This window comes from Streptomyces sp. Root1304 (assembly GCF_001426405.1).
In the GTDB taxonomy this organism is placed as follows: Bacteria; Actinomycetota; Actinomycetes; order Streptomycetales; family Streptomycetaceae; genus Streptomyces.
The window spans coordinates 1-57501 of sequence record NZ_LMEP01000027.1 but is presented as its reverse complement, the minus strand read 5'-3'; the positions used below and the strand labels follow the sequence as shown (position 1 = coordinate 57501).

Genomic DNA, 57501 nt, shown 5'->3' with positions numbered 1-57501 from the left:
CGCCGGAGCGCTCTGGGTCTGCTCGGTCACCGGCCACGTCGTGGCACCGATACCGGTCTGACCACCGGCGACGGCCGACCGGTGGCGTGAGGGACCCGGCGGGTGCGTCAGGATGGGGGCATGACCGAAATTCGTACCCCCCGTCTCATCCTCCGGCGCTGGAGCGACGACGACCTCGTCCCGCTGTCCGAGATCAACGCCGACCCCGAGGTCATGCGCTGGATCGGGGACGGCTCGGTCCGCGACCTGGACGGGACCGCCGAGGACATCGAGCGCTACGAGGAGGAGTGGGACGAGGAGGGCTTCGGGCTCTTCGCGGTCGAGCTGATCGCCTCGGGGGAACTCATCGGTTTCGCCGGCCTCACGCTGCCGGAGTACCTGCCCGAGGTGATGCCGGACGTGGAGATCGTCTGGCGCCTCGGCCGTCCCTTCTGGGGACAGGGATACGCCTCCGAGGCCGCCCACGCGGTCCTGGAGTTCGCCCTCCAGGACCGCGGTCTGGACCGGGTCGTCGCCATCACCCACATCAGCAACGACGGCTCCGAGAACGTCATCGCCAAGCTCGGCATGACCGAGGAGCGCGAGACGAGTCACCCGGAGTTCGGCCTGCCGCTGCGGATCCACGCGATCGACCTCACCGAGTACGAGGCCTGACGGCCGGGACCCGGGCCCCTTCGGACCTCACCGAGCACGAGGCCCGGGGCCCGGGTCCCGTACCCCTCAGTGGCGCTCGGGAAGGTCCCGCTCCGCGGGCAGCGACGTGACGGCTTCGGCCGTCGCCGAGGCGGCGGCGCGCGAAGCCGCCGCCGCGGGCTTCTTCCCGCAGAACGCCGCCTCCAGCGTCCCGCCGAGCGCGGTGTTCGCGGCTCCGTGGTTCGAGGTGTTCGCCATCGCCGACAGGCTGCGGCCGCCGCCACGGGTCGAGAAGGTGTACGTGTAGAAACCCTGCACCGTGCCGGTGTGGCCGTACACCCGCGTACCGCACGACAGGTCGTAGCGGCGCAGACCGAGCCCGTAGAACCGGGTGTTGGTGGTGTCGGTGGGCGTGACCGTCGTCATCGCGTCCATCATCGCCGGGGACAGCAGCCGGCCCCGCATCAGGGCGGACGTGAACGTGTTCAGGTCGGCGGGGCTGGAGATGACGGCCCCGGCGGACTGCGCCCAGGACACGGTCTGCTCCGTGGAGTCCACCAGCGCGCCGCCCTCCTCGTCGGGGTGCAGGTAGCCGCGCACGTGCAGGCCCTTGATGCGCGTGTCGGGGTGTACGTACGAGGTCCCGCGCAGCTTGAGCGGCTGGAAGATCCGGCGCTCGTACGCGTCCGACACCGGCCGGCCCGTGGCCTTCTCGATGAGCATGCCGACCACGACGAAATTGGCGTTCGAGTACTTGTAGGACACCCCGGGCTCGGTGGTCCGGGGCTCGCTCAGGGACAGGTCGACGAGCTCCTGATAGCTGAACACCCGGTTCCGCACGGCCTCGAAGCCCGGCACGGTGTGCTCGAACATGGCGTTGGTGTAGTCGGCCAGGCCGCTGCGGTGGGTCAGCAGATGACGGACCGTGATCCGGTCGTCGGGGAGCAGACCCGGCAGGTACGCGTTGACCGGAGCGTCCAGTTCGAGCCGGCCCTCCTGCACCAGCTGGAGCAGCACGACCGTGGAGAAGGTCTTGCTGACGCTGCCGATCCGGAAGCGGGAGTGGATGTCCATCGGCGCGCCCGAGACACGGTCCTGGACGCCGACCGTCCGGCTCCTGACCCCCTCGGGCCCGGTGAAGCGGGCCATCGCCCCCGGTGCGCCGTCGGCCATGGCCGCGTTCAGGGCGGCGGTCACGCCCTCCATGTCGGGGGAGGGGACGGCGGGCGCCTCGGCGGCGGCGCGGGCCGCGGCACCGGCGGGGGCGGGAGTGGCGAACGCGCTCGTGGCGGGGGCGACGCCCGCCACGAGCGCGGTGATCAGGGTGGCGCTCATGGCCAGGCGTCGGTGCGACGACAGGGGCACGGGAATCCTCGACTTCTTCCGGATCGTTCGGCACGGCGCACGCCAGGGGTGCGCCGGGCGGGACCACCGGCCGCGACGGCCGGGTCCCGGTACTCATGGATCATGAGTGCCAACGTCCGGCGCCGGTTCCTGTCACGGCCCGCGGGATACGGAGAAGAGGGTTCCGGCAGCCCCGCCCGGTCCGGTGGGGGCCCGTGCCGGACCGGCCGGCCGAAGGAATCGGCCGGCCGGTCGGTGGCGGATCAGGCGGGGATCAGACCGTGTCGAACCGGTCCAGGCCCATGACCCGGTCCCACGCGGAGACGAAGTCGGTCACGAACTTCTCCTTCGCGTCGTCGCTCGCGTAGACCTCGGCGAGCGCGCGCAGCTCGGAGTTGGAGCCGAAGACCAGGTCGGCCCGCGTGCCGGTCCACTTGACCTCGCCGGTGGCGGAGTCGCGGCCCTCGAAGGTGTTCGCGTCCGAGGACGTGGCCGTCCACGCCGTACCCATGTCGAGCAGGTTGACGAAGAAGTCGTTCGTCAGGGTGCCCGGGTTCGTGGTGAGGACGCCGTGCGCGGACTGCTGGTGGTTCGCGCCCAGGACGCGCAGACCGCCGACGAGGACCGTCATCTCGGGCGCGCTCAGGGTCAGCAGGTTGGCGCGGTCCACGAGCAGGTACTCGGCCGGCAGCCGGACGCCCTTGCCCAGGTAGTTGCGGAAGCCGTCCGCCTGCGGCTCGAGCGCCGCGAAGGACTCCACGTCCGTCTGGTCCTGCGCCGCGTCCACCCGGCCCGGCGTGAACGGCACCTCGACGTCGACGCCGCCGTCCTTGGCGGCCTTCTCGACGGCGGCCGCGCCACCGAGCACGACCAGGTCGGCGAGGGAGACCTTCTTGGCGCCCTTGGCGTCGAAGGAGGCCTTGACGCCTTCGAGCGTCCGCAGGACCTGCGCCAGCTCGTCCGGGTTGTTGACCTCCCAGTTGCGCTGCGGCTCCAGGCGGATGCGGCCGCCGTTGGCGCCGCCGCGCTTGTCGCTGCCGCGGAAGGAGGAGGCCGAGGCCCAGGCCGCGGAGACGAGCTGCGCGACCGTGAGGCCGGAACCGAGGATCTGCTCCTTGAGGGAGGCGATGTCCGCGGCGTCGACGAGCTCGCCCTCGCGCTCCGGCAGCGGGTCCTGCCACAGCAGGACCTCGGAGGGGACCTCCGGGCCGAGGTAGCGGACGACCGGACCCATGTCACGGTGCGTCAGCTTGTACCAGGCGCGGGCGAAGGCGTCCGCGAACTCCGCCGGGTTCTCGTAGAAGCGCCGCGAGATCTGCTCGTACGCCGGGTCGAAGCGCAGCGACAGGTCGGTGGTGAGCATCGTGGGAAGGTGCTTCTTCGACGCGTCGTGGGCGTCGGGGATGATCGCCTCGGCGTTCTTCGCCACCCACTGGTTCGCGCCGGCCGGGCTCTGGGTCAGCTCGTACTCGTACTCGAAGAGGTGCTTGAAGAAGTCGTGGCCCCACTGCGCGGGCGTGGTGGTCCAGGTGACCTCCAGACCGCTGGTGATCGCGTCGCCGCCCTTGCCGCTGCCGTACGAGTTCGCCCAGCCGAAGCCCTGCGCCTCCAGCGGCGCGGCCTCGGGGTCGGCGCCGACGTTGTCCGCCGGGCCCGCGCCGTGGGCCTTGCCGAAGGTGTGGCCGCCGGCGATGAGGGCGACGGTCTCCTCGTCGTTCATGGCCATGCGCCGGAACGTCTCGCGGATGTCGCGGGCCGCGGCGATCGGGTCCGGGTTGCCGTTGGGGCCCTCGGGGTTGACGTAGATGAGGCCCATCTGCACGGCGCCGAGCGGGTTCTCCAGCTCGCGGTCACCGGTGTAGCGCTCGTCGCCGAGCCAGGTGGTCTCGGGGCCCCAGTACACGTCCTCGTCGGCCTCCCAGACGTCGGCGCGGCCGCCCGCGAAGCCGAAGGTCTCGAAGCCCATGGTCTCCAGGGCGACGTTGCCGGTGAGGATCATGAGGTCGGCCCAGGAGATGTTCTGGCCGTACTTCTTCTTCACCGGCCACAGCAGACGGCGGGCCTTGTCCAGGTTGCCGTTGTCCGGCCAGCTGTTGAGCGGCGCGAAGCGCTGCTGGCCGGCACCGGCGCCGCCGCGGCCGTCGCTGATGCGGTAGGTGCCGGCGCTGTGCCAGGCCATGCGGATCATGAGCGGGCCGTAGTGGCCGAAGTCGGCCGGCCACCAGTCCTGCGAGGTGGTGAGCACCTCGGCGATGTCCCGCTTCACGGCGGCGAGGTCGAGGGAGCCGAAGGCCTCGGCGTAGTCGAAGTCCGCACCGAGCGGGTTCCCCACGGCGGGGTTGGTGGCGAGGATCTTCAGGTTGAGCCGCTCCGGCCACCACTGGCGGTTGCCGCCGCCCTGGGTCGGGTGCGCGGCACGGCCGTGCGCGACCGGGCAGCCGCCCGACTCCTGGGGTACGGAGTCGGTGACGATGGCGTCGTGGTTCTCGGACATGGGAATCCTTCCGGACGGGGCGGATCGTGGTGCTCAGCCGGGGCGGGAACCAGAGGGGTGTGGGCCCGACCGGAGCCGTGGTGTGCCTTGGCTATCGCCGGAAGCGATCCTACAATGGACAGAATCCAAGTCAAGAACCACGCCAACCATAGGATGAGGTGAGCCGAGAATGAGCGACCTGCTGGAGCGCCTGCGTGCGCGTGGCTGGCGGATGACGTCCCAGCGGCGTGTCGTCGCGGAGGTCCTCGACGGCGAGCACGTCCACCTCACGGCGGACGAGGTGCACGTGCGCGCCGTGGCGCGCCTGCCGGAGATCGCGCGGGCGACCGTCTACAACACCCTGGGCGAACTGGTGGCCCTGGGGGAGGTGGTGGAGCTCTCCACGGACGGACGGGCCAAGCGGTACGACCCCAACGCGCACCGCCCGCACCAGCACCTGGTCTGCTCGAACTGCGGCCTCATCCGCGACGTCCGGCCGACCGGGGACCCGCTGGACGTCCTGCCGCCCGCCGAGCGCTTCGGCTTCGCCGTGGCGAAGGCCGACGTGACGTACCGAGGACTCTGCCCGGCCTGCTCCTGAGTCCTCCCCACACGAAAGGAGCCCCTCCACCGGTCGGTGGAGGGGCTCCTTTCGGACGGTGCCGGGGTCCGGCGCCGCGACTACTTCAGGACCGAGAGTGCGTCCTCGTAGCTCGGCTCCTCGGCGATCTCGCCCACGAGCTGCGCGTGCAGCACCGTGTCGTTCTCGTCGAGGACGACGACGGCGCGGGCGGTCAGGCCGGCCAGCGGGCCGTCCGCGATCTCCACGCCGTAGTTGGTGTGGAACTCGCGGCCGCGCAGGGTCGAGAGGTTCTTCACGTTCTCCAGGCCCTCGGCGCCGCAGAAGCGGGCCTGGGCGAAGGGCAGGTCGGCGGAGATGCAGAGCACCACCGTGTTCTCCAGCTCACCGGCCTTCTTGTTGAAGGCGCGCACGGAGGACGCGCAGGTCGGCGTGTCGACGCTCGGGAAGATGTTGAGGACCTTGCGCTGCCCGGCGAAGTCCTTCAGCGACTTGTCCGCCAGGCCCTCGGCGACGAGCGTGAAGTCAGGAGCCGTGCTCCCCGGGGTCGGCAGGCTGCCGTTGACCTGTACCGGGCTGCCCTTCAGCGTGACCTGGGCCATGGGGGATCTCCTTCGGACGAAGTAAGTGACAACGGGGGAATCGTACGGCGTACGGAGGGGCGGGCCGGACAGGGCCACCGGCCCGCCGACGGGGGAGCAGGGCCGCGACGCCCCGGCGCGGACGCCCGGGACGAGCGACGGCGCGCCCGCCGAACCCCGTCGCCGAACGGGCCGGATCTCCAAGTGCGGCCCTCGTCCGGCCTCTTGACTCCCCCTTACTTCACTTCTTAAATCATGTACGCGACAAAGGGTGCTCCCCCCACACTCGACGGAAGAGAGAGTCATGTCCTCCTCCCGCTCCACCCGACGCCCGCTCTTCACCGCGCTGGCGGCCCTCGCGCTGGCCGCCGCGGCGCTCGGGCTCGGCCCCACCCACGCCCCCGCCGACTCCACCACGGGCGGCCCCGGCCTCCGGCCCGTGGCCGAAACCGCCGCCGTGACCTTCTCCGACGACTTCGACGGCGCCGCGGGCTCCGCCGTGAACGGCGCGCGCTGGCAGACCGAGACCGGTGACAACGTCAGCAACCACGAACGGCAGTACTACACGGCCGGCAACGCCAACGCCGCACTCGACGGCCAGGGCCACCTGGTCATCACCGCCCGCAAGGAGAACCCGGGCGACTACGCCTGCTGGTACGGGCGGTGCGAGTACACCTCGGCGCGGCTCAACACCGCCGGGAAGTTCACCACCCGGTACGGGCACGTCGAGGCCCGGATGAAGGTGCCGCGCGGCCAGGGCATGTGGCCCGCGTTCTGGATGCTCGGCAACGACCTCGGCCAGGTCGGCTGGCCCGCCTCGGGCGAGATCGACGTCATGGAGAACGTCGGCTTCGAACCGGCCGCCGTGCACGGCACCGTGCACGGCCCCGGCTACTCCGGCTCAGGCGGCATCGGCGCCGCGTACACCCTGCCCGGCGGCCAGGCCTTCGCCGACGCGTTCCACACCTTCGCCGTGGACTGGTCACCCGGCCGGATCAGCTGGTCCGTGGACGGCACCGTCTACCAGACCCGCACGCCCGCCGACCTCGGCGGCCGGACCTGGGTCTTCGACAAGCCCTTCTTCCTCGTCCTCAACCTCGCCGTCGGCGGCTACTGGCCCGGCGACCCGGACGGCTCGACCTCCTTCCCCCGGCAGCTCGTCGTCGACCACGTCCGGGTGACCACCGGCGACGGCGCCACCACCGCGGGACCGATCACCGGGATCGGCGGCAAGTGCGTCGACGTCGCCGGTGCGAACAGCGCGAACGGCACCCCCGTACAGCTCTACGACTGCAACGGCACCGCCGCCCAGCAGTGGACCCTCGCGGCGGACGGCACCGTGCGCGCCCTCGGCAAGTGCCTGGACGTCGCCTCCGGCGGCACGGCCGACGGGACGCCGGTCCAGCTGTACGAGTGCAACGGCACGGCGGCGCAGCACTGGACGGCCAACACCGCGGGGGACATCGTCAACCCGCAGGCCGGCAAGTGCCTCGACGCCACCGGCAACAGCTCCGCCAACGGCACCCGGCTCCAGATCTGGGCCTGCGGAGGCACCGCGAACCAGAAGTGGACGGTGACACGCTGACCCGACGACGGACCAGCGGGACGCCGACCGGCCGGCCGACCTGGCGACGGTCCACCGCCCCACCGCCCGGCAGACGAGCGACGGCCCACCGCCCCGCCGCCGGCCGGCCGACAAGCAGCCGGTTCACCGATCCGCGTACGCTCGTCCCGTGCCACCCACCCCCCGCCTCCACCGCGTCGCCGTCCTCGTGCTCGAAGGGGCGAAGCCGCTCGACGTCGGCATCCCCGCGCAGGTCTTCACGACCCGCGCGAGCATGCCGTACGAGGTGAGGGTGTGCGGCGCGGAACCCGGTCTCGTCGCCGGGGGCGACGGCCTCTCCTACGCCGTCGCCCACGGCCTCGACGCCCTCGCCTGGGCCGACATCGTCTTCGTCCCCGGCTACCGCTTCCCCGACCGGGAGGACCCGCCGCAGGCCGTCCTCGACGCCCTCGTCGCCGCCCACGACCGGGGCGCCCGGCTCGCCGCGATCTCCACCGGAGCCTTCGCGCTCGCCGCCACCGGTCTCCTCGACGGCAAGCGCGCCACCACCCACTGGCACTACACCCAGGCCCTGGCGGCGAAACGCCCCCTCGTCCGGGTCGACGCGAACGTCCTCTTCGTCGACGAGGGAAGCGTGCTCACCTCCGCGGGCGCCGCCTCCGGCATCGACCTCTGCCTGCACATCCTGCGCGGCGACCTCGGCGTCGCCGCCGCGAACCACGCCGCCCGCCGTCTCGTCGCCGCCCCCTACCGCAGCGGCGGCCAGGCGCAGTACGTGCCGCGCAGCCTGCCGGAACCGCTCGGCGAACGGTTCGCCGCCACCCGCGAGTGGGCGCTGCACCGGCTCGACGAGCCCCTCACGCTCGACCTCCTCGCCGAGCACGCGGCCGTGTCGGCGCGCACCTTCTCGCGGCGCTTCGTCGAGGACACCGGATACACGCCGATGCAGTGGGTGATGCGCGCCAGGGTCGACCTCGCCCGTGAACTCCTGGAGCGCTCGGAGCGGAGCGTCGAGCAGATCGCCGCCGACGTCGGACTCGGCACCGGAGCCAACCTGCGGCTGCACTTCCAGCGCATCCTGGGCACCACGCCCAGCGACTACCGGCGCACCTTCACCAAGGGCGAATAGCCGCGCGGGACCCGCCTCCGGGGGCTATTGGCGCGATCCTTGCGGACCGTGGCGATCCCGCCTCTGTCGGGGCCGCTCCCGGCGAGCGAACCTGGTGGCGACGCAGAAGTTGAAGGGACACCATTCATGACTCGCATCGCCATCAACGGTTTCGGTCGCATCGGACGCAACGTGCTCCGCGCACTGCTCGAGCGCGACACCGACCTCGAGATCGTGGCCGTCAACGACCTGACGGAGCCGAAGGCCCTCGCGCGACTGCTCGCCTTCGACTCGACCTCCGGCCGCCTCGGCCGCCCGGTGAGCGTCGACGGCGACACCCTCGTCGTCGACGGCCGCCGCATCAAGGTCCTCGCCGAGCGCGAGCCGGCGCAGCTTCCCTGGGCCGAGCTCGGTGTCGAGATCGTCCTCGAGGCGACCGGTCGCTTCACCAACGCCAAGGCCGCCCGCGCCCACATCGACGCCGGCGCCAAGCGCGTCCTCGTCAGCGCGCCGGCCGACGGTGCCGACGTCACGCTGGCGTACGGCGTCAACACCGACGCGTACGACGCCGATCTGCACACGATCGTCTCGAACGCCTCCTGCACGACGAACGCGCTCGCGCCCCTCGCCAAGGTCCTCGACGACCTCGCGGGCATCGAGCACGGCTTCATGACGACGGTGCACGCCTACACGCAGGAGCAGAACCTGCAGGACGGCCCGCACCGCGACCCGCGTCGCGCCCGCGCCGCCGGCGTCAACATCGTGCCCACCTCGACGGGCGCCGCCAAGGCCATCGGCCACGTGCTGCCGAACCTCGACGGCAAGCTGTCGGGCGACTCGATCCGCGTGCCCGTCCCGGTCGGTTCGATCGTCGAGCTGAACACCACCGTCGCCCGCGACGTGACGCGCGAGGACGTCCTCGCCGCGTACCGCACCGCCGCCGAGGGCCCGCTCGCCGGTGTCCTGGAGTACTCGGAGGACGCGCTCGTCTCCTCCGACATCACCGGTAACCCGGCCTCGTCGATCTTCGACTCGGAGCTGACCCGCGTCGAGGGCCGCCACATCAAGGTCGTCGCCTGGTACGACAACGAGTGGGGCTGACGCCTACTGGAACACGATCCTGTACAACGACGCCGCGTCCGAACCACTGGTTCGGCGGGGGCCGCGGGCGTTCCCGTACCCGGTGGGCACCTGCACAAGCGTGCCGCCCGAGGTCTGGGCTCCTGCGGACAGACACCCGGGCCGGCGCGCTCGATCATGGCTCTGGTCACGCTTGCGAGGACGCGCAACGTGCCGGACCCGTGAAGGAGTTCGTATGCCAGGGAGAACGAGCCGCGTACTGGGCGGGCTGCTGCTCGCCGCCGTGCTGGCGGTGTGCACGACGCCGGGAACCGCGGGCGCCGTCGACACCGCGACGCCGGGAACCGTCCCGTCCGTCGGCACCGATTGGGGAAGCCCCGGCCCGTACGAGGTGAGCGTCGACATCGAGGCGGTGCACACCTTCTACCGCCCCACCGACATGGGCCGTTCGGGCGAGCGGCACCCGGTGATCATCTGGGGCAACGGTACGGGCGCGGTGCCCGGCTTCTACAGCTCGCTGCTCCGGCACTGGGCGAGCCGCGGCTTCATCGTCGCCGCCGCCAACACCCCGACGTCGAACTTCGCGATCAGCATGCGCGCGGGGATCGACGTCCTGGAGCAGCGCGACGCGGACAGCTCCAGCAGGTACTACGGCAAGGTCGACCTGGAGCACATCGCCTCGGCCGGCCACTCGCAGGGCGGCGCGGCGGCGATCAACGCGGCGATCGACCCCCGGGTGGACACGGCGCTCCCGATCCAGCCGGGTCCGCTGGCGGACCCGGACCTGATGGACGAGCCCGTCTTCTACCTCGCGGGCGAGCGCGACCTGACGGTGTGGCCCGCTCTGGTGAAGGCGATGTACCGGGACTCGGACCACGTCCCGGCCGTGTACGGGGAGGTCCGCGGCGCCGGCCACCTCAGCTCCATCGGCGACGGCGGGAACTTCCGCGCGCCGACCACCGCCTGGCTGCGCTACTGGCTGCTCGGTGACGAGAACGCCCGCGGGATGTTCTTCGGCCCGGGATGCGGCTACTGCGTCGACACCGACCTGTGGTCCGGCTGGGACCGCAGCGCCAAGGCCCTCCAGATCCCGGGGCCCACGGCCTGACGGCTCCCGCCCGGTCGGTGTCTCCGGCGGTCCCGCTCCCTGCGGTCAGCGGCGGGCGGCGCGGACCAGCATGGTGGCCCCGGCCACCGGGACGCCGAGCGAGAAAACGGCGACCAGCAGGAGTTCCGTCGGGCCGATCCGGCCGGCGGCCCCGAGCAGGGCGCCCAGGAACACCAGGACCGGCACGGTCACACAGGCGGCGGTGGCGATGACCTTCTCGCGCCTGTCCCACTGCGACGAGGTCCACAGCAGCACCATCGAGGCGATCAGCGCGATCGTCCCCAGGGTGGAGCCGATCAGGAGCAGCAGCCCGGAGACGGAGAGCAGCAGCGCGGTCAGCCGGGTGCGGCCCCGGAAGTCGGCAGCCGGGGCGACCGTACCCGCCGGAGCCTCCTCGGTCAGGGCGGACGCGGCCACGGTACGGGGATCGCCGAGTCCGGCGAGGACCGCGCGGACCTGGTCGTCGTCCCGGGCCCCGGCGGCCTCGACGTGCTCGCGGAGATCCGCGAGGAGTTCGGCCCGGCGCTCGGCGGGCAGCATCACGGTCTCCCGCGCGACGGCGTCGAGGTAGGCGGCGACGAGCGGGTGGTCGATGGCGTTCATGCGGAGTCCCCCTGTGGGTCGGTGAGGAAGTGGTCGACGGCGTCCCTGAACAGCGGCCACGCCTGGGCGAATTCGGTGAGGGAGGCCCGGCCGACACCGGTGAGCGTGTAGTAGCGGCGCGGCGGCCCACTGGGCGAGTCGCGCAGCTCGGTGTCGACGAGTCCCTCGCGCCGGAGCCTCGACAGCAAGGGGTAGATCGTGCCCTGGCTGGTGGTCATGACGCTCACGGCGGAGAGCTCGGCGACGAGCTCGACACCGTACTTCGGCTCGTCCCTGAGCAGCGCGAGGACGCAGTACTCCAGCACTCCCTTGCGGAGTTGGCTGGGAACCCTGCCGCCCGTCTCGTTCATTGCGTTACCAGGAACCATGCAATGCAAGATACTCCGGAAAGGGATCACCGACAAGCCCGAACCCCCGGGGCGGGATCCACCCCGGGGGCCGTCCGGCCTCCCTCAGCCCGCGGCCCGGAACGCCTCCGTCAGCCTGCCGATCGCTCCCTCCGGATCACCCGTGAGCAGCAGGTGGTCCGCGTCGGCGAACGGCCCGGCCGCGGCCGCCGTGATGTTCTGGCCGATCCTCTTCTGGACGATCAGCCGTGCCACCCCGACGAGCTTCCGCGCCTCGGGGGAGGCACCCCGCCCGGCCGACCGCAGTGCCCCGGCGGCGACACCGAGCGCCCGCAGCGCCGGTTCCCCGCCCGACGGCGTCGCGGTCAGGGTGGTGAGCCCCCAGCCGTACGGGTACTGCGGGTCGTAGCGCTCGTCACCCACATTGAGCGGCAGCTGCGCCTCCGACCTCGGCCAGCTCACCGGCAGCTGCCCGGTGAACGGCCTCCTGCCGTAGAGGACATCGGCGACGCCGTCGCCCTCCGTGCCCGGCAGCCAGGAGGCGACCAGGGCGTCGACGGTCGCGAGCCGCGCACCGAGGAGCTGGGGCCGCCCGGACACGACCAGCACCGCACACGGCATCGCCGCGCACACCGTGTCGACGGCCGCCTTGTCGGCGGCGGTCAGTTCGAGGTCGTTGCCGTTGCCGACGTCCCCGAACCCCTCGGCGTAGGGGGTCTCGCCGACCACCACCACGCCCACGTCATAGCCGTCGGTCGGGGCGGAGGCCTCCTTCGAGAAGGCGATGTCGGCCCCCGGCGCGGCCCTGCGCATCCCTTCGAGGATCGTCGTGCCCGCCGTGGTCCGGCCGGACGAGCCCTGCCAGCTGATGGTCCAGCCACCCGCCTGGTTGCCCAGGTCGTCGGCGTTCGACCCGGCCACGTACACCTTCTGGGAGGGCTTCAGCGGCAGGACCCCGCCCTCGTTCCTCAGCAGCACCTGGGACTTCGCCACGGCCTCGCGGGCCACCGCGCGGTGTTCGGCCGAGCCGATCGACGGCAGGTTCGTCGTGTCCGCGTACGGCTTCTCGAACAGGCCGAGCCGGAACTTCTGGGTCAGGACGCGGGCCACCGCGTCGTCGATCCGCGCGACCGGGATCCGGCCGGCGCCGACCTCGTCGGTCAGGGTCCGGGTGAACTCCTGGTAGTTCGTCGGCACCATGATCATGTCGAGACCGGCGTTCACCGAGGTGCGCACGTCGCCGGCGTAGTCGCCGGGGATCTGGTCGATGGCCTGCCAGTCGCTGATGACGAAACCCTCGAAGCCCATGCGGTCCTTGAGGACCCCGTTGATCATCTCGGCATTGGCGTGCATCTTCACCGGCCCCCGCCCGTCGCCCAGGACGTCGAGCGAGGAGTACGAGGGCATCACCGTCCCGGTGCCGCGCTTCACGGCCTCGGCGAACGGCGCGAGGTGCACCGCCTCCAGTTCCGCGCGGGTGACCGTGGTGACGCCCTGGTCCGTCGTGTACGAACCCGTGGTCGAGGAGCCGAAGGCGGTGCCGCCGTCCCCGACGAAGTGCTTGGCGCTCGTCAGGACCTTGTCGTTGCGGTCGAGGTCCCTGCCGTTCCGGGCGCCCTGCATGCCGTTGATGACGGTCTCCATGGCCGTCACGAGCGCCGGGTCCTCGCCGAAGGCCTCGTACGAGCGGCCCCAGCGTTCGTCGCGGGTCACGCACAGGCACGGCGCGAAGTCCCAGGGCACGCCGGTGGCCCGTACCTCCTTCGCCGTGACGGCGCCGGTCCGCGCGGCGAGCTCGGGATCGCGTCCGGCGCCGATGCCGATGTTGTGCGGCATGACCGTCGCCCCGACGACGTTGTTGTGCCCGTGGACGGCGTCCACGCCGTAGACCAGCGGGATCTGGAAGCGGGTCGCGCGGGTGCGCAGCTGGTACGCGTCGACCATGGCGGCCCAGGCCTCGGGTGTGTTCGGGGTGGGGACCGAGCCGCCGCCCGAGAGCAGCGAGCCGAGGGCGTATCCGGCGATGTCACCGGGAGCCCGCAGGGCGTTGCGCTCGGCCTGCGTCATCTGGCCGGCCTTCTCCGCGAGCGACATCCGGGAGACGAGGTCGGCGACCCGTTTGCGCACCGGCAGCCGGGTGTCGAGGTACGGCAGCCCGTGCGCGTTCACCACGACCGTCGGGGACTCCGAGGGAGCCTTGGCGCCGTCGACCGTCAGCCGGACCGGGATCGTCTCCGCGGACTCGGCGACACCGTCCTCGAGGGTCTGCACGGTGATCGACCGGGTCGTGCCGGAGGGCGTCCCGGCGGGGAACACCAGGCTGCCCGAGACGGGCCGGTAGTCCTTCCCCGGCTCGGCGCCGCCGCCCTCCGTCGCGTACGTCACCGTGACCGGCGCACCGGTCGGCCCGGAGCCGGTGGTGGCCACCGAGACGTCGACCCGGGCGCTGCCGCCCTCGTCGACGGGGTGCACCGCCGACTTCGTCACCACCCGGGTGGTGAGCGCGGGCTCGGCCGCGCCGTACAGCTCCACCCCGTCGAGCGCGAACGCCCCCGGGGCCCCGGTCGGCAGCGTGACGGCGTATCCCCACATCCGGTCCAGCCCGAGGACCTGGTCGATGCCGCCGACGGGCTGGTAGTCGGTCCGGTAGACGAACTGCGCGAACGGGATCTCGACGAGGTGCCAGCCCTCCCAGTCGTCGGTGAAGGAGGTCGTCCACAGCTCGGACGCCTCGCCGTTCGCGCCGCCGTCCTTGATCTCGAAGGCGATCCGCTTGCCCGAGCCGGGCGGCAGCGGCGCCGTGTTCTGGCCGTACCACCAGAACCGGATGCCCCTGTACGCCGTCCAGTCGTGCGCCGGGCGGTCGAAGGCGAAGTCATGGGTGAAGCCGCCCCAGCCGCCGATGTCGTAGCGGCCTTCGAGGACCGTGCCGCCCTCGGGGGCGTCGGCACGCTCCCGTAGTTCGAGCTTCGGGTGGGACTCGGCGGCGTTCCCCCAGGTGAAGAGTCCCTCGGCGGGTGGCGGGGCGAACGGGACCTCGCCCTCGAACCGGTCGACGGCGAGCGGCGCGGGCTCCTGGGCGGCGGCGCTCGGCAGGCCCCCGGTGAGCAGACCGGTGAGGACGGCGGTCACGGCGACCGCGGTCGTACCCACCGTTCTTCTGCGACCTCCCCGTCGGGGGAATGTGCGGACACGCTTGTTTATGTTATGCACCTGACAAATCCTTCGCTGTCCGTGGTCCACCGACACCAGCAGCAAGCTCAGCAAGACTTTTATCAAGGCATGAAGTTATGGGGCGGCCGTGTGCGCGTCAACCCTCCGCGCCTGATGGCCTCCGGAGACCACCCCGCCGAAATTGGGTGGCGGGGCGGGGCTCCGATGGATCAGCATGCGCCAGATGAGCGATCAACCTGAGCGATGGACCCGGGCGACCGTCTATGCCGACATGTGGGTCGACCCCGACGACGACCCCCGCGAACAGGAGGGACCCCCTCCCGAGGGCGAACTCGCCACGCTCCTCGATTTCCTGACGGGATATCGGCACACGCTGCGGATGAAGTGCGACGGCCTGGACGCGGAGCAGCTGGCCCGTCGTTCGGTCCCGCCGTCCACGATGTCGCTGCTCGGCCTCGTCCGGCACCTTGCCGAGGCGGAGCGGGACTGGTTCAACTGGGTCACCGACGGCGAACCGCTGCCGAAGATCTACGGCCCTAAGGACGCGGACTTCCATGGAGCCCTCGCCGAACCGGCCCTGGTCGACGAGGCGTTCGCCGACCTGGAACGCGAACAGGCCCTGCTCGACCGCACGCTCGCCGCACACCCGGACCTCGGCGAGCGGCTGGGGAAGGAGGCGATCGCGGTGCGGGAGCTGATGGTGCACCGGATCGAGGAGTACGCCCGCCACTGCGGGCACGCCGACCTGCTGCGGGAGTGCGTCGACGGCAGGGTCGGGCAGTAGCGACCGGCCGGCGAGCCCGGCCGGCACGGGCGCGTGACTCGCGAGGGCGGCCCGGCGCCTTCACGCCCCGGCGGACCCCTCCCGTCCCGCCGGGGTCCGCCTGCGCGCGCCACCGTGTGCAGCAGCCGGGCCAGATCGCGGTACGGGCTCCGCCAGGAGGCGGCCCACTCCGTCTCCAACGCCGCCCGGTACTCGGCCTCCCCGGGCCGCCGGCCGTCGTCGAGATGGTCGTGGAAGATCCGTACGCCCCTGCCACGGCAGGGGATCGAGACCGTGCGCCCGCGCCAGCGCGTCCAGCGCCTCCGCGGTATCGCCCCGCGTACGGATGCCGAGGTTGCCGACGCTCGCGTCGCCGCCGTCCCCGATGAGCGCGGACGCCTCGCCGTACTCCCCGCGCAGCGCCTCGCGCACACCTAGGGCCTGTCGTCACACTCCCGTCTGCCCCGCGGCATCTGGTGCGTGCTCTCGCCGCACCGGGCGAAAGCCCGAGTACGGTCCAGTACGAGGGCTTCCGCCCGGCACGCCGAGAGCACGCACCAGATGCCGCGGGGCCGCCCTCCGGGCAACGACGGGNGACGCCTGGCACGCGCTCTCGCCGCACCGGGCGAAAGCCCGAGTACGGTCCAGTACGAGGGCTTCCGCCCGGCACGCCGAGAGCACGCACCAGATGCCGCGGGGCCGCCCTCCGGGCAACGACGGGAGTGTGACGACAGACCCTAGGACCGCCGATTCCTGGCGAGGACGCTCAGGACCCCGCCCGCCGCCACCAGCCCGGCCAGCCGGGCGACCGCAGGGCCGGACTCGTCCAGATACATCAGGACCCCGTGGCAGCACACCGCGTCGAAGCGCGCCCCACCGAGGTCCAGGGTGCCGATGTCCGCCTCGACGAACCGCACCCGCCCAGCAGGACCGGGACGGGCGGCGACACGCTCCGCCGCGGCCCGGAGCATCCCGGCGGACGGATCGACACCGGTCACCCGGTGCCCCGCCTCGGCGAGCCGCAGCACCATCTCGCCGTTCCCGCACCCGACATCGAGCACGTGGCAGGGACGGCGCGGCAGTTCGTCCAGAAGGCGCCGCGCCACCAGATCGTGCCGCAGCCGGCCCCGCCCGCCCGCGGAGTGGTCGGCGTACGCGCCGCCGACCGCGGCGAAGTCTCCGGCGCCTGCCTCCGAGGTCACCCTCGACCACCTCCAGTGGACGCACGTGCCCGGTCGGCGGAATCGCCCCGGGAGCCTTCCCACGGAAGCGCGCGGCACACCCGACGCCGAACGGCCGCACCCCGGCGACCGCCCGCTACGGAAGCCGCACCCCGTCCACGTCCGCCCCCGTGGCCCGTACGAGCTCCATCACCGCGTCCGCCACCCCGCGCAGCCGGGGACGGCGGAGGTCGAGGACGGCGCCGGGGACCGAGACGGCGTGGGCGGCGAGCAGGTTCATCAACGGCCAGAGGACCTCGGCGCGCTCGGGCAGCGTCAGCTCCCGGCCGTCCGGGGTGACGACCTTCGCCGGGGTCACACCGGCGAGAAGGTTGGTGCGGGGCCAGTCGACGTCGTACGAGCGGCCGTTCGGGCTCACCCGGAGGACCACGTCACGGGTGTGGTGGAGCAGCGCCAGGTAGTTCATCGGCACCGTGACCCGCCGTTCCGCGTCGAGCGACGGAACACCGTCCGCCGGACCGACCCGGATCACGGTGTCCAGACACGGGCCGTGGGCCTGGAAGGTCGTAGTGGCGCACATCTTCAGGAACCGGGCCCGCACAAGCCGGCCCCCGCGACGGGACCAACGACGGCCGACGGCGCCGAACGCGCCCTCGGGACCCGGCAGGAACTCCACGAGCCGACGGTCCTCCTCGCCCGGCTCGGTCACCGGCGCCCGCTCCTCGCCGGACCCGTGCGCCACAGCCGCGTAACGGGCCGCCGTGTCCGGGGGCAGCAGCCGGAGGTCGATCACGTCGCCGTCCATCTCGACACCCCCGACCGACCACGAGACGCGCATCTGCTCCAGCTGCCGCCGCGACCACCGGCTCACATCGGTCATGGTCCCGTCCAGACCGATCACCCGGCAGGTCCGCGTCCCCGCGAGCAGCAGACTGCGCGGCCACAGGACGCTGATCTGCGGCACCGCCTTCCGGCCGGGCGGATCGGTGGCGGCGAGGGGCGCGTCGGCGACGAGCACGGCCAGCCGGCCCGCCGTGACCGCCGACAGGCACAGCGGCGGCACACGCACCTCCTCGCTGATCTCGAAGACCCCGAACTCCGCCCCGCCGTGCTGCCCCGTGTCGTGCACCCGGAGCCGCAGCCCGACCGTCGGCTTGACCTCCGAGGGGTCGTTGTCGCCGACGTACGTCGTGTACGTGGCCTCCGTGTCCGGCTCGTACCGGACGAACGACGCCTCCAGGACGTCCGCCCGCACCAGCCGCGCGTCCACCGGACCCGGCCCCGAGCGCGGGGCCCACACCACGAAACTGTCGGGCCCGTACGGGTCGCTCCGCCCGCCCGCGCGGTCCCCGGCCGTGATCCTCGGGAACCGCTTGCGCGCCGCCCTGACGGCCGAGACGGGAACCATGACCGTACCGACGAGGCCCACGGCGGCAGCGGAGAGCACCCAGACCGGGTCGGCGCCCTCCGCCCAGGCGACGTACGCCACGACCAGACAGGCCGGACCGGCCGACCCGCGCAGCAGCGCGAGCAGCAGATCGCCGACGAGCACGCCGCCGTAGCCACGCATGGACCCTCCTTCGGTCGGGCACTCCCCGGATCATGGTTCTTCGTGGATCCGCCCCTGAGAAGGGGGTCGGGGGAACTCTCCCCGGACGGTGACGGCCGGTCGCCCGGTCTCCGGAACCCCTGAGGGCCCGGAGACCGTCGACCCGAGCGCGTGGCCCCGGCCGGCCGCGCGCTCGGGCAGCCCCTACTGGCGCGCCAGGAGATCCCGACGAAGCGAGTCGAGAATCCCGGCGGCCTCCGGCAGATCCGCCTTCCGGCAGCGCTCCGCCGCCGTCGTGAGCCTGCCGACTGCCTCCTGGATCCGGCCCAGGCCGTTGCCCTCGACGAGCGCGGCGAACCGGACCGCCTCGGCGCGCGGCAGCTCACCCTGCGGCCCGCCGCGCTCGTGCGCGGCCACGGCGGCCTCCGCCTCGGCGAGGGCCTCCTCGAACCGGTCCACCTCCGCAAGCACACGGGCCCGGCGGTAGTGCACCTCGCCGCTCTCGTACCAGGACGCGAACCCCTCCGTACCCTCCCCGTCCTCCGGTACGGCCGCCAGGACGGCGTCGGCCTCCGTCAGATACCGCAGCGCCGCTTCCGCGCCCTCCGCATCCCTCGCCACCATGGTGAGGCGGGCGAACTCGCGCATCATGTGCGCGATCAGCGCGGGGTTCGGCGCCTCGGCGTGCGAGGCGACGGCACGGGCGTACGCAAGCTCTGCCGTCTCCCAACGGCCGCCCATCGCGAGCGCCGTCGCCGCGTCGGCGGCGACCAGGGTGTGGACCGCCCGGTCGTCCTCCCACGTGGCCACCGTGTCCGCGAGCCGCAGGAACTCCTCGGCGGCCGGAAGGAACTCCTCCAGCTCCCGCAGCCCCCGGGCCAGGTTCAGCCGGGCCTGGGCCGTCGTGCGCTCGTCGAGCGACGGGGCCGCCTCGTCGGAGAGGACGGACTCCAGTACGGCGACCGCGTCCGCCTGCTGCCCGCCGCGTGCCAATACGTCGGCGAGCTGGAACCGCACCTCGGTCGCCGCCTCGGGCTCCCCGGCCTGGTCGAACCGCGCGGCCGCCTCGGACAGGTGGCGCACCGCACCGGCGGTGTCCCCGAGGTGCGAGGAGGCGTGGCCGAGCAGCGAGTACGTCGGCGCGAGCGGGAACTCCACGTCCTCGTAGCGGACCGCGTCCGCGATGGCCCGGTGCAGCAGCTCCACGGCCTCCGCCGGCTCGTCCTTGGAGATCATGATCTGGGCGAGCAGCGCGCGCGGGCGCGAACCGCGCCAGGGCCGCCCCGAGGCCTCGACGTCCTGGAGCGCCGCACGCAGTTCGGCCTCGGCCAGGACCGTGTCACCACGCCGCAGCGCCAGGTCGGCGACGAACTCCCGCGCGTGGGCCTGGTGATGGGGGACCGAGAGGCGCTCCGCCTCCTCGCGCAGCGTCCGGGTGCGTTCCTCGACCCGCCCCCACACGGAAGCGGGGGCCTCGGGCAGCTGCTGCTGCACGTCGTGGTAGGCGGCGAAGGTGGCGGCGTACAGCACGACGAGGTACGCCAGGACGCGTTCCCGCGCGGGCTCGGCCCCAGAGGCCGCCTCCGCCTCCGTCTCGCCGGGCGTGTCACCCGTGAGCGGTACCTCGGCCTTGAGTCGTTCGGCTTCCCCCAGAGCCTCGTCCAGAGCGGACCGCAGCGCGTCCGCGCCCCTCCCCAGGGTGCCGTCGCCGGGCCGGGCGTCCTCCTCGGTGCCGTGGAACGCGGACGCCCACGCCAGCGCGCGTGTCCGCGTGGACAGCGCGTGCCACGGCATCGCCAGCCGCTCGAACAACTCGGTGGCACGGTCGAGCTCGCCGATGCTCTCCGCCTCACGGTTCTCGCGGGACAGCACGTACGCGCGCTGCTCGGCGAGTTCCGCACGCAGCAGGTCCTCGGGACCGAGCCGGTCGTCGTGGGCGGTGTCGTCCGCGCCGAAGCGCTCGGCGACGTGCCTCCAGAGCCGGTCGGACCCGGGATGCCCCGCGAGCGACAGACGACGTGCCTCGGTCACGAGCTCGAAGAAGTCCTCGGGCACGTTCACCCCGGCCCCCGCCACCACAGACGCCTGCGCGGCCTCCGAAGCCTCCGGCACCTGCCCGGCCACCGACCCCGGCGAGGCCGCCGTACGCAGCCCCAGCGGCAGCGACTCGTCGAGCACGGGCCGCCAGGCCAGGCGCGCCCGGCGCCGATCGCCCACCGCCGAAGTCCCGTTGCGCGCGTCGAAGGCGGCGGCGAGCCGGTCTCCCTCGGACCGGACGTGGGCGGCGAGCGTCCCCGCCGTCCAGCTCCGGCCGGGCGGGCCGGCCACGGGCGTGTCCGCGTGCCCGTCCTCGACGAGCCGGGCGGCCAGCACCTCGACGCCGGTGAGGAACTCCAGGTGTGCCAGCGGAGCACCGGTCGCCTCGAACAGCGGCCGGTTCTCCGCGAGGATCTCCAGGCCGCGCCCCTCGTTCCGCGAGAGCGCGCAGAACTCCAGGTGCAGGCCGACCTCCTCCTGCATGCCGGTGTTGCCCCGGACCCGCCGGTAGCCGGTGAGATGGTGCGAGCGGGCCTCGTCCACGCGGCCGACGCGCAGCAGCGGGAGCAGCGCGCGCGCCTGGCTCACCTGCGGTTCCTCGGTGCAGCTCTGGGCTCCGCCGAGAACCGGCCGCCAGATGTCGAGCGCCCCGGCGTCGTCGCCCGACGACATCCGGTGCCAGGCGAAGTGGCGGGTCTCGCAGGCCTCGCAGTCGCTGAGGTGGGTACGCGGCCGGGTCGCCCACAGGTCGTACGCGTCGGCGACGTCCGTGCCCGTGTGGAACGCGACGTGGTAGCCCATGGCGGCGACCGGCTGCATGCCGTGCCCGGCCGCCTCGTACCGCTCGCGCATCTGACCGATCCAGCCGCGCACGGAGCTCAGCGGCATCTCGGGCACCTGGAGCAGCGAGGTCGTCACCCACTTGAAGCGCCAGAAGACCTGGTGCGCCTCCCAGTCGCTGAACGACTGGGGGGTGGTGTCCCACAGCTTCAGCAGCCGGGCGAAGACCACGGGGGACTTGCGGTGCTCACCGGTGAACTCGTACGCCGCCATCAGTTCCAGCAGGGCGGTGACCAGGACATCGGGCTTCTCGAAGACCTCGGCGGCCTCGACCAGCTCCTCGGCGGTCACCGTGCGCGGCAGACCGTGCGGGCGCTCGTCGTTCTCGCGCAGCGCCTCGACGACGGCCTCGGGGGTGTCCAGCATCTACAGTTCCTTCCGGGGCTCGGAGCCGGGTGCCGCCGTGCCGGGGTCGTGCATGGCGTGGGTGAGCAGGCCGATGAAGGCCCGGTTGAGCAGGGCGCTCTCGCTCGCCCGGAGCGGGCGGCGGCTGAGCAGCAGCGCCTGGCCGTACAGGGCCTCGGCGGTCGTGACGGCGAGTCCGCGCTCGGAGATCGTGATCGCCTGCCGGACCAGCGGGTTCAGATGGTTGAGGACCAGCTGGGCCCGGGGGGTCTCGTGGCGCAGGGAGCCGAGGATGTCGGCCCAGAGGCCGTCGCTGTCGGCGGCCAGGCTCGACCTGCTCCGCTCGTGCCGGGCCTCCCGGTTGTCCAGGAGCAGCGCGGGCGCCGTCACCGGCTGGAAGTCCCGCAGCACGACATCGCAGTCGTGGACGCCGATCGTCTCCCGGGCGAGGGAGAGGAACGCGGCGGCCCGCAGCTCGGCGGCCGGGTCCACGGCGTCGAGATGGGCGGTGACGGTGGCCGGATCGAGATCCGTGACGGCCGTACCGGGGCGGATCTCGGGAAGCCGCAGCACCAGATCGCGGTCGTACGTGTAACCGCCGTTGACGACCCCCAGACCGGCGGCCGCCGCGATCGGCGCGACCTGGCGGAACTCCTCCACGCTGCGGGTGACCAGCAGCGTCGGGTGCGTCCGGGCGAACTCCTCCAGGGTGACGTTGCCGTCGGTCGTCTCGAACGGCAGCCACGGCAGCACGATGCGCAACAGCTCGTCGTCGTGCCGGGCGAGCGCCTTGACCGCGAGGTGGTGGGTGTCGATGAAGCGGTGCAGCAGCGACGGATCGCTGGCGGCGAGCCCGGTGAGCCAGTCGCGGATCCGCTCGCCGAGGGCGTCCCGTACCGCCGACAGGGTGCCGTCCTCGTACAGCGACTCCCGGGACGCGGTCGGCCGCAGGCTCGTCGTGTCGACCACACAGCGGACGAAGAAGGCCCACTCCGGCAGCAGTTCGTGCGCCTGGTCGGTGAGCAGCATGCCCTTGAGGTGGACGCGGTGGCCCCTGCGCTGCGCCGGGCTCACGGCCGTGGGGAGGACGTAGGCGACGCCGCGCAGACCGGCCGCCGGCAGGTCCAGCTCGATGGTGTCGAGCGGGGTGAAGTCGAAGAGCTCGCGGCAGTACGCGGTCATCGCCTCGCGCCGGGCCAGCGGGGAGCGGTGGGTACGGTCCCACGGGGGCGCCTCGTTGACGCGGTGCGCGGTGCCGCGCGGGTCGACGACCGTGACCTCGTGCCGCAGGAGGCCGCCGTAGTGCCGGGCCAGGGACACGACCCGGTCCGGGTGCGTCCACTCGGCGTTGTCGGCGCGCGGGGTCAGCCGGACGGTGGTGCCCGGTTCGGGCATCGCCGAGGCGGGAAGGGCGCGGATCGTGTAGCGGCCGTCGGAGTGACCGCGCCACTCCACGGCGGGGGCCGACGGATCCTTCGCGGACCGGCTGAGCACCGTGATCTCGTCGGCCACGACGAAGCAGGCGAGCAGGCCGATGCCGAACTGGCCGATGAACTCGCCCCGGGCGGCGTCGAGCCCGGCGCCGTCGAGCACGCCGTCGGGGGTGCGCTTCGAGCTGCGTCCGATGGTGGCGAGGAACTGGTGGACGTCGGCCTCGGTCAGGCCGACGCCGCTGTCCGTGACCGTCAGGGTGTCACCGGTGCGAACGGTGATGGTGCCCGGCGCGGAGGGGTCGAGGGCCTGCCGTGCGGTGATGGCGTCCACGGCGTTCTGCAGCAGCTCGCGCAGATAGACGCGGGGGCTGGAGTAGAGGTGGTGGGAGAGCAGGTCGACCAGGCCGCGCAGGTCGACCTGGAAGGTGTGTGCGGATTCGGAAGGGGGCACCTGGCGGAGTCTTTCGCTGGTCGCGCCGGCGCGCGGAGGGCGCCGGCGGCGGGACGGACGGGAGAGGGCTGGAGCGGGCGAACCGGTCGGGAGTGGGCGGGGCGGCACGGGGCGGCGCACCGGCGACGGGCCCCGGACGGGGCTCGGAGGAGCGCGCCGACGCGACCGGGCCCGGACGGTGATCCGCCGCGTGCCCCGCCCCGTCCCGCCCTGCGGACGCCTCAGCGTCCGGCCGAGGCCCGGAGCTTCCGGTAGGGCGCGGCGGGGTCGGAGCCGTCCAGGTAGTACCAGGGGAACTCGGTCACACGGCCCTCGGTGGCCCGGAAGCACTCACGGGCGGCGGACCGCTCGCCCGCGAGGGAGAACGCCATGGCGAAGGTGTTGAGGACCTGGTTCCAGCCACCCCGGCGGACGAAGTCGGGGTGCCGGTAGGAGTGCTCTGCGGCCCGGTGCAGGGAGGCCTTCACGTCGTCGCGGCGGATGTACGCGGCGTCCGGGCCCGAGTCGAGCGAGAGCCACTCCTCCAGGTGGGCCACGGCGACGAGCTGTCCCAGCAGGGTGCCGGCGGGGGCACCGAAGGCGGAGTCACGGGCGAAGGCGTGCATCTCCTCGTGCGAGCCGCCCCACTTGTCGCAGACCTGCTGCAACTGCTGCTGGTGCGCCTCCAGATGCTGGGGGTCGCGCCGCACCGTCGCCTCGAAACGGCGCCGTGCCATGACCTGGCCCACTTCGAGGCCGCGTCCGGTCACCTGGAGGGCGTACCACGGGGAGACCCACCCGGGCTCGCGCTCGGCCACCTGGTAGAGCCATTCCTCCGCCGTGCGCAGGCGGGCGTGGAACACCTCGAACTGCTCGCGCGAGACCTGCGAGGCGCGGGCCGAGGTGCGCGCCTCCCAGCCCCAGCTGATCTGACGGATTCCGGCCACGAGCCGGGGGAGCGGCGCTTCCGGTTCCGCTTCGAGGACGCGGGAGAGCCAGCGCTCCGCCCCGGCGGTCTCGCCGACGGCCCACAGCAGGCTCACGCGGCCCTCGCTCTCGGGCCGCGCCTCCAGCACGTCCCGGACGGTGGCCCAGTCCGCCGCCTCGGCGGCCTCCCGCACCTGGCGTACGGCGGGATCGCCGGAGTCCTTCTCCACGCGTACGGAGGGCCGTCCGGCCCATCTTCCCAGCGTGACCCCCCAGTCACCCAGCAACGCCATGTCCCCACCCCTTGCCGTGTCCGAACGGGGAGGCCAGTGATCACCCTCCCCGTGGAGGTAGTGACTATCACGCGCGACCGGCAATCGCACACCTGTTTACCCGTCGGTCCCCGTGACGTGAATTCACTCGGTGCGCCGGGTGAACAGGACCTTCGCCAACAGGTCCCGGGTGAGGGCGAGGTGGGACTCCTCGGGGTGGGTGGTCAGCCGGATCCTGATCCAGGCCTCGTCGAGGCTCACACCGGAGACCCGGGAAAGTCTCCTGGCCTGCCAGGAGGTGATGGGAGACCAGATCCAGCGACGATGTCTGAGCGGCTTCATGCGCTGATCAACGAGACGACCGCACGGACGGCATCGAGCAAATCAGGTGATAGCGGCACAGGATGGACATGGGTGGACCGTGGCCGGCCCGACCGGCCCGACCGGCCCGACCGGTCTGCTCGGAGCGACCGGCCCTGCTCGGCCCGATGAGCCCGATCCGTCCGATGGGCCTGCTCGGCGCGGTCAGAGCCGCCCCGCCCCGGCCGCCCCGCTCTCCGACAGCGGGGGAGTGCCGAACGGCATCTCCGGGTTCGGTCCGATCGGCTGGTCCGGGTCGAGCCGGAGCCCCAGGCGCGGCGTGGCCGCCGAGAGGATGCCCCACAGGGCGTCGCTCAGGAAATGTGTCAGGTCGTCGAGGGAACTCCTCGTCCCGGGAGGGGTGGCGGCCCAGTGATTGACGACCCCGTCCACCAGCCCGACCATGCCGAACGCCAGGTTGAGGCTGAAGCCGGCCGGTGCCCGGCCGCCGTCGAGCAACTGGACGGCGTACGAGTCCAGGAGGCGCGCCAGGTCGCGGGCGACGGCGGTCCGGGTACCCGCCACGGCCGGCGAGCCGGTGACGGGAAGCCCCTGCGTGCCCGTGCCGAGGAACTGATGGAGCCGCGGATGCTCCGCGACCCATCCCACATAGGTGGTCGCCGCGAGCTCGATCGCGCCCCGGATCGTGCCCTTCGGGTCGAGCGCCGGAGACAGCGCGGCCATCAGGTCGTCGAGGATGCGGGCACGGATCCGCTCGTCCAGATCCTCGCGGCTGCGGAAGATCCGGTAGACGACGGACCGGGGCATCCCGGCCTCGGCCCCGATCGCCGCGACACTGACCGACGTGCCCTCGCGGGAGATGACGGTGAGCGCGGCCGTGAGGAGCTGCTCGCGCCGCTCGGCGCGGTGGCCGCTCCAGCGGGTGTCCCTGCCGTCGGGCCGGCCGTCGTTGCGCACGTGTCTCTCCGCCACGGCGTGGATCGTACCCGGCAGGCCCGGCGCGACCGGGATCCGTCCACCTCTCAGGGGGTGGCGCAGATCACGTTACCGTCAGTATCCTGGACGCGGTGACACAGGTAAATTCCGGGTACCGGCCCGGGAGTTCGCACCGACCCGGGGCCGGCCGCTCCACCTCCGTACCGTAGGAACGCACCCGGAGGCCGCGGCGCCGGTCCCGCGCCGCACCGCCCGACACGAGACACGTGCGGGTCGGCGACAGAGGGGGATGGACATGGAGTACGAGCACGTCGACGTGCTGATCATCGGCGCGGGCCTTTCCGGAGTCGGTGTCGCCTGCCACCTGGAGACCGGGAATCCCGGCACCACCTACGCCCTCCTCGAACGGCGCGCCGGGATCGGCGGCACCTGGGACCTCTTCCGCTACCCGGGCATCCGCTCCGACTCGGACATGTACACCTTCGGCTACGGCTTCCGCGCCTGGCACGGCACCAAGGTGCTCGCCGACGGCTCCGACATCCGCCGCTACGTCCGGGCGACGGCCGAGGAGCACGGCGTCACCGACCGCATCGTCTTCGGCCGCAGGGCCGTCCGGGCGGACTGGTCGAGCGACGAGGGACGTTGGACCGTCGAGACCGTGGACGAGACCACCGGCGCGACCGAGGTCCGTACCGCACGCTTCCTCGTCGGCGCCACCGGCTACTACGACTACGACGCGGGCCACCGCCCGCGGTTCCCTGGTGAGGAACGATTCGGCGGCACCTTCCTGCACCCCCAGCACTGGCCGGAGGGCCTCGACCACACCGGCAAGCGGGTGGTCGTCATCGGCAGCGGCGCCACCGCCATCACCCTCGTACCGGCGATGGCCGACGCCGCCGCCCACGTCACCATGCTCCAGCGCTCGCCCACGTACATCATGGCGCTGCCCGCCGACGACCCGGTCTCCGTCGTCCTGCGACGGCTGCGCGTCCCCGCGCGGCTCGTCCACCGGGTCGGGCGCGCCCGCAACATCGCGCTCCAGCGCGGTCTGTACGCCCTCTGCCGCAAGGCGCCCCGCACCATGCGCCGGATCCTCCTCGCCGGGGTGCGCGCGCGGCTCGGCAAGAGCGTCGACATGCGCCACTTCACCCCCACGTACAAGCCCTGGGACCAGCGGCTCTGCGTCGTGCCGGGCGGCGACCTCTTCACGACGCTCAGGAGCGGCAGGGCGTCCGTCGTCACCGACCGCATCGTGACGTTCACCGAGACCGGGGTGAAGGTCGGGTCCGGGGAGGAGATCCCCGCCGACATCGTCGTCACGGCCACCGGCCTGCGGATGCAGCTCGCCGGCGGCATGGAGATGGCGGTCGACGGGAAGCCCGTCGTCACCCGCGACCACCTCCTCCACAAGGGGGTGATGCTCGACGGTGTGCCCAACCTGGCGATGATCATCGGCTACACGAACGCCTCCTGGACCCTCAAGGCCGACCTCGCCGCCGGTTACGTCAGCAGGCTGATCGCGCACATGGACCGGCACGGACACACCAGCGCCACCCCCGTCGCCGCCGAGGCCGACCGCTCCACGGTGTCCGTCATGGGCGAGTCGCTGACCTCCGGCTACATCGCACGCGGCGACACGGTCATGCCCCGCCAGGGCACCCGCGACCCGTGGCGGATCCGGAACAACTACTACCGCGACCGCCGCGCCCTGAGCCGCTCCCCGATCGAGGACCCGGCGCTCCGCTTCGACCGTACGACCCCGGACACGACACAGGCACAGGCGCAGGCAGAGACAACGGCATAGGTACCGGCACAGGCACGGACACAAGGCCGATCACGGGCACCAGGATGACGAAGGTGAGGGCAAGGACGATGACGACCGGCCGGGAGACCTACCACGAGAGGCTTCAGACCCTGTCCGAAGCCTCGGTGCACATCCACTTCGACGCGTTCACCGACATCGACTGGGACAACCCCGACCACGCCATCGACCCGACGGACCCCCGCTGGGTCCTCCCCGCCGCCGACCCCCTGGGCGGACACCCCTGGTACCGGGAACAGTCGCTGGAGGTGCGGGCGAGGATCGGCCTCTATCGGTACGCCAACATCGTCAAGGTGGGCATGCAGTTCGAGAACGTCCTGATCCGGGGGGTGATGGACTACCTCTTCTCGCTACGGAACCAGAACCCGGAGTTCCGCTACCTCACCCACGAGGTCACCGAGGAGTGCCACCACACGCAGATGTTCCAGGAGTTCGTGAACCGCTCGGGCGCCGACGTGCCCGGCGGCCGGCGCTCCTTCCGCGTACTGAGCCGCTTCCTGCCGCTCGCCGGCTCCCTCGTCCCCGAGTCCTTCTTCACCGGCGTCCTCGCCGGCGAGGAACCCATCGACCACCTCCAGAAGGCGATCCTGCGCGGTGGCGAGGACATGCACCCGCTCATGCGACGCCTCATGCAGATCCATGTGGCCGAGGAGGCCCGGCACATCTCCTTCGCCCACGAGTTCCTGCGCGCGAAGGTCCCCGGCTTCGGCCGGGCGCGCCGGGGCGCCCTGTCGATCGCGTTCCCGGTGATCATGCGCGTCCTGGGGGACGTCATCGTCGTCCCCGACCGGAAGACCGCCGAGGCGATCGGCGTGCCCCACTGGGTCATCAAGGACATCTTCTGGAAGTCCGCCGAGGGCGAGAAACTGCTCCGCGACCTCTTCGCCGACGTGCGGATGCTCGCCGAGGACATCGGCCTGATGAACAAGACGTCACGAAGGGTCTGGAAGGCGCTGCGCATCGACGGCCGTCCGTCCCGCTACCGGGGCGAACCCTCCCGGCTGACCGCTTAGCGGTACGGGGAGGTCACGAATCAGAGGTACGGGGGCGGCCACGACGCAGCAGTACGGGGGCGGGCCGCGACGCAACCGCCGCCCCGCCCCGCCCCGGCCCGCCCACCGATCGCGCACCGATCGCGCACCGATCACGCGGGCCCGCTCCACCGGTCACGACACCGCCCCCGCTCGCTCCACCCGACCAGCGCTCCGACGGCACCGGCCACCCAGGAACGGAGAACCACCTCCCATGCCCTACGTCGTCACCCGTTCGTGCTGCGCCGACGCCTCGTGCGTGCTGGCCTGCCCGGTCAACTGCATCCACCCCGCCCCCGGCGAACCCGGCTTCGGGCAGACCGAGATGCTGTACGTCGATCCCCGCACCTGCGTCGACTGCGGGGCCTGCACGACGGCCTGTCCGGTGGACGCGCTGAAGCCGCACACCCGGCTCACCGAGGCGGAACTGCCCTTCCTGGAACTGAACCGCGCGTACTACGCCTCCGACCCCCACCCCGACCGGACGCCGATGGCCCTCGTGCCGCCCCAACGCCGGGTGGAGGCGGGCGGGTTGCGGGTCGCCGTGGTCGGCGCGGGACCGGCCGGCCTCTTCGCCGCCGACGAACTGCTACGGCACCCGGGGGTGAGCGTGACCGTCCACGACCGGCTGCCCACCCCGTACGGGCTCGCCCGAGCCGGAGTGGCACCCGACCACCAGGACACCAAGCGCGTCGCCGCGCTCTTCCGCGCCATCGAGGACCAGCCCGGGTTCACCTACCGCCTCGACACCGAGATAGGCCGCGACCTGCACCACGAGGACCTGGTCCGCGCTCACCACGCCGTGGTCTACGCCGTGGGCGCGGCCACGGACCGGCGGCTCGGCGTCGACGGCGAGGACCTGCCCGGCAGCGCCTCCGCGACCGACTTCGTGGCCTGGTACAACGGCCACCCCGACCGCAGCGCCACCTCCTACCCACTGGACGGCGAACGGGCCGTCGTCATCGGGAACGGCAACGTCGCCCTGGACGTGGCACGGGTGCTCACCGCCGACCCCGAGACCCTCGCCCCCACCGACATCTCCGACCGCGCCCTCGCGGCCCTGCGCGCGAGCCGCGTGCGGGAGGTCGTCGTCCTCGGACGCCGTGGACCGGCGGAGGCGGCGTTCACCCTGCCGGAACTGCTGGCGGTCGCCGCCCTCGACGGCATCGACGTGCTGGTCGAGGGCTGGCCGGCGGACGTCCCCGCCGACGCCACGCCCAAGACGAAGGTGCTGGCCGAACTCGCCGCCCGCCCCCGGGTACCCGGGCGGCGCCGCATGGTCCTCCGCTTCCTGACCACGCCGACGCGCATCGTCGGCGACGACCGGGTGACCGGTCTGACCGTGGCGCGCACCGAACTGCGCACCGAGGACGGCACCGTACGCGCGGTCCCCACCACGGACACCGAGACCATCGAGGCCTCGCTCGTCCTGCGCGCGATCGGCTACCGCGCCGAACCCGTCCCGGGGCTCCCGTTCGACGCGGCGACCGGCACGGTGCCCCACGAACGGGGCCGCGTCGAACCGGGCGTCTACGTGGCCGGCTGGATCAAGCGGGGACCCACGGGCTTCATCGGCACCAACAAGTCCTGCGCGGAGGAGACGGTCGGCGCGCTCCTCGACGACTGGGAAGCCGGCCGGCTCACCGCAGGGGCGTCCGCCCCCTCGGACCCGGGGGACGCCCTCGGTCTCGACGGCTGGCGGGCGATCGACGAGGCCGAACGCGCCGCCGGCCGCCTCCAGGGGCGCCCCCGCGTCAAATTCGTCGAGAGGGAAGCACTGCGCGCGGCCGCGCGCACTCCCGCGCCGGGGCGCCCGGGCGGCTGACCGGCCGGCCGTTCCGGGCCGCCGGGGCCGACCGTCGAGTGGTCCGTCCGAGAGGGAAGGAGGACGCTGGAAGAGAGCGCGTCCGGGTCCTGTGGGCGTCACCGCACGGAGCGCCTGCCCGGTCGGGAGAGGCCGCATCATGCGCATGCTGCTGAAGGTTGAAATGGACACCAGAGCCTCCAACGAGGCCATCCGGCAGGGGACCCTGCAGAAGTCGATGGAGAGCTCCATGGAGGCGCTCAAGCCCGAGGCCGCCTACTTCACGGTGGAGAACGGCTGTCGGACGGCGTACATATTCTTCGACCTGGCCGACCCCTCCCAGCTGCCGAAGATCTCGGAGCCCTTCTTCCTGGGGCTGGACGCCAAGGTCCACTACTCGCCGGTCATGAACCCCGAGGACCTGGCCAAGGGCCTCTCGGCGCTGCCGAGCGACGGCTGAATCACCGGGGCCGAGGGGCACGGCGGTGGGCGGAACCCCGGTGTTCCACGGCCCCGTGGACGTACGCGGGCCCCGACCGATGAGTTCGGGTGGCCTCGCCGGTCTACCCTCCAGCATCGTCATTCCAAGGAGCGGTAGATGACTGACACGGCGACTTTCGACCTCGGACCGCAGGCCCGGATCGTGGCGCGCCTCGCGGCGGGCGTCACCGACGCGCGGCTGTCGGACCGGACGCCCTGCCCGGACTACGAGGTCGGTGAACTGCTGGGCCACCTGGCGGGCCTGGCCGTCGCGTTCCGCGACGCGGCCCGCAAGGACCTGGGCGCCACGACGGACTCGTCCCCCGACTCCGCCAGGCCGACCCTGCCCGCCGCGTGGCGCGAGGAACTGCCCCGGGTCCTGGACGAACTGGCGGACGCCTGGCGGGACCCGGCCGCCTGGACGGGCATGACCCGCGCGGGCGGAGTGGACCTGCCCGGCGAGATCGCGGGCGTGGTGGCCGTCGACGAACTCGTCGTCCACGGCTGGGACCTGGCCAGGGCCACGGGCCAGGAGTACGCGCCCGACCTGACGGCCCTGCACGCCTCGCACGCGTTCCTGAAGGCGGCGGCGGAGGAGAACGACCGGGGCGGCGGCATCTTCGGCCCCGTCGTACCGGTCCCGGACGCGGCGACCCTGCTGGACCGGACGGTGGGCCTGAGCGGCCGCAACCCGTCCTGGGCACCGCCGACGGCGCCGTAAGCAGCGGAGAGACCGGGCCGGGGCCGGGCGCGAGGACGACCCCGGCCCGAGTCGACGGGTGCCCGGGCCCGATTTCGGCCTGTCTCCGGCTCGTGGGGCCGAGCCGGCGCCCCGCGTAATCCGAAAGCGGCGCCGGCAGTACGTACGGAACAATCCGACGTGTGATCGTCATGCGCCCCGTCCTGGAGTCCTACACCCCCGACGGCTTCGACCTCTGGCCCGTCGTGGAGGGCGAACCGTTCCGTCTCCTTCCGCTGAGCGGAGCGCTCGGTCCCGTCGAGGTCGGGACCGCGCTCATGAACATCGCGCGCTGCAACGACATCGACCCCGAGCACGACGCCCGCCCGCCCCGGCCCGCCGAACCTCTCGGCGCGTTCCTCCACGGGCTGCTCACCTTCGACACCCTGTTCGCCGCCGGTGGGATGGAGGTGGTGGACGACTCCACGGGTACGGCCTTCCGGCCGGGTTGCTGCACCGGTCTCGAGGACTGGCGCGACTGGTACGAGGTCGTCGACGGCGGCGGGGGAGCCTCCTTCGGCCACGACCCCGACGCGTTCGCCGAACGCCTGGGCGAAACCGTCCGGTTGACCGTCGACGCGGAGCAGCACGGCAGCGCGGTCATCGAGCTGCCCGTCACCGACATGCGCCGACTGCTCGCCGGAGCGGAACGCGATCTGGTCGGATTCCACGCCCTCGCGGCCGACTGGGCCGCCGAGCACCTGCCCCTCGGCCACGCAGGTCCGGTCACCGCCGCCGTGGCCCGGGTCCTGGACCTGCGCCTGCCTCCGTACGGGCTCTACGCGCGCTGATCCGGCCCGCACACGAAGGTTCCCGTCCGACCCCTTGTCGGCTCGCCACCTCCGCCCTAATGTGAACCTTCAAATCCGCAGAAAGCTGTTGGACACCTTCTGTTAAGGCCAATTTTGAACGATCAAATTCGTGCTCTTCAGCCCCACCCGGGGCCCGCGGAGGGCTACCTCGACCACGCGCGCGTCGGCCCGCTCTCGCGTCCGGCCGCCGCCGCGCTGGCCGCCACGACCGCGCTGGCCACCCGGGCGGCGCCCGCGGACCTGGACCGGATGTTCGCTCTGAGCGACGCGGCCCGGGACATCGCGGGCCGCCTTCTCGACGCCCGCCCCCACGAGATCGCCTTCGCGCCGTCGACCAGCAACGGCCTCTTCACCGTCGCCGCCGCACTGCGCGGCCCCGGAACCGTCCTGGTGCCCCGCAGCGAGTTCCCCGCCAACCTCTACCCGTGGCTGCGCTTCGCCGGCCGCGGCGGCCCGGACGTCCGCATCATCGACCCGACCGACCACCTCGGCGACCCCTCCGGGCCGCGCCCAGCCGGCGCCGCTCCCGGCTTCGTACGGCACCCCCACATCACCCCCGACCTCCTGCGCCACCACCTCACCCCCGAGGTCACCGCGCTCGCCGTGAGCGCCGTCGACTCCCTCACCGGCCACGTCGCACCGCTCGGCGCCCTCAAGGAGGTCCTCGGCCCGGACCGGCTGCTGATCGTCGACGCCATCCAGGGGCTCGGCGCCGTACCACTCGAAACCGACGCCGCCGACGTCCTCGTCAGCGGCGCCCAGAAGTGGCTGCGGGCCGGCTGGGGCGCCGCGCTCCTGATGATCCGCGACCGCTGCGCCGACCACCTGACGCCCGGCCTCGGCGGCTGGGCCGGTGTCACGGACCCCTTCGCCGTACGGCATCCGGCGCCGCCGCTGCCCGGGGCCGCTGCCCACCTCGCCACCAACCCCGACTTCCCGGCCGCCGCGGCCCTCGGCGCTGCGGTCGTCGACCTGTTCGCCCAGGGTGGCCCGGCCGCCGTCGGAGCCCGTATCCGCACCACCCTCGCCGAGCTGCTCGACCGCGCGCGACGGGCCGGTGCCGAGGTCCTCCTCGACGGGCTCGGCCCCGAGGAGCGGGCCGGCATCGGGGCGTTCCGCCTCCCGGGCCACGACCCCGCCACCGTCCACCGGTCGCTCGAATCGGCCGGTGTGATCACCACCCGCCGAGGCGAGTGGATCCGGATGTCCCCCCACGCCTCCACCTCCGGCGCCGCGGCCGACCTGCTCTCCGACGCGCTGCGTACCCTCACCCACCGCACGACCCCTCTCCAGGAGCCGACATGTCCGACCATCTGAGCCGCCGCCACCTCCTCCAGATCGCCACCGCCTCCGCCGCCGGACTCGGCCTCGCCGCCTGCGGCAGCGGAGGATCCGGCGGCGCCGCCTCCGGCGCCGACGGTGACAGCGGGAAGATCACCGTCTGGAGCTGGACCTCTGCGGCGGAGGCCCTGCGCGGCGTCGTGCCCTCCTTCGAGCGGGCCAACCCGGGCATCACGGTGGAGATCCAGGACGTCGGCGAACCGGCCATCTGGGACAAGATCACGGTCGGCCTGGCCTCGGGCGGCAAGGGCCTCGCCGACGTCCTCCACATCGGCGTCGACTACCTGCCCGGCTACCTGGACAAGTTCCCGGAGGGCATCGCCGACCTGTCCCGGCTCGGCGCCGACAGGTACAAGGACGCTTTCGCCGACGGCCTGTGGCCGACCGTCATAGGGAAGGACAGAGCCGTCCACGCCCTGCCGTGGGAGGTCAACCCCCTCGGCCTGTTCTACCGTCACGACTTCTTCGAGAAGGCCGACGTCGACCCCGCTTCCCTCACCAGCTGGGACGACCTGATCGCCGCCGGACCGAAGATCCGCGCCGCCACCGGCGCCCAGCTGATCGGGCTGGACAAGCCGGGCACCACCCAGGACATGGACTTCTTCCAGAACCTGATGCAGCTCCAGGGCACCTTCTACTTCGACCACGAGGGCAAGGTCACCCTCGCTTCCCCGGAGGCCGTCAAGGCCCTCACCGTCATCAAGCGGCTCAACGACGGCGGCTTGCTCGCCGACACCGCGGGCCAGGGCACCTGGAAGCGGCTGATCAGCCAGGGCAAGCTCGCCACCGCCGCGGAGGCCGCCTGGGCCGTGGGGTACATGGCCGAGAAGTTCCCCGCCCAGAGCGGCAAGTGGCGCGTCATGCAGCCGCCGGCGGCCGTCCCCGGGGGAGGGCGCAGCGCCATCGTCAACTCCACCTACCTCACGGTCTCCGCCACCAGCAAGCGCCGCAAGGCCGCCTGGCGCTTCATCGAGCACGCGCTGACCAAGCCGGCCGAGATCAACCGCATGTACACCTCCGGCAGCGTCTTCCCCGCCCTCAAGGCGGCCTACGCGGACCCGATGTTCCAAGCGCCCCACCCCTTCTACGGCGGCCAGCGCGTGCTGAAGTCGCTCGTCGATTCGCTCTCCTCCGGATCCGAGACGACCAACTTCACCAGCGACTACAGCCGAGCCCTCAAGCTCGCGAGCGACGCCCAGAGCCAGGTGCTCCTCAAGGGCGCCGACCCTGCCGGCGCCCTCAAGGCCGCCGCCGCGCAGCTCGCCCAGCAGACCGGCCGTCAGCAGGCGGCCTGACCATGTCCGTCACCCCCTTCGAACGCGCCCCCGACAACCCCCGGGCCACGGCAGGCAGGACGGCCGCCACGCCGACCGACACCGGGTCGGCACCCGTACCCGCCAAGACCGCCAGGACCACCGGTTCCAGCGGGGCCACCGGCACGGTCGGCCGCCCCGCCGGATCCCCCTTCGGCCGCCGCCGTCAGCACCGCTCCGGCCGTCGCCGACTGACCCGCAGCTCCGTGCCGTACCTGCTGATCATGCCCGCGGTCCTGGGGTTCGCCACCTTCAAGGCGTACCCCATCGCGGCCTCGTTCTGGATCAGCCTCACCACCGGCAACGGCAACGACCGCCGGTTCTCCGGGCTCGCCAACTACCAGCGCCTCCTGGACGACCCGCTCTTCTGGACCGCGCTCAAGAACACCGCGCTGATCCTCGTCGTCCAGGTGCCCCTGATGCTCGGCCTCGCCCTGCTCGTCGCCCTCGCCCTGAACTCGGCCAAGGTCCGGCTGCGCCCGCTCTGGCGGCTGGGCGTCTTCGTCCCGTCCCTGACCGGCCTGGTCGCCGCCGGCGTGATGTTCTCCGTCATCCTCAACCGCGACGCCGGACTGATGAACTGGGCCCTCTCCCTGGTCGGGATCGACCGGGTGAACTGGCTCGGCAGCCCCTTCTGGGCCCGCATCGGCGTCGTCCTCGTCCTGACCTGGCACTACACCGGCTACAACGCGGTGATGTACCTCGCCGGACTCCAGGGCGTCCCCAAGGAACTGTACGAGGCCGCCATGGTCGACGGAGCCGGCCCGATCCGCCGCTTCTTCTCCATCACCCTGCCCCAGCTGCGGCCGATCCTGCTGCTCACCGTGGTGCTCTCCACCATCGGCACCCTCCAGCTCTTCGACGAGCCGTACGTCCTCACCGGCGGTGGCCCCGACAACGCCACCCTCACGGTCACCATGTACCTCTACGACAACGGCTTCAAGTACTTCGACTTCGGCTACGCCTCCGCCCTCGCCTACGCCCTCGCGCTGATCGTCTCCGTGCTCGGCATCGTGCAGGTCCGCCTGATGGGAGAGCGCCGATGAAGGCCCGGGGTCCCCTCCTCACCCTGCTGCTCGCGGGCGCCTTCGGGCTCTGCGTCGGCCCGTTCTACTGGCTCGCCATGGCCGCCACCCAGGACGACAAGGACGTCTTCTCCTGGCCGCCGAAGCTGCTCCCGGGCGGCCACCTCATGGAGAACCTCCAGGGCCTCCAGGACTCGATCGGACTCGGCCGCGTCCTGCTCAACACCGTGCTGGTTGCGGGGCTGCAGACCCTCGGCGCCGTCACCGTGTCCGTCCTCGCGGGATACGCCTTCGCCAAGTTCGACTTCCGCGGACGCAACCTGTTCTTCGTCCTCCTGCTCAGCACCCTGGTCATCCCCGACACGGTCATGCTGATCCCGATCTTCCAGATGATGATGGACCTGGGCCTGATCGACTCGTACCAGTCCGTCGTCCTGCCCGGACTCGTCACCCCCTTCGGCATCTTCCTGATGCGGCAGGCACTCCGCTCCATGCCCGACGAACTCCTCGACGCGGCCCGCGTCGACGGAGCGGGGGAGCTGCGCGTCCTCTGGCGGATCGTCATCCCCGTCAACCGGCCGATCATCGCCGCGCTCTCGCTCTTCGTCTTCCTCGGCGGCTGGAACCAGTTCGTCTGGCCGCTGATCGCGCTGCGCAGCCCCGAGATGTACACGCTGCCCGTGGCCACCGCCACCCTGCAAGGGCTCTCGACCACCAACTACGCGCAGGTCCTGCTCGCCGGCGCCATCGCGGCCATCCCCGTCATGGCCCTCTTCCTCGTCCTGCAACGCCAGTTCATCTCCGGCCTGCTGGCCGGAGCCACCAAGGAGTGACCCCCGTGACCACCGCACCGCGCCACCCCGCCGGCGCGCCCGGCGAAACGGCCGCGCTCGCAGCGACTGCCCCCGAAGCGGCAGCAACCGATCCGGCGCAGCCCGCCTCGGCATCGCCCGCCCCGGCACAACGCGTACAGGCGCAGCCCGCCCCGGCAACCCCTGTCCCGGCCCAGTCCGCCCCGCCCCAGCCCGTCCCGGTCTGGCGCCCGAACACCCCCGACGACGAGACCCCCGACACCGTCGCCCACCGGGCGCTTCCCACCGGCCTGTCCGACACCTCCGGCACCCCGGTCACCGTGCACCTCACGGTCCTCGGCTGCGACCTCCCGGACACCGCCGTCACCACGACCGAGGAGGGCGTCGCCCTCGTCGAGGTCACCGTGCCGACCGCGGCCACCGTCCGCGCCGAGTGGCGGATCGCCTGCGTCGACGCCACCGCGTACTGGACCCCGGCCACCAACGCCTCCCGCTGGCTGCCGCCGTCCTGGATAGCCCCCCGGACGGTCTCGCTCGCCCTGGGCGCGCCCGTCGCGGCCCTGATCGGCAGCGGCGACCGTTCGTTGTGCACCGCGGCGGCGGGGGAGACGGCGGCTCCGGTGCGCGTGGGCGCCGGCGTGGTGGAGGAGAGCGGCGAGTTCGCCTTCACCGTCGAGCAGGACCTGACCCCGGACGGCCCGCCGATGCGGCTGCGGATCGACCTCGGCGACCGCCACTTCGCACGCACCCTGGAGGCCGTGACCACCTGGTGGGGAGAGAACGCGCACGGACCGGGCGAGACCGGCCGACCCGCACACGACCCGCACCCCACGCCGCCCAATCCCGGGTCCCCCGTGAACCCCACCCACCCCGGCGTGGCCCCGGCCGCCCGCATGCCCGCCTACTCCACCTGGTACAGCCTCCACCAGAACCTCGACGCCGCCGTCGTCGAGCGCCAGGCCGCCCTCGCCGCGGAGCTCGGCTGCGACAGCATCATCGTCGACGACGGCTGGCAGACCGCCGACCGCACCCGCGGCTACGGCCACTGCGGCGACTGGGAGCCCAACCCCGAGGCCTTCCCCGACCCGGCGGCCCACGTCGCCGAGGTCCACCGGCTCGGCCTCGCCTACCTCCTCTGGTACGCGGTGCCGTACGTCGGCCGGCACAACGACGCCTGGGACCGCTTCAAGGGGATGACCCTGCGCGAGGTTCCCCGGTTGGACGCGGCCGTTCTCGACCCCCGCCACCCCGAGGTCCGCGCGTACCTGATCGAGAAGATCTCCCGCTCCGTCGAGGAGTGGGGCATGGACGGCGTGAAGCTCGACTTCATCGACCAGTTCGCCGTCGCGGACCCCCCGCCCGCACCGCCCGGCGCCGACCGCGCGGACGTCCACGAGGGCGTGCGCCGGCTCCTCGCCGACCTCGACGCCCGGCTCCGCCGGACCCGGCCGGACGTGATCGTCGAGCACCGCCAGCCGTACGTCAGCCCCGGCCTCTGGCCGTACGCCACCATGATCCGCACCGTCGACTGTCCGCTCAGCCCCTCCGAGAACCGGCAGGGCACCGTCGACTGCCGGCTCATCGCGGGACCGCTCGCCGTCCACGCCGACATGATCATGTGGCACGCCGCCGAGAGGCCCGAGGCCGTCGCCGTCCACCTGATCAACGCCCTGTTCTCCGTACCGCAGATCTCGGTCGACCTGGCGGCCCAGACCCCGGACCAGCTCGCGACCCTGCGCTTCTGGCTCGGAGTCTTCCGAGACCACGCGGACGTGCTCCAGCTCGGCGAGCTGACTCCCACCCGCCCCGACCTCGGCTACCCCCAGGTCGGCGCGAGCGACGAACACACCACGGTGGTCGCCCGCTACGCACCCCTCCCGGTCCCGCTCCCGGAGGGAGACGCACCCGACCACACCGGGCGGCGCCGACCGCGGACGCTGCTCGTGGCCAACGCGGACAGCGATCCCGTCGTCCTCCTCACCGCCCGCCGACCGGAACGGGCCCTCGCCCGCGTCCAGGACTGCCGTGGTGAGATCCTGTCCGAGACCGTGCTCGACCTCGTCGCCGGAGTGAACCCGGTGACCGTGCCGACCGGTGGCCTGCTCACCCTGACCCGCGAGCACTGACGACCGGGGGCTGGGGGTGGTCACCGCCCCCAGCCCGCCGACCACCGCCCCAGAGGAACGATGACCGCTCGACAGGTGACCATCGAGGACGTCGCACGCACGGCCGGGGTCTCCCGCCAGACCGTCTCGAACGCCCTCAACGCCCCCCACCGGCTGCGCGACACCACCCTCGCCCGGGTCACCGCCGCGATCGAGGAACTGGGCTACCAGCCCGACCAGTCCGCCCGCAGCCTGCGCACCGGAACCCGCAAGGTCATCGGCTACCCCGCACCCGCCGACAATCCGGCCGACCCCAACCCCCTGATGGGCGGCTTCCTCCAGGCGCTGATCACGGCGGCGGACGCGGTCGGCCACCGCATCCTCCTCTTCCGCTGCGACCCCCGGCAGGGCGCCCAGGCGGTCGCCCGCTCCTTCAACGGCCTGATCGCCGCCCGTCAGATCGACGGGTTCGTCCTCTCCGACGTCGTCCACGACGACCCGCGCGTCGACGTCCTCGCCGAGGCGGGCTTCCCCTTCGCCGCCTTCGGCCGCACCGCCCCCGGCCGCCCGCAGACCTGGGTGGACATCGACTCCGCTGCCGCCACCGCCGACCTCGTCGGCCGCCTCGTGCGGCAGGGGCACCGCAGGATCTGTTACGTGAACTCCGCCGCCTCCCTGCCCTGGCTCGCCGACCGGAGGGCCGGCTTCCTCCAGGCCGTGGTGGCCGCGCCCGACGGCGGCTTCGAGGTCAGCGTCCCCGACGACGAACCGACCGCGCTCGCCCGAGCGGTCCAGCGCCTGCTGGCGGGGCCCGACCGCCCCACCGCACTGGTCTGCGCGGGCGACTGGCTCGCCCTGACCGCCTACCAGGCCGTCCGCTCGGCGGGCCTCGGCGTCGGCTCCGACATCGCGGTCACCGGCTTCAACGACCTCCCGCTCGGCACCCTCCTGCAACCGGCGCTGACCACCGTGCGCCTGCCCCTGGCCACCATCGCGGACGCGCTCGTCGACCGGCTCATCACCGCGGTCGAGAACCCCGCAGGAACCCCGGCCCAGGGCCTGCTGCTCCCCGCCGAGACCGTCGTACGCGCGAGCACACCGGACATCCCCTGACAGCCGCCGGTTCCCGTGTGTAGCGTCACCGCATGACCGAGGAGATCACGGCCAGGGCCGGCAGAGAGTTCTACACGTTCGACGGCCGGATCCTGGAGGTCTTCAGCAGCCATCCGAAGCGGTTCCACATCCGGAACACGGACCTGCGGGTCACGGGCCCCGACCGGAAGGGGAGGCGGACCGTCGAGGTCGTCACCGGTCCGCCCGAAGCCCCGGCGACACACCACACCTGGCACCTCTCGGCCGAGGAATGGCAGCGGGCGCAGGGCCTGGAAGCCCTGCTGGAAGCGGTACGGGCGGCGATCGCGAGGGCCAGGGAGGACGAAGCGCGAGGGGTCTCCCACAAGGGTGACTGACGGCGGCGGGGGCGCGGACCCCCTCCCCGGACGGCCCGACGACCTCGTACCGGACAGCCCTCAAGGGTGCCTGGAAAGTCCCGGTTTGCCCGCTCCGCAATTCGCTCCGCGAGGGCGGGCACCTGCGGGGATACGGTCGGCGGCATGGATGGTGAACGTCAGGGCTGGCTCCGCTGTCTGCTCGCCGGGGCCGTGTTCGTCGTATGCATGGCCGGCACCACGCTGCCGACCCCGCTCTACCCGCTCTACCAGGAGAAGTTCGGGTTCTCCGAGCTGACGGTGACCGTCGTATACGCCGTGTACGCCTTCGGGGTCATCGGCGTCCTGCTCCTCGCGGGCAACGCCTCGGACACCATCGGCCGACGGCCGACCCTGCTCTGGGGCCTCGGCTTCTCCGCCGCGAGCGCCGTCTGCTTCCTCTCCGCGGACAGCCTGGCCTGGCTGTACGGCGGACGGCTGCTCTCCGGCCTGTCGGCCGGCCTCTTCACCGGTGCAGCCACCGCGTACGTGATGGAACTCGCCCCGCGCGGCGGCGGGACCCGGGCGACCTTCGTGGCGACGGCCGCCAACATGGGCGGCCTCGGCTGCGGACCCCTCCTCGCCGGACTCCTCGCGGAGTACGCCCCCGAGCCCCTCGTGCTGCCGTTCGCCGTCCACCTTGGCCTCGTACTCCTCTCCGCCGCCGTCCTGCTGCGCCTCCCCGAGACCGTCCGGGAACGCCGACCGCTCACCGCCGTACGACCGCAGCTCCCCGCCCTCCCGGCGCAGGTCAGAAAGGTGTTCGTCCCGGCGGCCATCGCTTCCTTCGTGGGGTTCGCCCTCTTCGGCGTCTTCACCTCCGTCAGCCCCGCGTTCCTTGCCCGCTACCTCCACGTGGACAACCACGCGGTGAGCGGCCTGATCGTCGCCACGGCCTTCTTCGCCTCCACCGCGGGGCAACTGGCCGTCGGCCGTGTCGGCGTCGCACGGTCCCTCTCCCTGGGCTGCGCGGTCCTCTTCGCCGGCCTCGCCTTCCTCGGGGCCGCGCTGTACTCGGACCTCCTGGTGCTCGTCGTCCTCGCCGCCGCCATCGGTGGCGCGGGCCAGGGCCTCGCCTTCCGCGCCGCGCTGGCCTCCGTCGCGGCGGCGGCACCGGCGGACCGCCGCGCCGCGGTGATCTCGACCCTGTTCGTGGTGGCGTACGCGGGCATCTCGATCCCGGTGATCGGGGTCGGGCTGCTGGCCGACCCCATGGGCCTGGAAGGCGCGGGCCTGGTGTTCATCGCCTGCATGCTGGTCCTGGTCGCGGCTGCAGGGACGTATCTGCTCCGGCGGCGCCCGGCACCGGCGGAGAGCCGGTGACGGAATCCCATGGGCTTGAAGTTGCCGTTACGGCAGCCTCTACCGTCCTGAGCAGGGCCGGAACGACCGGCCCGGTGACGCTTTCGTGAGGGAGCCGGCGATGGAACGGCCGATGGAGGGGGCGACGGTGGGGCCCGCGGACGGGGCGAGGGAGTGGCCGATCGACGAGGTGGCCCGGATGTCGGGCGTGACCGCCCGCACCCTCCGGCACTACGACGAGATCGGCCTGCTGCCGCCCGCCCGGATCGCGGGCAACGGCCGCCGCTGCTACGGGGAACGCCAGCTCCTGCTGCTGCAGCAGATCCTCGTCCTGCGGACGCTGGGCCTGGGTCTCCCGGAGATCGGCCGGGTCCTCGCCGACCAGGTCGACGAGGTGGAAGCCCTGCGCGGCCACCGTCGTCGGCTCCTGGCGGAACGGGACCGCCTCGACGCGCTGGCCGCGACGGTCTCCCGCACGATCGCCGATCTGGAGCAGTCCAGGAAGGACGGCACAGCGATGACCGCCATCAACCGACCGGAGAACCTGTTCGAGGGCGTCCAGCCCTCCCAGTACCAGGAGAGCCTGCGGGACTTCCCCGAGCACGCCGAGGAGGTCGCCCGCCGGGTCGCGGGGATGACCCCGCAGGACGTCGAGGCCGGCCAGCGCGCACGCACCGCGCAGATGATCCGGCTGGCCGAACTCATGACCGCCGGCCACGCGGCCGATGCGGCACCCGTACAGGACGAGATCGACACCCAGTACCGGACCCTGACCGAACTGCGCGCCGTGACCGCCGACGAGTTCCGCGCCATCGGCCGCTCCTGCGTCGACAACGACGGCTGGCGCGCCGCGTACGAGCAGATCGCACCGGGCCTGGCCGTCTACCAGCGCGACGCCATCGAGGCGTACGTCAGGACGCGGCTGAGCTGAGCCGAGGCGCCACTGCGATGGCGCACCCCGGCGCCCCCATGGCGCGTTGTGGCGCCATTGGGGTTGCGGTGGCGCCATGATGGTGCCATTCTTGCTTCATGGACCTCACTCCGTATGTTGACCGTCTTCGTCATGAGCTCGGCGTGGCCGCCGAGGCCGGCGGCGAGGAAGCCCGCGCCCTGGCCGACCGGCTCACCGGCCCGCTCGAATCGGCCGCCCGCCTGACGCTGCTCGGTGCGCTGTCCGACGCGATGGACGAGGTCACCCGTGATCTGGCGCCGGGCTCGGTCGACCTGCGGCTCCGGGGACTGGACCCCGAGTTCGTGGTGACCGCGCCGCCCGCGGCGGACTCCTTCGGCGAGGTCGCCGCCGAAGCCCCGGCACCCCCGGCGCTCCCGGCGACGGCCTTCGCCGAGGCCGAGGAGGGCGCCACCGCGCGCATCAACTTCCGGCCGCCGGCGCAGCTGAAGCTCCGCGTCGAGGAGGCCGCGAGCCGTGAGGGCCTGTCGGTCAACGCCTGGCTCGTACGGGCCGTCGCCGCCGCCCTGGAACCCGCGGCGGACCGCGGCCGACGCGGCCAGGCGGGCCCGGCGGTGGGGCAGGGCTTCACCGGCTGGGTCCGCTAGGGCCTGTCGTCAAACTCCCGTCTGCCCCACGGCGCCTGGCACGCGCTCTCGCCGCACCGGGCGAAAGCCCGAGTACGGTCCAGTATGAGGGCTTCCACCCGGCACGCCGAGAGCACGCACCAGACGCCGCGGGGCCGCCCTTCGGGCGACGACGGGAGTGTGACGACAGGCCCTAGCACACCACACCCCCGGCCTGCCGCACCTCCACTCACGCACCTACCTCCACTCACCCAAGGGACGGCACAGTCATGCCTACTTTCGACACCCCCGAGCCCCTCTCCGCCACCGTCGAGATCGAGGTCGGGCGGATCCGGATCGTCGCGGGCAAGCGCACCGACACCGTGGTCGAGGTGGCGCCGAGCGAGCCCGGCAACACCCACGACAAGCAGGCCGCGGAGGACACCAAGGTCAGCTGCGCGGGCGGCGAACTCGTCGTCAAGGGACCGAAGAAGCGTTCGCCGTTCGGCAAGTACGGCGTGATCGACGTGACCGTCGAGCTGCCCGCGGGCTCCGACGTGACCGGGAGCACGAGTCTGGGCGACCTCGTCGCCGAGGGACGCTTCGGGAACTGCCGGCTGACGACCTCCACCGGAGACATCCGGCTGGAGGAGGCCGAGACCGTACGGCTGAAGACGCCGCACGGCGACATCCAGGTGGACCGGGTGACGGGCGGCGCCGACATCCAGGGCTCGGGCCGGGTACGGGTCGGCAGGATCGGCGGCGAGGCGACCGTCAAGAACCTCAACGGCGAGACCGTGATCGGGGAGACCGACGGCGAGCTGCGGGTGAACTCGTCCAACGGACCCATCAGCGTCGTCCGTGCGGCGGCCTCGGTCACCGCGAAGACGTCCAGCGGCTCGATCCGCCTCGGCGAGGTGGTGCGCGGGCAGATCACCCTGGAGTCCTCCGCGGGGGCCCTGGAGGTCGGCATCGCCGAGGGCACGGCGGCCTGGCTCGACGTCCGCTCCAAGGCGGGACGCGTCCGCAACGAACTGGGCGTGGCGCAGGGCCCGGGGGAGTCGGACGAGACGGTCGAGGTCCGTGGCCGCACGAGCGTCGGCGACATCGTGATCCGCCGAGCCTGAGCCCGGAGCGGCCGAAAGGCCGAGCAGGACCGCCGTACGAAGGGGCACCGGCGGACCGGGGGCCGCCCGCAGAGGCGGCACGGCGCTCTCCGCCACCACCCCCTGACCACCACTTCCACCGCCGCCGTCCCCGCCCTCGACTACGGGCGGCCACCCCTTCGAACGGCCCGGACCGCCCTTCGCGGCGGCCGGGCAGGCGCCACCGAGGCGCCATGCCGGAGTGCCTTCCCGGCCCCTCCGCCACCCGTCTGAGCGAATGGCGCCACTGAGGCGGCTGATGGCGCCACATCCGCCATTCGCGTACCCCTCTGACGCAGCAAGCGCGATACGCCGCCCGTCAAGGCGCCGAGAGCGACGCACCCCGATGCGCGCCCCGCTTCCGCCGACAGCACCTCATCGACTTCCGCGCCGACCACCTTCGGCGTATCCGCATCCCGCACCTCGGCTTCCGAAGGACGCCCGAGTGCGCCGCAGGCCCCGAGGCCCCGAGCCCGGCCACCCCGATACGCCCCCTGAACCCCTGAGCCTCTGATTCCTCTCCACGGAAGGGCCCGCTCCCATGAGCACAGCGAACACACCGACCGCAGTGGCCACCCCCACCCGGGCAGCCGCGATCTCCGCGCGCGGTCTGCGCAAGTCGTACGGCGACAAGCTGGTGCTGGACGGCATCGACCTCCGGATCCCGGAGGGCACGATCTTCGCGCTGCTCGGCCCGAACGGGGCGGGCAAGACCACCACGGTGGAGATCCTCTCCACGCTGATCACCGCCGACGCGGGCGAGGCGCGGATCGCGGGTCACGACGTGACCTCCGCCGCCGGCGCGGTACGGCGCCAGATCGGCGTGACGGGACAGTTCGCCGCGGTCGACGGGCTGCTGACCGCCGAGGAGAACCTGCTCCTCATGGCCGATCTGCACCACCTGAGCCGCGCCGAGGGCCGACGCCGTGCCGCCGAACTCCTGGAACGGTTCGAGCTGACCGAAGCGGCCCGCAAGAACGTCGCGACCTTCTCCGGCGGCATGCGCCGCAAGCTGGACCTGGCGATGACGCTGGTCGGCCGGCCGCGGATCATCTTCCTCGACGAGCCGACCACCGGCCTCGACCCGCGCAGCCGCCGCGTCATGTGGGAACTCATCCGCGACCTGGTCACAGAAGAGGGCGTGACCATCTTCCTCACCACGCAGTACCTGGAGGAGGCCGACCACCTGGCCGACCACATCGCGGTGCTCGACCGGGGCACGTTCGTGGCGGAGGGCACCGCGGAGGAGTTGAAGCGCCTGATCCCGGGCGGGCACGTCCGGGTCCGGTTCACCGACGAGTCGCACTTCGAGACGGCGGCCTCGATCTTCGGCGTCGCCACCCGCGACGACGAGTCGCTGACCCTGCAGATCCCCAGCGACGGGTCGCTCGCCAATCTCCGCTCGGTCATCGACGTCCTCGACACCACGGGCGTTCAGGCCGAGTCGCTGACCGTGCACACCCCGGACCTCGACGACGTCTTCCTGGCCCTCACGGGCCGACAGAACACCCCCGGCACCCCCTCGGCCCAGCCCCTCCCCACCCAGTCCACCACCCAGAAGGAGTCGAACCGATGAGCACCGCCACCCTCGCCCCGGCGGCACCCGCCGAGGACACCCGCTCGTACGCGCTGCGCGACTCCCTGACGATGCTGCGCCGCAACATCAAGCACATGCAGCGCTACCCGTCGATGACGATCTCGATCGTCATCATGCCGATCCTGATGCTCCTGCTGTTCGTGTACGTCTTCGGAGGCGCGATCGGCACCGGAATCGGAGCGGGCGGCGACCGCGGCGACTACATCAACTACGTCGTGCCCGGCATCATCCTGATGTCCGCGACGTCGGGGGCCGTGGCGACGGCCGTGTCGGTCTGCTCCGACATGACGGAAGGCATCGTCAAGCGCTTCCGCACGATGTCGATCTCCCGGGGAGCGATCCTCACCGGCCATGTCCTGGGCAGCGTCATCCAGGTCTTCGCCGTCCTCGTCCTGGTCACCGGCGTCTCTCTCGCCATCGGATTCCGGCCCGAGGCGTCGCCGGTCGAGTGGGTGGCCGCCCTGTCCCTGCTTCTCTTCCTGGCCTTCGGCATGGCCTGGCTGTCGGCCGCGATGGGCATGGGCGCCAAGACCGTCGAGTCCGCGAGCAACGCCCCGCTGCCGCTGACCTTCCTGCCCTTCCTCGGCAGCGCCGTCGTCACCCCGGAATCGATGCCGACCGCGCTGCGCTGGTTCGCCGAGTACCAGCCCTTCACCCCGATCAACGAGACGCTGCGCGGTCTGCTGCTCGGCACGGAGATCGGCAACGCCGGCTGGATCGCCCTGGCCTGGTGCACGGCGCTCGCTCTGCTCGGCTACTTCTGGTCGCGCGCGGCCTTCAACCGCGAGGTCACGCTCTGACCCGGGGCCGGCCGGACGGAGGGACGAACGAACACGCCGCGGGGGCGGCTCCCGGAACCACAGGGAGCCGCCCCCGCGGCCGCCCCATGCCGAACAGCACCGTCAGGAAATCCCGCTCTCCTGCTTCCGCTCCTCCTTCTCGGAGGAGCGCCCGCTGTCGGTTCCCCACGGCACGCCGTTGGCGAGCACGTCACCCACGGCACCGACGACATGGAAGGTGACCCACCCGACACCCTTCAGCACGCGCACGACAGCGGAACCAGCAATGTCTTCCATCTTCCAACCCCTTCGCGTCCGCCCCCGTGGCGCACTTCGATCAAGAAGACGCGCTCGACCTCCCCCGGGGTTGCTCGGCGCAGGCACCCAGGTCCGCAAAAGCCCCGAAGGCCGTGCCCTCAGGCCGCCCTGGCCGCCCTCACTCTCCACGAAGTGCGGTGGGCTGCCCATGGCGCTCCTGAGCGGCCATGACCTCGTCGCCGTGCTCGAAGGCCCAGGCCCCGAACGCGTCGATCGGTCCGAGCAGGGTCCGTCCCAGCGGGGTCAGCTCGTACGTGACGCGGGGTGCGCCCCGGAGCTCAGGTACGTCGACCACGCCGGCCTCCCGGCGTTCGACCAGACCGTTGAACTCCAGACGCCGCAGCGTCTCGGTGAGCACCTTGGAACTGATGCCGCCGATCCGCGCCCGCAGTTCGCCGTGCCGGCGGGGCCCGCCCCGTAGGGACCAGAGCACCACGGAGTTCCAGGTGTTCGCGAGCAGGTCGAAGGCGAGGCGGGCGCGGCAGTCGGCCAAGTATCCGTCAGAAGTCACGTACCAGATGGTGCCCGACGGCCTCCCTAGTGTCGTTCCGAAAGCACCGGAGAACCGGGGTGCCCAAGAGGAACGGGAGCACCGAACCCTCCGGATCGATCACGTCACGGGAGTAGGGAAGAGCACGATGAGAATCGGCGTACTGGGAGCGGGAAACATGGCGCAGGCCCTCGCCACCCACTGGGTACGGGCAGGACACGAGGTGTTCGTCGGGGCCCGCGACGAGCAGCGGGCGAAACGGCTGGCCACCACGATGGGCGACACCGTGCGGTACGGGAACCTGCGCCGGGCGGCCGGCTTCGGCGACGCCGTGCTCGCGGCCCTGCCGTACGGAGCGGGCGCGGAAGCCGTCGGGGAGCTGAGCGATCCCCTGGAAGGGCGGGTCCTGATCGACTGCTCCAATCCGGTCGGCCCCGGCTTCCGGCTCCTGACGGACGGTGGCCCTTCGGCGGCCCGACGGCTGGCCGACGCGGCACCCGGGGCGCGGGTCGTGAAGGCCTTCAACATCTGCCACGAGGACGTGTGGCGCATGACCCCGCCGGTGTTCGACGGCAGGCCGCTGGCGGTCCCGGTCTGCGGGGACGACGAGGACGCGCTCGCGGTGACGGCCCGGCTGGTACGGGACACGGGCTGCGTGCCGTTGGCCGGGGGCGGCCTGGACCGGGCGGCGCTCCTGGAGGCGACCGCCGCCCTCTTCATCGGGCTGTGGGTGGGGGAAGGTGCGGACGCCCAGGCGATAGCCCCGCCACTGGAGTTCGCGGCGGGACCGCAGGGGGCCGACGCCTGACGACCGCTCCCGGAACGGAGCACCGGCCACCGGCCTGACCGCTCCCACACCCCGTGCAGGGCGCGGGTGGCGGCAGTCCCCAGCGGCCGCCGCTACCCGCGCCGCACTCACACAGCCCCCTCGGCCCACCCGGAACCCCGAGGAACAGATCAGGCGCGGCAGCGCAGCATCTCCAGCGGCGGGCTCGCGAGAACGTCCGCCCAGAAGTCCTCGCCGAACTCACGGACGCCCGCGTCGGACACCCGCAGCGGAATCCACTCCAGGTCACTGAACCTGGCGGCCCGCAGGGAATCCTCGTAGACCTCGCGGCGCGGGGCCATGCCCACGATGCTGATCGGCTGGGGTTCGAGAAGGGCCGTGATCCGCACCCGAGGACCCGTCTCGAGCTCCTCACCGGTCGGCTCGCAGAGGAACCCGTACTTGTCCAGGGACGGACAGTCGAACCGGTAGTCGGGCTTCTGGGCGAGAACGAAGAACTCACCACCCGGAACCAGACTCCGGTGGATGTTGCGGCACATCCGCTCCATCGTCGCGATGTCCTCGGCGTAGTTGAGGCACTGCACCCCCAAGCTCCGCGCGCGGACGGCCGCTGTACTGGCGAATGGCACGAAGAAGACGACCGGGGGAGGCCCGCATCACCCAAAGTCGTTCGTCCGCACGGCAGTCCGGCCGGTGAGGATGCGCGGCCCTCGCGGCGGCACGCGAAAACTCATGACGATCTTCCCGCCCACACCTGAGAGACTCGGGACCGTGGATGCGACAGAGCGGTTCCGGCAGGCGGTCATCGAGTGGGCGGCAGGCGGTGCGAGCGCTGCGGAAGCAGCCGTGGCCGCACGAGAACTGACTGCCGAAGCGGGCCTGCGTACGGCGGTGCTGGTGGAAGGCGTCAGCGACCGGATCGCCTTCGAAGTCCTGGCCGCACGGCACGGCCGCGCCCTCGACGCGGAGGGGATCGCCGTCGTCCCCCTCGGAGGCGTGACGAACATCGGCAGATTCCTGAACCTGCTCGGCCCGGAGGGGCTCGGCATGGGGCTGGCCGGCCTGTGCGACGCCGGAGAGGAGAACCACTTCTCCCGAGCCCTGGAACGAACGGGCCTCGGCCACGACCTCACACGCGCGCGCATGGAACCGCTCGGCTTCTACGTCTGCGTCGCCGACCTGGAAGAGGAACTGATCCGCTCCCTCGGCCCCGCCCGCGTGCAACAGGTCGTCGAGGCCCAGGGCGACCTGCGCGCCTGGGGCATCTTCCAGAAGCAGCCCGCCCAGCGGGAACGAACCGTCGAACAACAACTTCGGCGCTTCATGGGCACGATCAGCGGACGAAAGAGTCAGTACGCACGCTCCTTGGTCGAGGACCTCGACCTCGACGAGGTCCCACGCCCGCTGGACCGCCTCCTCGCCCACCTGGACGGATGAAGACGCCGATGCCCGAACACGGAGCACCCGAGAGCAGCGAAGTGCCAGACGGCGCTGAGGAGTTGCCGACGACCCTGCACATCGCTGGGCTTGAGCTGAGCCGTACGGAGAGCCCGCCGTCGCTGGCCTGCTGGACCGGCTACCTGCCGAGGCCCGCAGGCACGGACCCGGCAGGACTGAGCGTGGTGACCGAGCCGCCCGCCCCGCCGCAGGAGCCCGTCCTCAGGCTCGCTCACGACGTGGTGGACCACTTCGACGCCTACGTGGACCAGGCCCTGGAGTACTGCCGTACCCGACTCCGAGAGCCACGATTCGGCCTCGCTGCCGAGGAGCTGACCTGGCTGGACCTTCCGGAGCTCCCCCTGGCAGTCCCCGAAGCAACGGTGTGGGCCGACCGGACCTGGGCAATCCGCTTCGCGGAGAGCAGGCTCGCCCTGGCCGACCCCTACGGCCTCCTGGTGACCTTCGACGGAACACGACCGGTCGACGTCCAGGGCCTGGACGAAGAGGAGGACGGGACCGCGTAGGAAGCCCCCGGTCCCGGGCCCCGGCGCGCGGCTGGCGCCCCCGTCTTCCCCGACCCCCTGCCGCGCCGGCCGCCCGGCCGCTACCGTGGACCCATGGCACGAGAAATCCGCATCGAGATCAGCGACGAGGCGTACGAGGCGCTGGAGCGCGCCGCAGCGGAGAAGCACGTGCCCGCCGAGGACTACGCGGGCCGCGTGCTGGACGCCGACCTGACCCGTACCCGGTTCGTCGAAGGCGCCCGTACCTTCGTGGCCCAGCACGGCCAGGCCTTCGCCAAGCGCTACGGCCGCCCCGCCGACGCCGACGCCGCCTGATCCCGGCCGTCGCGTGCTGCTCCAGATAGATCTGTCCTGGCTGCTCGACATCGCCCAGCAGGAGATCCCCGGCGACCCGGAGATCGCGGACTGGGGAGCCCTCGAAGCCGCCCGCGCCCGCCACGCCTTCCGCGTGATGGACATCCCGGTGTACGAGCACCCCCACCACCGTGCGGCCGCCCTTCTGGAGCAGTTCGTACGGGTACCGGCCCTGGAGCACTCCAACGAGCTGTACGGCGTGGTCGTGGCCGCGGCCTACCTCCACGCCTGCGGCCGGCAGGTCAGCATCACGTCCGAGGAGGCCATCGACCTGGTGGAGCGGGTGGCCGAAGGCCGCATCGACGTCCGGCAGGTGGCGGCGGTCCTTAAGGAGTGGACCCGCTGACCTGGGGTGGCGGCGACGCTCCGGCGTAACGGGTCCACCTCCTCCAGTACGGCGAAGCCGAACCGGGATCCGTCGGCCCAGCCCTGACGCTGGGCGTCGATCCAGTCAGCTCTACGACTGATCAACAACCTGGCCCGGCGCGGGGGCCGCTGTGCCGTTCAGGCAGTCGTCGAGGAGTGCGTGCATGCGCGCGACGGGGAGGGCCGGATTCGCGGCAGCGCCCTCGGCGGTACCGGGGCGGGCCAGGAGGTCCTCCAGGACGTCCGGCGTCAGGTTCGGGTTGGCGGCGGCTGCCCGGCGCACGGACGCGTCGGGGTCCTCCACCGGCGGGTCTGATACGGCGGCATCCGCTGCGGCCATGGCCCGTACCTCGGGATCCGGGTGGCCGACGAGGTGAGCCCAGCCGGTACGGGGGAAGGTGGGCCGGGCCAACAGATGCGGACGGTGGGCGGGGCGGGTGACGAAGGCGTCCAGCAGGAGGTGCGACGGAGCCAGCGGGTGGTGGCAGGCCAGCCGGATCCTCACCTCCTCGTCGTCGTCCTTCGCGAGCGTCTCGACGAGGTCCGCCGGCAGACCCGGCCAACTCGCCGCGACCCGACGGAACACTGGATCCCCGGACACCGCGCAGGCGGCGAACCAGTCGGGCGAAGGCCCGACGGCCGGATCGACACCCGACTCGGTGAACGGCTCGCCGATCGGGCAGGTGCAGTCGGGACCGTGCCCGATGACCCACTGGAGGGCCCCGTACTCGGCCCATGTGCGGGGGAAGGGGTGGAGGCGCGCACGCATCCGCACGTCCTCGTCCGGGTCCTCCCTCAACTCCGCGACCAGCTCCGGCCCCAGGTCGGGCCGGGCGGCGACCATCGCGCGGACCTCCGCCTCGGGATGGCGGGCGAGCCGGGCGACGGCGTAGGCCGGGGTGTGCCGGTTCCGGGCCAGGGGGCGCACCGAGCCGTCGGCGAAGCACTGCTCGACGAGCGCGGGGGACAGAGCGCACGTGGCGAACACGAATTCGTTGCGCGCACCGAACGAGGGCAGCATCGCCTCCACCCGTTCCGGCTGCAGCGACCAGTTCCTCTCCCGCGCCGCTTCACGGACCGCGGCGTTCGGATCGTCGAGCAGCCCCGCCCGCTGCGCCGGGGTGAGCGACTCCCACCGCCATGTGGCCAGGACCCGGAGTTCGGGGTCCTCGCGGCCGGCCATGCGGAGGAAGAAGGACAACGGGATCTGCCGGGAGGAATCGAGCTCCCCGACGATCTCCTTCGCCGTGAGCTTGCCGTCCTCGCCCCCGTCCCGCGCGGTCAGGAGGCTCATGAGGATGTCGTCCGGCAGCGGTCGGACCCATCGGGGGTAGTGACGGGGGCCGGCGGCGAGCCACCCGCGGACGATCCCCGACGGGTCCGTCGCCAAGGGGGCGAGCCGCGCCGGGTCGACGTAGCGGTTGTGTGCGAGCGTGCGGCGGATGACTCCGTCCGGATGGCGCAGGGCAGCGTCGAGGACGGCGTCGGGCAGGTCACGCCCCTCGCACAGCAGGAGCCCGGCCTCGCCGGCCGCTCGATCCAACAGGCGTATCAGTACGTCGGAGGGCGCCGCCGGATTGAAGGCCATGCCACGCAGCCACGGGCCGTGGAGAGAGTTCGACACCGGGTCATCCTGCCGTCCGGCAGTCGCTGTCGGCAACGATGTCGTGGCCGGACAGCCGCAGGTCAGACAGGCGGCACGAGATCGCTCTCGCTGACGGTGTACGTCAGCGGGGGGTAGACGAAGTCCTCTTCATGGTTCTCGCGGCGCCGCATCTGGTAGAACGCACGGCTTTGCTCCTCGTCGGCCGGCATGAGGCGCTCACCCTGCGGCAGATACGCATCCCCGTCGCGAAACCGAACGAGGGTCTTCGACGTTCGGAACGTCACACCCAACCACTGGTTGTCCTGCTCCCGGTCGGGCGCGTCCAACAGGATCCTGTGCCTGAGCCGCCGGTTCGACGCCACGGAGAAGGCGACGACACTGTTGTGGGCGAGGGAGATCGCGTACTTCTCGTCACCCGAACCCTTGGATTCGAAGACCAGCTTCCTCGGCGGGCGCGCTTCGGGAAATCGGTAACACGAGTAGACGGCGATGAACGATCCCTCGGCCAGATCGAGGGCCTGGTCGGAATGGCCACCCATGGTTCGGTAGGCGTTGGTGTAGCTCTCGATGAGGGCGTTGTTGAAGCCGACCGGAAGGCCCGCCCGCTCCTGGACCAGTCGCGCCAGCCGTTCGTGCACCGCCCCGAAGCGCTGCGTCGGGCTGCCGTACCGCGTGGTGGTACGCACGAGGGGCACACCACCGGTCTCGTCGACCTCGGCAAGCACGGCGCCCCGTCGGCCCTTGCCCACGTCTTCCCAACGCACCGACGCGGACAGCTCCGCAAAGAGGCTTCCCTCGGTCGGCACATCGCACCGGATGATCTCGTCCGGGATCCTAGACTCGGGGGGCATCGTAATCTCCCGCGTTCATGCTGAAGAGGAACTCGTCGCCGTAATCGATGAAGGACGAGGTCCTGTTCTCCTCGGCGTACAGCCTGCGCAGCTCGTCCGTCCCGGCCTCTGTGGGCGGCTCCAGCTTCGCCGAACCCCCGGCCAGTTTGAGGAACGTGCGACCGTCCTTGTGGACGGCTTCCGCGTTCGAACAGCGCACCACGTATCCCAGGCGGGTCGGGAGCAGTTCGGCGTCCAAGGCGGCGGGCCGGATCTCGTGCGTGTACAGGCGATTGGTCGACAACGGCATGAAGAACACCGAGCCGGGATAGAGGGTCACGGCGAACTGCGAGGGGAGTGCGCCACCGTCGCGCTCCCCGTGCGGCTCCTTGAGACGGAAATGGAGCCTGGTCAGCCCGCTGACACCCTTCACCCCGTAGTCGAAGGTGTCCTCCGCGAGGGGCTGCAGCTTGTCGAGCTCGTCATAGAACGTGCAGAAGGCCATGACGCCATTGACGGGCATGTCCTTGGTCTTGTCGGCATGGGACGAGATCTTGGCCTTGGACTGCTTCCGCTCCGCCGTGGCAAGGGTGTTGTGGTAGATCTGCGCGAGGACGTGATTCAGCGGCGCCTGGTCCAGGAAGACGCTGGGCGCCTCGCGGTTCAGAGCGTCGACGATCTGCGTGTCGGTCGGGCGAAAGCCCTCCGTCGGCCCCGAGAGATTCGTGGAGCACCGGAGCAGACGGAAATGCAGCTCGTCACCGGCCTGTGTGACGGGCGTCAGATAGATACCGCTGCGATGGGCCGTCCCGGGCTTGGTCCCCTCCGTCAGGGACTGGAAGGCGTGCTCCGTACTGATCCGTCCGAAGTGATCGGCGTCGAGTTCGAAGAAGCGCCGGTAGAACACACCGACGCCGTGGACGCGGACGGGAACCCGGCCGAGGCCGATGACGGGCCAAGCGCCGGCGGCGTCTTCGTCGTAACCGCCTGACAGCTCCCGGACGACGAACACCCGTGCGGCCTGCTCCAGTTGGCGGGCACTGACCTCGGACACATCGCCACACAGGTAGACGGTCTTCCGCGCGAGGCCGGGCGAACCCGAAGAAAGTTCCTCCGGCGTGATCGTGGACCCGAAGAACTCCCTCACCACATCGTGGTCCCGCAAGGCCGAAGGTGCGACCAGGAGATTGCTCGAATCCTCGATACGGGCTTCTGTGAACTCTGTTGCGTACATCGAACCGCACCTGCCGTTCGCGGATATGGGTGAATGACCGGAAACCCTGAGCATGGCAACGGTCCGCCTCCTTTCGTTCGCGTCGCGAAGCGCGAACGAAAGGAGGCGGACCGTCGAAGATCGATGCTCTCACGGGGCTCGAAGGCGAGCAACGGATTCAGCCGTGCCGGAGGTGTCCGGAGCCGCCCGACGGGCTCGTGAAGCCGCCGCACGACCGTCAGGCCCCCGCCCACCGCCTGAAACCCCGGCGGTATCCCGTAGACGTCTCGCGGTAGTTGACGTACCGCAGCCGTCTCATGGATCACTCCTGCCCGGGCGCGTACGCTGCGCTGATGCGACCGGATCGGGGACTCTTCGGCCGTCCCGGCGAGGGCCTGCGTCGACCCGTGGTGGTCGATTCGCTCCTCGCCGTGGGGTACGCGACCACCGCCCTGCTGCTCGGGATGGAGCGACCGCCGACCGGCTGGACCGGCATGGACACGACCGGCGCCGCGCTGACCGTGCTGACGAGCGTCGTGCTCGTCGCGCGCAGGCTCGCGCCGGTGGCCGTGCTTTCGGCCGTCGTCGTCCTGTGGACGGCGTACATCGCCTGCGGATACTGGCCCGTGGTCAACGCCCCGGCGACACTGCTCGCCCTGTACACCGTGGCGGCGACCCGTAACGGAATGCCCGTCCGGATCGGTGGCGCGGCGGTGGGCGTGACCTGGCTGCTGGCCGGTCTGTCCAACGTGCACAACGGCTCCATGAAGACCGTGCTCGTGCAGGCGGTGGCCTTCCCCGCGGTGGTCGTACTCATCGGGCGCGGCGCCGGCCGGGCCGCCGAACGCACCCGGGAACTGGCCCGGCTGACGCTCCAGCTCCACGCCGAGCAGGAGACCAGGGCCTCACAGGCCGTCACCGAGGAACGCGTCCGCATCGCCCGGGAGCTCCACGACGTCGTCGCCCACCACATGTCCGTGGTCTCGCTCCAGGCCGGGATGGCGTCCTACGTGTTCGAGGGCGATCCGGCGACCGCCCAACGTGCCCTGGACACGATCGCGGCCACCAGCAGGGAGGCCCTCGAAGAACTCCGCCGTCTCCTGGTGCTGCTGCGCGTCGGACCGGAGGACACCACGGCCACCGTCGGCAGCCCCGGACCGGGCACGGGTACGGGCCCCGGCGCCGAGGGAGCGGAGGACGCCTACGCACCGGCCCCCGGTCTCGAACGGCTCGACACCCTGCTCCTCCGTGTGCGGGACGCCGGCGTCCCGGTGGACCTGGACATCACCGGAGAGCCCTATCCACTGCCGCCCGGGATGGACCTGTGCGCCTACCGGGTGATCCAGGAGGCGCTGACCAACGTCCTGCGGCACGCCGGGCCCGCCACCGCGACGGTGACCGTCGGCTACGGCCGGCGAAGCCTCACCGTACGGATCGCCGACGACGGACAGGGACGGGTTCCGGCCGATACACGGCCGAACATCGGCCACGGGTTGATCGGCATGCGCGAACGCGCCAGGATCTACCAAGGGACGGTGAACGTCGGCCCCCGTACGGGGGGCGGCTTCGAGGTACTGCTCAGCCTGCCCGCTCCGACCGCCGACAACGGTCGACCGCACGGCCTCCGGTCCCCGTCGCCGTGAGCCTCGCGCCATCGAGGACCGGCCGTCCCCATGAGGATGTTCCCGACGATGCCTTCCGTCCTGGTGGTCGACGACCAGATCCTCGTCCGGGCCGGGCTCGCCGCCCTGCTGCGGATGGCTCCGGGAGTGGAGGTCGTCGGCGAGGCCTGCGACGGTGACGACGCCGTCCGGCAGGTGGCGGCCACCTCGCCCGACGTCGTCCTGATGGACATCCGGATGCCCGGCACCGACGGCATCCAGGCCACCGAACGCATCCTGGCCCAACCGGCCACCGCCCGCCCGGCGCCGCTGGACGCGACACCGCCGAGGACCGACCCCACGCCACCCCGCGTCATCGTGCTCACCACGTTCGACCTCGACGCGTACGTGTACAGCGCCCTGCGCGCCGGAGCCAGCGGGTTCCTCCTCAAGGAGACCCCGCCGGAGCGGCTGGTCACGGCCGTGCACACGGTGGCCGCCGGGGACATGCTGTTCTCCCCGTCGGTGACGCGGCGACTGATCGAGGCGTACGCGCCCGCCCCGGCGCCCGAGGACTGCCTTCCCCCTGCCTGGCGGACCGTCACCAACCGCGAGAACGAGGTACTCGTCCAGGTCGCCCGCGGCCTGTCCAACGGCGAGATCGCCCAGCAGCTCCTCCTGAGCGAGGCAACCGTCAAGACCCACCTCAACCGGGCGATGGCGAAGCTCGGACTGTCCAGCCGCGCGCAGGCGGTGGTCTTCGCGTACGAGACGGGACTCGTCGTCCCCGGCCACACCCGGACCACCGACAGCGACTGAGGGCGCGACCCCCGGACAGCGACTGGGGCAGGACCGCGGGGACCGGCTGAGTGCACACAACAGCTGCGGGCGCAGGAGTGCGCCGTTCCGGACCCGGGCGCACAGTCGGCCCCCGAGGGTGATGGCGTACGTCGCCTACCGCGCCGGTATGAGGCCACTGCGGCGAGCAGGTGACCGGGCGCGGGCCTGTGCGCCTCATGACGTACCACGGTTCAAACCGGTGACGGTCGAGGCCCGTCGAGCCCATGGCTAGGTTCAGTTCCGACCGGCGGACCGCCGCCCACAGCGGACGCGGTCGCCGCCCGACCCGCCTCAGAGGGCGTTAAGTCCGATCTTCCTCGGTTCGTGATCGCTCGATCGTGGTACTGATCGCCACGCCGGGCACCTGCTGGGCATGCTCATGCTGAGATGCGAG

54 protein-coding genes (1 of these 54 only partly in view) are annotated in these 57501 nt (G+C 72.1%); 35 read left to right on the top strand and 19 right to left on the bottom strand.

Annotated features, from left to right (window positions below; translation table 11 throughout):
• Together ASD33_RS31355 and ASD33_RS31350 are read left to right on the top strand one after the other, a co-directional pair.
• Window positions 1-61: the 3' end of a hypothetical protein gene (locus tag ASD33_RS31355; protein ID WP_056568344.1), read on the top strand. 464 nt of this gene lie to the left of the window's left edge; only the last 61 of its 525 coding nucleotides appear in the window; the start codon falls outside the window, past its left edge; its stop codon occupies window positions 59-61.
• A 59-nt stretch (window positions 62-120) separates the two neighbouring features.
• On the top strand, window positions 121-654 hold the full coding sequence (locus ASD33_RS31350) for a GNAT family N-acetyltransferase (RefSeq protein WP_056568341.1): 534 nt from the start codon (window positions 121-123) through the stop codon (window positions 652-654).
• Between the two features lie 66 nt (window positions 655-720).
• Here ASD33_RS31350 and ASD33_RS31345 read toward each other — a convergent pair whose 3' ends face one another.
• Together ASD33_RS31345 and katG are read right to left on the bottom strand one after the other, a co-directional pair.
• Window positions 721-1968, bottom strand: a complete 1248-nt coding sequence (locus ASD33_RS31345) for a serine hydrolase domain-containing protein (RefSeq protein WP_056568338.1) — start codon at window positions 1966-1968, stop codon at window positions 721-723.
• A gap of 283 nt (window positions 1969-2251) precedes the next feature.
• Entirely contained in the window at window positions 2252-4471 is a 2220-nt protein-coding gene (gene katG / locus ASD33_RS31340; RefSeq protein ID WP_056568337.1) for a catalase/peroxidase HPI, read from the bottom strand.
• A gap of 169 nt (window positions 4472-4640) precedes the next feature.
• Here katG and ASD33_RS31335 point away from each other — a divergent pair, with 169 nt between their 5' ends.
• Entirely contained in the window at window positions 4641-5051 is a 411-nt protein-coding gene (locus tag ASD33_RS31335) for a Fur family transcriptional regulator (RefSeq protein ID WP_056568334.1), read from the top strand.
• Window positions 5052-5131: 80 nt separating this feature from the next.
• On the opposite strand, the gene tpx is transcribed toward ASD33_RS31335, so the two are convergent.
• Window positions 5132-5632, bottom strand: coding sequence for a thiol peroxidase (tpx, locus tag ASD33_RS31330; RefSeq protein WP_056568331.1), 501 nt, complete (start codon window positions 5630-5632; stop codon window positions 5132-5134).
• 283 nt (window positions 5633-5915) lie between these two features.
• Here tpx and ASD33_RS31325 point away from each other — a divergent pair, with 283 nt between their 5' ends.
• From ASD33_RS31325 to ASD33_RS31310, 4 genes are all read left to right on the top strand, one after another.
• Window positions 5916-7196 (top strand): glycoside hydrolase family 16 protein, encoded by a 1281-nt coding sequence (locus tag ASD33_RS31325; protein WP_056568328.1) that lies wholly within the window; start codon window positions 5916-5918, stop codon window positions 7194-7196.
• 148 nt (window positions 7197-7344) lie between these two features.
• Window positions 7345-8304, top strand: coding sequence for a helix-turn-helix domain-containing protein (locus ASD33_RS31320; RefSeq protein ID WP_056568324.1), 960 nt, complete (start codon window positions 7345-7347; stop codon window positions 8302-8304).
• Between the two features lie 126 nt (window positions 8305-8430).
• On the top strand, window positions 8431-9384 hold the full coding sequence (gene gap, locus ASD33_RS31315) for a type I glyceraldehyde-3-phosphate dehydrogenase (RefSeq protein ID WP_056568319.1): 954 nt from the start codon (window positions 8431-8433) through the stop codon (window positions 9382-9384).
• A gap of 214 nt (window positions 9385-9598) precedes the next feature.
• Window positions 9599-10471, top strand: coding sequence for an acetylxylan esterase (locus ASD33_RS31310; protein ID WP_056568316.1), 873 nt, complete (start codon window positions 9599-9601; stop codon window positions 10469-10471).
• A 45-nt stretch (window positions 10472-10516) separates the two neighbouring features.
• Here the strand turns inward: ASD33_RS31310 and ASD33_RS31305 are convergent, their stop codons facing one another.
• From ASD33_RS31305 to ASD33_RS31295, 3 genes are all read right to left on the bottom strand, one after another.
• Window positions 10517-11074: a hypothetical protein gene (locus ASD33_RS31305; protein ID WP_056568313.1), complete on the bottom strand. Its 558-nt coding sequence runs from the start codon at window positions 11072-11074 to the stop codon at window positions 10517-10519.
• On the bottom strand, window positions 11071-11442 hold the full coding sequence (locus ASD33_RS31300; RefSeq protein WP_056568310.1) for a PadR family transcriptional regulator: 372 nt from the start codon (window positions 11440-11442) through the stop codon (window positions 11071-11073). Before ASD33_RS31300 ends, ASD33_RS31305 begins: the two co-directional genes overlap by 4 nt.
• Before the next feature lie 84 nt (window positions 11443-11526).
• Window positions 11527-14574, bottom strand: coding sequence for a glycoside hydrolase family 3 N-terminal domain-containing protein (locus ASD33_RS31295; protein ID WP_107103798.1), 3048 nt, complete (start codon window positions 14572-14574; stop codon window positions 11527-11529).
• Window positions 14575-14818: 244 nt separating this feature from the next.
• On the opposite strand from ASD33_RS31295, the gene ASD33_RS31290 reads away from it, so the two are divergent.
• The gene (locus ASD33_RS31290) at window positions 14819-15379 is read left to right on the top strand and encodes a DinB family protein (RefSeq protein ID WP_079045129.1); all 561 of its coding nucleotides are present in this window, start codon (window positions 14819-14821) and stop codon (window positions 15377-15379) included.
• Between the two features lie 273 nt (window positions 15380-15652).
• On the top strand, window positions 15653-15796 hold the full coding sequence (locus ASD33_RS35635) for a hypothetical protein (protein WP_157870104.1): 144 nt from the start codon (window positions 15653-15655) through the stop codon (window positions 15794-15796).
• A gap of 299 nt (window positions 15797-16095) precedes the next feature.
• On the opposite strand, the gene ASD33_RS31285 is transcribed toward ASD33_RS35635, so the two are convergent.
• The 7 genes from ASD33_RS31285 to ASD33_RS31260 form a co-directional block, all read right to left on the bottom strand.
• Window positions 16096-16560, bottom strand: a complete 465-nt coding sequence (locus tag ASD33_RS31285) for a class I SAM-dependent methyltransferase (RefSeq protein WP_242427193.1) — start codon at window positions 16558-16560, stop codon at window positions 16096-16098.
• 115 nt (window positions 16561-16675) lie between these two features.
• Window positions 16676-18109, bottom strand: coding sequence for a hypothetical protein (locus ASD33_RS31280; protein WP_056568303.1), 1434 nt, complete (start codon window positions 18107-18109; stop codon window positions 16676-16678).
• Window positions 18110-18292: 183 nt separating this feature from the next.
• A complete protein-coding gene (locus ASD33_RS31275; RefSeq protein ID WP_056568300.1) occupies window positions 18293-21331 on the bottom strand; it encodes a hypothetical protein in 3039 nt (1012 codons plus the stop codon).
• Window positions 21332-23194, bottom strand: a complete 1863-nt coding sequence (locus ASD33_RS31270) for an HSP90 family protein (RefSeq protein ID WP_056568298.1) — start codon at window positions 23192-23194, stop codon at window positions 21332-21334.
• A 221-nt stretch (window positions 23195-23415) separates the two neighbouring features.
• Complete coding sequence (locus ASD33_RS31265) at window positions 23416-24393, bottom strand: hypothetical protein (protein WP_242427192.1); 978 nt, start codon at window positions 24391-24393, stop codon at window positions 23416-23418.
• Between the two features lie 123 nt (window positions 24394-24516).
• Window positions 24517-24714 (bottom strand): hypothetical protein, encoded by a 198-nt coding sequence (locus ASD33_RS35630; RefSeq protein WP_157870103.1) that lies wholly within the window; start codon window positions 24712-24714, stop codon window positions 24517-24519.
• A 183-nt stretch (window positions 24715-24897) separates the two neighbouring features.
• Complete coding sequence (locus tag ASD33_RS31260; RefSeq protein ID WP_079045116.1) at window positions 24898-25665, bottom strand: TetR/AcrR family transcriptional regulator; 768 nt, start codon at window positions 25663-25665, stop codon at window positions 24898-24900.
• Window positions 25666-25924: 259 nt separating this feature from the next.
• Here ASD33_RS31260 and ASD33_RS31255 point away from each other — a divergent pair, with 259 nt between their 5' ends.
• The 19 genes from ASD33_RS31255 to ASD33_RS31165 all read left to right on the top strand — a co-directional run bounded on the left by ASD33_RS31255 (window position 25925) and on the right by ASD33_RS31165 (window position 46759).
• Window positions 25925-27433, top strand: coding sequence for an NAD(P)/FAD-dependent oxidoreductase (locus ASD33_RS31255; RefSeq protein ID WP_056568904.1), 1509 nt, complete (start codon window positions 25925-25927; stop codon window positions 27431-27433).
• Window positions 27434-27501: 68 nt separating this feature from the next.
• Window positions 27502-28464, top strand: coding sequence for a diiron oxygenase (locus ASD33_RS31250; RefSeq protein WP_079045115.1), 963 nt, complete (start codon window positions 27502-27504; stop codon window positions 28462-28464).
• A 232-nt stretch (window positions 28465-28696) separates the two neighbouring features.
• Complete coding sequence (locus ASD33_RS31245; protein ID WP_056568285.1) at window positions 28697-30307, top strand: FAD-dependent oxidoreductase; 1611 nt, start codon at window positions 28697-28699, stop codon at window positions 30305-30307.
• 139 nt (window positions 30308-30446) lie between these two features.
• Window positions 30447-30746 (top strand): hypothetical protein, encoded by a 300-nt coding sequence (locus ASD33_RS31240; RefSeq protein ID WP_056568901.1) that lies wholly within the window; start codon window positions 30447-30449, stop codon window positions 30744-30746.
• Between the two features lie 138 nt (window positions 30747-30884).
• Window positions 30885-31487 carry a TIGR03086 family metal-binding protein gene (locus ASD33_RS31235; RefSeq protein ID WP_056568282.1) on the top strand — a complete coding sequence of 201 codons (603 nt, stop codon included), beginning with the start codon at window positions 30885-30887 and terminating at the stop codon, window positions 31485-31487.
• Between the two features lie 170 nt (window positions 31488-31657).
• Window positions 31658-32296: a hypothetical protein gene (locus tag ASD33_RS31230; protein ID WP_199863629.1), complete on the top strand. Its 639-nt coding sequence runs from the start codon at window positions 31658-31660 to the stop codon at window positions 32294-32296.
• 114 nt (window positions 32297-32410) lie between these two features.
• A complete protein-coding gene (locus ASD33_RS31225; protein ID WP_063992005.1) occupies window positions 32411-33634 on the top strand; it encodes an aminotransferase class V-fold PLP-dependent enzyme in 1224 nt (407 codons plus the stop codon).
• Entirely contained in the window at window positions 33619-34953 is a 1335-nt protein-coding gene (locus ASD33_RS31220) for an extracellular solute-binding protein (RefSeq protein ID WP_056568275.1), read from the top strand. Before ASD33_RS31225 ends, ASD33_RS31220 begins: the two co-directional genes overlap by 16 nt.
• A 2-nt stretch (window positions 34954-34955) precedes the next feature.
• On the top strand, window positions 34956-36017 hold the full coding sequence (locus ASD33_RS31215; protein WP_242427190.1) for a sugar ABC transporter permease: 1062 nt from the start codon (window positions 34956-34958) through the stop codon (window positions 36015-36017).
• Window positions 36014-36829: a carbohydrate ABC transporter permease gene (locus ASD33_RS31210; protein WP_056568272.1), complete on the top strand. Its 816-nt coding sequence runs from the start codon at window positions 36014-36016 to the stop codon at window positions 36827-36829. Before ASD33_RS31215 ends, ASD33_RS31210 begins: the two co-directional genes overlap by 4 nt.
• A gap of 5 nt (window positions 36830-36834) precedes the next feature.
• Window positions 36835-38934 carry an alpha-galactosidase gene (locus ASD33_RS31205; protein WP_107103796.1) on the top strand — a complete coding sequence of 700 codons (2100 nt, stop codon included), beginning with the start codon at window positions 36835-36837 and terminating at the stop codon, window positions 38932-38934.
• A 60-nt stretch (window positions 38935-38994) separates the two neighbouring features.
• Window positions 38995-40026 (top strand): LacI family DNA-binding transcriptional regulator, encoded by a 1032-nt coding sequence (locus ASD33_RS31200; protein ID WP_056568269.1) that lies wholly within the window; start codon window positions 38995-38997, stop codon window positions 40024-40026.
• A 32-nt stretch (window positions 40027-40058) separates the two neighbouring features.
• Complete coding sequence (locus tag ASD33_RS31195; protein ID WP_056568265.1) at window positions 40059-40382, top strand: hypothetical protein; 324 nt, start codon at window positions 40059-40061, stop codon at window positions 40380-40382.
• Window positions 40383-40526: 144 nt separating this feature from the next.
• Window positions 40527-41723, top strand: a complete 1197-nt coding sequence (locus ASD33_RS31190) for an MFS transporter (RefSeq protein ID WP_056568263.1) — start codon at window positions 40527-40529, stop codon at window positions 41721-41723.
• A gap of 100 nt (window positions 41724-41823) precedes the next feature.
• Window positions 41824-42633, top strand: coding sequence for a MerR family transcriptional regulator (locus ASD33_RS31185; RefSeq protein ID WP_242427189.1), 810 nt, complete (start codon window positions 41824-41826; stop codon window positions 42631-42633).
• A 98-nt stretch (window positions 42634-42731) separates the two neighbouring features.
• On the top strand, window positions 42732-43259 hold the full coding sequence (locus ASD33_RS31180; RefSeq protein WP_056568260.1) for a hypothetical protein: 528 nt from the start codon (window positions 42732-42734) through the stop codon (window positions 43257-43259).
• A gap of 248 nt (window positions 43260-43507) precedes the next feature.
• Window positions 43508-44344 carry a DUF4097 family beta strand repeat-containing protein gene (locus ASD33_RS31175; protein WP_056568256.1) on the top strand — a complete coding sequence of 279 codons (837 nt, stop codon included), beginning with the start codon at window positions 43508-43510 and terminating at the stop codon, window positions 44342-44344.
• A gap of 559 nt (window positions 44345-44903) precedes the next feature.
• Window positions 44904-45938 carry an ATP-binding cassette domain-containing protein gene (locus ASD33_RS31170; protein WP_056568252.1) on the top strand — a complete coding sequence of 345 codons (1035 nt, stop codon included), beginning with the start codon at window positions 44904-44906 and terminating at the stop codon, window positions 45936-45938.
• Window positions 45935-46759, top strand: a complete 825-nt coding sequence (locus ASD33_RS31165) for an ABC transporter permease (protein WP_056568249.1) — start codon at window positions 45935-45937, stop codon at window positions 46757-46759. The genes ASD33_RS31170 and ASD33_RS31165 overlap by 4 nt, the downstream gene beginning before the upstream one ends.
• A 102-nt stretch (window positions 46760-46861) precedes the next feature.
• Here the strand turns inward: ASD33_RS31165 and ASD33_RS35625 are convergent, their stop codons facing one another.
• Together ASD33_RS35625 and ASD33_RS31160 are read right to left on the bottom strand one after the other, a co-directional pair.
• Window positions 46862-47035, bottom strand: coding sequence for a hypothetical protein (locus ASD33_RS35625; RefSeq protein WP_157870102.1), 174 nt, complete (start codon window positions 47033-47035; stop codon window positions 46862-46864).
• A 139-nt stretch (window positions 47036-47174) separates the two neighbouring features.
• A complete protein-coding gene (locus tag ASD33_RS31160) occupies window positions 47175-47567 on the bottom strand; it encodes a helix-turn-helix domain-containing protein (RefSeq protein WP_056568246.1) in 393 nt (130 codons plus the stop codon).
• A gap of 127 nt (window positions 47568-47694) precedes the next feature.
• On the opposite strand from ASD33_RS31160, the gene ASD33_RS31155 reads away from it, so the two are divergent.
• Entirely contained in the window at window positions 47695-48354 is a 660-nt protein-coding gene (locus ASD33_RS31155; RefSeq protein WP_056568243.1) for an NAD(P)-binding domain-containing protein, read from the top strand.
• 149 nt (window positions 48355-48503) lie between these two features.
• Here the strand turns inward: ASD33_RS31155 and ASD33_RS31150 are convergent, their stop codons facing one another.
• Window positions 48504-48917, bottom strand: a complete 414-nt coding sequence (locus tag ASD33_RS31150) for a hypothetical protein (RefSeq protein ID WP_347232301.1) — start codon at window positions 48915-48917, stop codon at window positions 48504-48506.
• Window positions 48918-49104: 187 nt separating this feature from the next.
• On the opposite strand from ASD33_RS31150, the gene ASD33_RS31145 reads away from it, so the two are divergent.
• From ASD33_RS31145 to ASD33_RS31130, 4 genes are all read left to right on the top strand, one after another.
• The gene (locus tag ASD33_RS31145) at window positions 49105-49770 is read left to right on the top strand and encodes an ATP-dependent endonuclease (RefSeq protein WP_056568240.1); all 666 of its coding nucleotides are present in this window, start codon (window positions 49105-49107) and stop codon (window positions 49768-49770) included.
• Between the two features lie 62 nt (window positions 49771-49832).
• Window positions 49833-50297 (top strand): hypothetical protein, encoded by a 465-nt coding sequence (locus tag ASD33_RS31140; protein ID WP_199863624.1) that lies wholly within the window; start codon window positions 49833-49835, stop codon window positions 50295-50297.
• A 93-nt stretch (window positions 50298-50390) separates the two neighbouring features.
• Window positions 50391-50612 (top strand): hypothetical protein, encoded by a 222-nt coding sequence (locus ASD33_RS31135; protein ID WP_056568234.1) that lies wholly within the window; start codon window positions 50391-50393, stop codon window positions 50610-50612.
• Between the two features lie 13 nt (window positions 50613-50625).
• On the top strand, window positions 50626-50997 hold the full coding sequence (locus tag ASD33_RS31130; RefSeq protein ID WP_056568230.1) for a hypothetical protein: 372 nt from the start codon (window positions 50626-50628) through the stop codon (window positions 50995-50997).
• A gap of 111 nt (window positions 50998-51108) precedes the next feature.
• On the opposite strand, the gene ASD33_RS31125 is transcribed toward ASD33_RS31130, so the two are convergent.
• The 3 genes from ASD33_RS31125 to ASD33_RS31115 form a co-directional block, all read right to left on the bottom strand.
• Entirely contained in the window at window positions 51109-52641 is a 1533-nt protein-coding gene (locus tag ASD33_RS31125) for a hypothetical protein (protein ID WP_056568227.1), read from the bottom strand.
• Between the two features lie 62 nt (window positions 52642-52703).
• A complete protein-coding gene (locus ASD33_RS31120) occupies window positions 52704-53474 on the bottom strand; it encodes a hypothetical protein (RefSeq protein ID WP_056568224.1) in 771 nt (256 codons plus the stop codon).
• Window positions 53458-54687 carry a hypothetical protein gene (locus ASD33_RS31115; protein ID WP_056568220.1) on the bottom strand — a complete coding sequence of 410 codons (1230 nt, stop codon included), beginning with the start codon at window positions 54685-54687 and terminating at the stop codon, window positions 53458-53460. Before ASD33_RS31115 ends, ASD33_RS31120 begins: the two co-directional genes overlap by 17 nt.
• A 332-nt stretch (window positions 54688-55019) precedes the next feature.
• On the opposite strand from ASD33_RS31115, the gene ASD33_RS31110 reads away from it, so the two are divergent.
• Window positions 55020-56309, top strand: a complete 1290-nt coding sequence (locus ASD33_RS31110; RefSeq protein WP_063992004.1) for a sensor histidine kinase — start codon at window positions 55020-55022, stop codon at window positions 56307-56309.
• Between the two features lie 48 nt (window positions 56310-56357).
• Entirely contained in the window at window positions 56358-57086 is a 729-nt protein-coding gene (locus tag ASD33_RS31105; RefSeq protein WP_056568888.1) for a response regulator transcription factor, read from the top strand.
• Window positions 57087-57501: the final 415 nt, after the last annotated feature.

Bases quoted from the DNA above. Each gene is read 5' to 3' on its own strand.
- ASD33_RS31350 (WP_056568341.1), top strand. From the start codon at position 121: ATGACCGAAATTCGTACCCCCCGTCTCATCCTCCGGCGCTGGAGCGAC.
- ASD33_RS31345 (WP_056568338.1), bottom strand. From the start codon at position 1,968: ATGAGCGCCACCCTGATCACCGCGCTCGTGGCGGGCGTCGCCCCCGCC.
- katG (WP_056568337.1), bottom strand. From the start codon at position 4,471: ATGTCCGAGAACCACGACGCCATCGTCACCGACTCCGTACCCCAGGAG.
- ASD33_RS31335 (WP_056568334.1), top strand. From the start codon at position 4,641: ATGAGCGACCTGCTGGAGCGCCTGCGTGCGCGTGGCTGGCGGATGACG.
- tpx (WP_056568331.1), bottom strand. From the start codon at position 5,632: ATGGCCCAGGTCACGCTGAAGGGCAGCCCGGTACAGGTCAACGGCAGC.
- ASD33_RS31325 (WP_056568328.1), top strand. From the start codon at position 5,916: ATGTCCTCCTCCCGCTCCACCCGACGCCCGCTCTTCACCGCGCTGGCG.
- gap (WP_056568319.1), top strand. From the start codon at position 8,431: ATGACTCGCATCGCCATCAACGGTTTCGGTCGCATCGGACGCAACGTG.
- ASD33_RS31310 (WP_056568316.1), top strand. From the start codon at position 9,599: ATGCCAGGGAGAACGAGCCGCGTACTGGGCGGGCTGCTGCTCGCCGCC.
- ASD33_RS31305 (WP_056568313.1), bottom strand. From the start codon at position 11,074: ATGAACGCCATCGACCACCCGCTCGTCGCCGCCTACCTCGACGCCGTC.
- ASD33_RS31300 (WP_056568310.1), bottom strand. From the start codon at position 11,442: ATGGTTCCTGGTAACGCAATGAACGAGACGGGCGGCAGGGTTCCCAGC.
- ASD33_RS31290 (WP_079045129.1), top strand. From the start codon at position 14,819: ATGAGCGATCAACCTGAGCGATGGACCCGGGCGACCGTCTATGCCGAC.
- ASD33_RS31280 (WP_056568303.1), bottom strand. From the start codon at position 18,109: ATGCGTGGCTACGGCGGCGTGCTCGTCGGCGATCTGCTGCTCGCGCTG.
- ASD33_RS31275 (WP_056568300.1), bottom strand. From the start codon at position 21,331: ATGCTGGACACCCCCGAGGCCGTCGTCGAGGCGCTGCGCGAGAACGAC.
- ASD33_RS31265 (WP_242427192.1), bottom strand. From the start codon at position 24,393: ATGGCGTTGCTGGGTGACTGGGGGGTCACGCTGGGAAGATGGGCCGGA.
- ASD33_RS35630 (WP_157870103.1), bottom strand. From the start codon at position 24,714: ATGAAGCCGCTCAGACATCGTCGCTGGATCTGGTCTCCCATCACCTCC.
- ASD33_RS31255 (WP_056568904.1), top strand. From the start codon at position 25,925: ATGGAGTACGAGCACGTCGACGTGCTGATCATCGGCGCGGGCCTTTCC.
- ASD33_RS31250 (WP_079045115.1), top strand. From the start codon at position 27,502: ATGACGACCGGCCGGGAGACCTACCACGAGAGGCTTCAGACCCTGTCC.
- ASD33_RS31245 (WP_056568285.1), top strand. From the start codon at position 28,697: ATGCCCTACGTCGTCACCCGTTCGTGCTGCGCCGACGCCTCGTGCGTG.
- ASD33_RS31240 (WP_056568901.1), top strand. From the start codon at position 30,447: ATGCGCATGCTGCTGAAGGTTGAAATGGACACCAGAGCCTCCAACGAG.
- ASD33_RS31235 (WP_056568282.1), top strand. From the start codon at position 30,885: ATGACTGACACGGCGACTTTCGACCTCGGACCGCAGGCCCGGATCGTG.
- ASD33_RS31230 (WP_199863629.1), top strand. From the start codon at position 31,658: ATGCGCCCCGTCCTGGAGTCCTACACCCCCGACGGCTTCGACCTCTGG.
- ASD33_RS31220 (WP_056568275.1), top strand. From the start codon at position 33,619: ATGTCCGACCATCTGAGCCGCCGCCACCTCCTCCAGATCGCCACCGCC.
- ASD33_RS31215 (WP_242427190.1), top strand. From the start codon at position 34,956: ATGTCCGTCACCCCCTTCGAACGCGCCCCCGACAACCCCCGGGCCACG.
- ASD33_RS31210 (WP_056568272.1), top strand. From the start codon at position 36,014: ATGAAGGCCCGGGGTCCCCTCCTCACCCTGCTGCTCGCGGGCGCCTTC.
- ASD33_RS31200 (WP_056568269.1), top strand. From the start codon at position 38,995: ATGACCGCTCGACAGGTGACCATCGAGGACGTCGCACGCACGGCCGGG.
- ASD33_RS31195 (WP_056568265.1), top strand. From the start codon at position 40,059: ATGACCGAGGAGATCACGGCCAGGGCCGGCAGAGAGTTCTACACGTTC.
- ASD33_RS31190 (WP_056568263.1), top strand. From the start codon at position 40,527: ATGGATGGTGAACGTCAGGGCTGGCTCCGCTGTCTGCTCGCCGGGGCC.
- ASD33_RS31185 (WP_242427189.1), top strand. From the start codon at position 41,824: ATGGAACGGCCGATGGAGGGGGCGACGGTGGGGCCCGCGGACGGGGCG.
- ASD33_RS31180 (WP_056568260.1), top strand. From the start codon at position 42,732: ATGGACCTCACTCCGTATGTTGACCGTCTTCGTCATGAGCTCGGCGTG.
- ASD33_RS31175 (WP_056568256.1), top strand. From the start codon at position 43,508: ATGCCTACTTTCGACACCCCCGAGCCCCTCTCCGCCACCGTCGAGATC.
- ASD33_RS31170 (WP_056568252.1), top strand. From the start codon at position 44,904: ATGAGCACAGCGAACACACCGACCGCAGTGGCCACCCCCACCCGGGCA.
- ASD33_RS31165 (WP_056568249.1), top strand. From the start codon at position 45,935: ATGAGCACCGCCACCCTCGCCCCGGCGGCACCCGCCGAGGACACCCGC.
- ASD33_RS35625 (WP_157870102.1), bottom strand. From the start codon at position 47,035: ATGGAAGACATTGCTGGTTCCGCTGTCGTGCGCGTGCTGAAGGGTGTC.
- ASD33_RS31155 (WP_056568243.1), top strand. From the start codon at position 47,695: ATGAGAATCGGCGTACTGGGAGCGGGAAACATGGCGCAGGCCCTCGCC.
- ASD33_RS31135 (WP_056568234.1), top strand. From the start codon at position 50,391: ATGGCACGAGAAATCCGCATCGAGATCAGCGACGAGGCGTACGAGGCG.
- ASD33_RS31120 (WP_056568224.1), bottom strand. From the start codon at position 53,474: ATGCCCCCCGAGTCTAGGATCCCGGACGAGATCATCCGGTGCGATGTG.
- ASD33_RS31115 (WP_056568220.1), bottom strand. From the start codon at position 54,687: ATGTACGCAACAGAGTTCACAGAAGCCCGTATCGAGGATTCGAGCAAT.
- ASD33_RS31110 (WP_063992004.1), top strand. From the start codon at position 55,020: ATGCGACCGGATCGGGGACTCTTCGGCCGTCCCGGCGAGGGCCTGCGT.
- ASD33_RS31105 (WP_056568888.1), top strand. From the start codon at position 56,358: ATGCCTTCCGTCCTGGTGGTCGACGACCAGATCCTCGTCCGGGCCGGG.